This is a genomic window from Fictibacillus sp. FJAT-27399 (assembly GCF_001510655.1).
Lineage (GTDB): Bacteria > Bacillota > Bacilli > Bacillales > Fictibacillaceae > Fictibacillus_C > Fictibacillus_C marinisediminis.
The window spans coordinates 1,422,934-1,480,259 of record NZ_LMVC01000002.1 but is presented as its reverse complement, the minus strand read 5'-3'; the positions used below and the strand labels follow the sequence as shown (position 1 = coordinate 1,480,259).

Genomic DNA, 57,326 nt, shown 5'->3' with positions numbered 1-57,326 from the left:
TACCATCGGAGGCCTCTTGAGTGCGGATCATATTGATATCAGACTTTACGGTGATAGCTCTGTAACCGAAATGGGTGGACAGTCCATTAAAGTAAAAGGAAAAAAGGGGCGTTTCTTTCATCTTTTCAAAGCCTTTTTCCCTGTCAAGCTGACAGTAAAACTAATTGAAGGCGATGACCTTGAGCTTGAAAGCACAAAGGCGGATGTCGTTCGGGGGAACAATGTTACGATCGGCCCTGATTGCGAAATTGATTTGGTTGAATACCAAGGGACACTCCATCAGGATGATAACGCAAAGGTAAGAGAAATCAAAAAAATATAACCACAAACGGAAGGAGGATTACAATGGCGAAAGCAAATAACCTTATGATGAACGGTTCAGGAAGCGCATCGGGAGGCCTGTACAATAAAGTGAAAATTATGGGAGAGGGAACCATTACTGACGATTTTGAATGTGCCCTTTTTAAAACATACGGATCGAGTGAGGTGTCCGGGAACGCCAAAGCGGATGTTTTTGAAATTTTTGGCGAGACCGAAGTGAAAAAGAATTTGGACGCGCGAAACATGAAAGTACTTGGAACGCTTTCAATCGGAGAATCAGCAAAGATCGAAAACACAAAGATCCTAGGAACGGTGGAGGTTGCCGGAAGATTTACCGGGGATAAGGTGGACCTCAAGGGCAGTATAGTTGTTAAAGGGGATCTTGAAGCGGAGGAATTTGTATCAAGCGGCCTTTTTGAGGTTTCGGGCCTGTTGAATGCAGATGTTATTGACGTCAAGCTGAGGTACAGCACGAGCCATGTTCAAGAGATGGGCGGAGAAACAATTCGTGTCCAAAAGAAAGGCGCCTTCCTGCCTTTCATGAAAAATGAAGGATATCTTGAAGCTAAGACCATTGAAGGTGATGATATCTTTCTGGAAAATACAACGGCTGATGTGGTGCGGGGGAAATTCGTACGGATCGGTTCTGGCTGTGATATTGGATTGGTTGAGTACTATGAAGAGTTTAAGGCTCTATCTGGATCGTCGGTTAAAGAACACCGGAAAATAGATTAAGAGGATAAAAATTTGAAGGCAGTCGCCAGGAGGAATTTATATGAATGAAACTGCTTCTCCGTCAAAAGCGGGTATGGGAACCCTTGAAAAGGCAGCGATAAAAGAAGTTTCGTTTAGAGGATCAACACTCAAAAATGTGTCTTTCATTTCGAGAATTACCTTGTCTAAGAAATATTACCGTGCTATTAAATCCATCTGTTTTGATGGCGCAATGAAGGATAAACTGACCTATGCAGCGCTAAAAGGCAAGGAAGCAGATTTATCAAAGGTTACTGTTAGATAAGGAGGAGAAGAATATGCCAAACAAGTCCATTCAAGTAAAAGGTTTGCAAAAGTCCTTCAAGAAGCTTCAGGTCCTAAAGGGTGTAGATTTTGAGGTGGAAAAGGGAGATATTTTTGCTCTGCTTGGCTCCAACGGTGCAGGTAAGACAACGATTGTCAAAATCCTCACCACGCTGCTGAAACCGGATGGAGGGACTGCCTTCGTAAACGGATTCGAGGTTGTGTCAAAGGACGATGAAGTGCGGCAGTCAATCAGCCTGACCGGGCAATTCGCCGCTGTGGATGAGGTTTTGACAGGGCGGGAAAATCTGATCATGATTGCCAAACTGCGGCACCTTAAACATCCACGCCAAGTAGCGGATGAGCTGCTAAAACGGTTCAGTTTGCTGGAGGCCGCTGATCGCAGGACGTCTACTTATTCAGGTGGCATGCGCCGCAGGCTCGATATCGCCATGAGCCTTGTGGGAAAACCGCAGATTATTTTCCTCGACGAACCGACTACCGGGCTAGACCCCGAGGGGCGCATCGAGGTTTGGAAGATAGTCAAAGAACTTGCTGAGAGCGGTACGACTGTATTCTTGACCACTCAGTATTTGGAGGAGGCTGAACAGCTTGCAGATAGAATTGCCATTTTGCATGAGGGCAGGATTATTGCCAACGGCACGCTTGAGGAAATGAAAAAGCTATTTCCACCTGCAAAGGTGGAGTATGTGGAAAAACAACCTTCATTGGAAGAGATCTTCCTCGCAATCATCAATAAAAAGGAGGAAAAGTAACAATGAATACACATTTTTTCAGCGACATGGGTGTTATGCTTGGACGTTCCATGCGCCATATTTTGCGAAGCATGGACACCATCATTACGGTCAGCATCACGCCGATTGCATTATTGCTGCTGTTCGTCTATGTGTTTGGTGGTGCGATCCAAACCGGTACGGATAATTATGTGAACTACCTGATGCCCGGCATATTGCTGATAGCGATTGCGAGTGGTATAGCTTATACGGCTTACCGCCTGTTTTTAGATAAGCAAAGGGGCATATTTGAGAGGTTCCACTCCATGCCGATTGCACGTTCCACCGTGTTGTGGGGGCACGTGCTAACCTCGCTGGTATCCAATGCCATTTCTGTAGTCGTAATCATTCTCGTAGCGCTCATTATGGGCTTTCGATCATCGGCCGGGGTGCTGTCATGGCTCGCTGTAGCCGGTATACTCGCGCTGTTTACGCTCGCCCTGACTTGGATCGCGGCGATTGCCGGACTGTCCGCAAAATCGGTGGACGGTGTAAGCGCCTTTTCCTATCCGCTAATCTTCCTGCCGTTTATCAGTTCAGCGTTTGTACCAACCGAGTCGATGCCGTCGGCAGTTCGCGCCTTTGCCGAAAATCAGCCGGTAACCTCTATAGTGGAATCCATTCGTGCGTTGTTGTCAAGTCAGCCAGTGGGTAATGATATATGGATTGCTCTTGCTTGGTGCGTTGGAATTATGATTGTGGCTTATGTCTTTGCAATGAGGGCGTACAATAAGCGGGTATGAAGAATGTAACGGAAAAATAGTTTAGCAGAGGTACAGCTACAGTGAAATGATATAAAAAATAAAATTCTAGCACTCATTTCAGAGGTCTTAACAGAGCAGAATTATCAACCGCAATCAAAGGCACCACACAAGGAATGGTTCAGGAAGCACATTCGGCGGCATATAACAATAAGGCCGGGTTTGATAAGGGATTGGAAAAATTAAAACGTGTATAGGGAGAAATAAAATGAGTCAAAAAAGGAGCAGGTTAGGATTTGTAGTCGCGGGGCTGCTGCTTGCCATCCTGATGGCATCGATGGATAACACGATTGTTGTTACTGCGATGGGAACGATCGTGGGTGATCTGGGCGGCCTTGAAAGCTTTGTATGGGTTGTCTCTGCTTACATGGTAGCTGAAATGGCAGGAATGCCGATCTTCGGGAAGCTGTCGGATATGTACGGCAGAAAACGATTCTTTATTTTTGGACTGATCCTGTTTATGGCAGGTTCCTCACTATGCGGAACGGCCGACAGCATTCTTCAGCTCGGCATCTACCGGGCGATTCAGGGGATTGGCGGAGGAGCTTTGATTCCGATAGCGTTTACCATTGTTTTTGATATCTTTCCTCCAGAAAAGCGAGGAAAGATGGGCGGACTGTTTGGAGCGGTCTTCGGGCTTTCCAGCATTTTCGGTCCTCTTTTGGGAGCTTATATCACCGATAACATCAGCTGGCATTGGGTTTTCTACATTAACCTGCCGCTCGGAATCCTTGCGTTAGTATTCGTTGGCTTATTCTACAAAGAATCACACGTTCATACGAAGCAAAAAATTGACTGGCTCGGAGCTGTTACGCTGATTGGAGCAGTTGTTTGCCTTATGTTTGCGCTGGAGATCGGCGGTCAGAAGTTTGATTGGGACTCTTGGCAGATCATCAGTCTGTTTGCCGGCTTTACTATCCTGTTCCTGCTGTTCCTGAGAGTGGAACGAAAAGCGGAAGAACCGATCATCTCCTTTAAAATGTTTCAGAACCGCTTGTTTGCGGGGAGCACTGTTGTCGCGTTCTTTTATGGTGCTACTTTCATGGCTGCTACCGTTTATATTCCTATTTTTGTTCAAGGCGTGTACGGTGGAACAGCGACCAACTCAGGGCTGATCCTGCTGCCGATGATGCTGGGTTCTGTGGTTACAGCACAGGTCGGAGGCTTCCTTACTTCTAAAATGAGTTATCGCAGCATCATGTTCCTTTCTGGAGTCATAATGATTGCTGGATTTGCTTTATTGAGCACGATCACGCCGGATACAAGCAGACTGGTACTAACGCTGTACATGATCGTCGTCGGTCTTGGAGTAGGATTCTCCTTCTCGGTTCTCAGCATGGCCGCTATCCATAATTTCGGCATGCATCAGAGGGGATCCGCTACATCAACGAGCAACTTTATCCGTTCACTCGGCATGACGCTCGGAATTACCATCTTCGGTACGATTCAGAGGAGCGACCTGGCATCACTGCTCAAGGAAACATTTAAAGGAATGGGAGGAACGATGCCGGGCAGCGGAGCAGGCGATGCCCGACAGATTCTTTCTGAACAGGCGAGGGCGGCGATTCCGGCGCCAATACTGGAAAAGATCACCGTCGCCTTGTCCGGCTCCATCGTCCATACCTTCATGTGGGCACTCATTCCGGCAGCGGTTGCCTTCCTGTTCGTCTTCCTCATGAGCAAGGACCGAATGACGGTGCCAGGCACCGGCATTACACAAGTGTCAAAAGAAGGTGCCTGACACCCAAAATATGACACCCGAAATAAAAAAACGCGATGCTAAACTATTCGGCACCGCGTTTTCGCGTTTTTTACGTTCTTTTATTCTTTTCTCAGCTCCGGCGGGACACGCCCGTCGCTCGGTTCGCTTCCTTCTTCTGTGTTATGTACTGTCCAGGCTATCAATGTGGCACTGTCGCGGCCATGATGAGTTTCAACGGTCTGCAGAAGCCGCTGTACACCTTCCTCCACCATGCTGTCATCAGCAAACTGACGATACACCTTCTCCGCATCCTCAAATCCAGCATCAGGGCACTCAATCATCCCATCCGTAGCAAGAAGCAGTACGGTTTTTCCTTTGCGAAGCTCACGCACCCCTGAGCTGTAACTGGGAACAGGCAATTCAAACGTATTCACCTTCCCGATCCACTCATAAAAGTTCCGCTGATTCAATTGATACTGCTTAAAGTCCGCAAGTTCAGGATGGAACAGATAGAGCACGCAATCGCCGATTGAAAGCCACCACACATAATTTTCTTTGCGGAACGCGATCAGGCAGGCGGTTTCACCTTTTACCCTTTGGCACTTCCCGCGAAATTCAGCGCTCTTAAACAACGAAACTATGCGTGACTCCACCTCTGTAAAACAATCTGGTGCCTGAAGTCTGACCGCTTCAAGCAACCGCTCTTTTTCAGCTTCCAGCTCTTCAACGACAAGCTGGGCACTCTCTGCACTATAATGGGCATCCAGGATGACGGCAAACTCCCAATCTCCCTTTTCGCAAGCCCATACCAGGCATCCGTCTTCATTCTTATTGGCACCGGAAAGAGAGTTTCCACCATATCTTCCGACCGTGATATGATGAAGGGAAGAGATATCAGGCTGATCAATATAAGTATGAGAGCTGCCGACCCAGTTTATTTCATTCATTAACTGTTTCATAATCCATCTCCATATGTGCTCTCAGCCTCTCGCACACCGCATCGACTTCTTCTCCGGTGCCGTACGGAGCGTTCTCCCAGTCTAATACTTCCCATGGTCCCCAGTACTCTTCAGGTGTGCCGGGATAGCGGGGAGTAAGATGCATGTGAAGATGAGGAACACCATGTCCGGAAACACGGGCGTAAATGTGTTCGGCTCCTTCGCTTTTTTTGAGGGCTTTGCTGATCCTTGCCATGGCCATCCCAAAAGACTTTGCTTCTTCCAGGTTCATATCAGCCAATGTAGGCACATGGCGCTTTAAATCAATCATGACATAGCCGAGATAAGCCGGGTTGCAGCCTTTATCGATATGTCCGATGTATACATAATCATCTTCGAAAATCATTTTTCCGGCTGTGTTTATCGTACCTTTGTGCTTGTTGCATATAAAACAGGAATCACTCATACAGGACAGCCCCCTTTTTAGATTTTTTTCAAATTATATACGATATCAGTTAATTAAGGAATAGTTTTCCAAATAATAGAGGAGGAATCATAATGGCTAAAAGATGGGCGCTCTCATGGAGTGGAGGAAAGGATGCGTGCATGGTGCTTGATCAGCTTGTGAAACAAGGAGAAGAAGTGGCATGTCTAATGACAACCCTTCCGAAAGAAATCGGCCGAACGTTTGGACATGGAGAGAGAACAGAACTCATTCAGGCCCAGGCTGATGCACTCGGCATTCCGCTTGAATGGATTCCGTGTTCCTTCGAGTCATACACAGCTAATTTTATATCAGAGCTAAAATCCTTCAAACAAAAATACAAATTGGATGGAGTGGCTTTCGGTGACCTGTATTTGGATGAACACAGACAATGGGGCGAAAACGTTGCCGAACAAACGGGTCTCGAAGCCGTTTACCCGCTATGGATGAAAAAAGAAGAAGCACCTTCAGCATTAAAAAATTTCGTTGAGTCTGGATATAAAGCTAAAATTATTAGAGTATCCAACGCGCATCTTGAAGAGAAGTGGCTGGGAAGAGAAATAGATGCTTCGTTCTTAAACGATATACAAGAAACCGGCATCTGTCCGATGGGGGAGGCGGGCGAATACCACAGTTACGTATACTGTGGACCGCTGTTTCGCCGCGCCATTCCCGTAACATCGGGTGAAATCGTAGAACTCGAAACAACAAAGCGAATGGAGCTCTCATTGCAATCAGCAGCAATCAATAGGGAGTGAGCCAGCCTGGAAAGGAGGATAATGGCGGCCATGGCGGAAACGGATAGGAGATGGAGTAGGAGTAAGGAGATGGGTAGGGTGAATAGTACGGTGATGAATAATGCGGAAATGAATAAGGAGAAGAGAAGGATAATGGCACGGGAGGATGAGGAGCCGTCGTGAAAGGCACCGCAGGAACAGCAGGAACGGCAGGGACCCCTGGTACAGCCGGCACAGCTACGGCAACTCGCCCGTATAAATCAAGTATTCTCCCATGATCAAGCCATCCGCAATGATGGTGCTGATCATCAAAAAGAGGAAGCATATGAACACTCCTGTCATTTAAACGTCACACTAAATTATTCAAGGATTGGAAGAAAGTGAACAGAGAGAAAAGGAGAACTGAGACCAGTTCTCCTTTATTTATATCGTTTTCATTTCACGTTTGTTTTCGGGCAGCAGAAAGCTTATTTCATCAATGATTTCTACTGCAGACCTGAAGCTCTCGTCGATCTGAAGCAGTCTTCTTATCAGTCTGTGGACTTCCGGAGACAATGTAAGCTCTTCCTCCCAGCTTTTTTCTTTCTTTGTATCAGGTTCATAATTCGAATAGAGCAGAAACAGGAGAAAGTGGCCAAGAGCATAAAAGTCACTTTCGACAGATACCTCTCGCATCAGATTATTAACTGTCTTGCGCTGATTATGGTGTTCTTGTTTTCTGTAAAGCCTGCAAGCAAGACCGAAATCGATAATGTGCAATTTTCCATGGTCCGAAATAATATTGGGAATACGGAGATCCCGATGAACGATTCCTTTTTCATGGAAGGAACTGATAATGATCAGCACCTCTTTCAAAACGGCAAGAGCTTCCACCTCCGTATAGCGAATGCCCTCTTCAAAAATTAAATCCTCAAACGTTTTTCCGGAAACATAATCCATAACAATGAACCGGCCCCGTTTATCCTGCCCTGCTTGATGAACAGAAGGGATGGAAGGACATTTTAGCTGCTTATGAATTCTCGTCTCCCGCTCAAAGAATTGCCGGCCAGCTTTTGTCCAAGCCTTTGTTTTCCTCAGCTGCTTAACCGCCACTGTTTTTTCGGAATCCTTATCTAAAGCTGTATACGTTATTCCGTAACTCCCCATGCCTAGCATTTTATTGATCCGATAACGGCCAAATAGGATAGTGCCCGGCTTAAGCGGCCGGTCTAGGATCAGCCGATACAGATCCTTTGCCCAATGAAACATCATGGATATCAGCTGCTGAAGAAGCCGCTTTTTCTGCGTTTTCCTTTGTAATAAGAATGACCATGGCTTTTTCCGTAATGTTTTTTCCCATGGTCGCTGCTGCTGAACTTCTTATATGAATGTTTATGATAATCACTGCTGCTGTATCGTTTGTGGCTTCCGCCAAGTAATGATTTCAATAATTTTTTTAACATGAAAAATCAACTCCTTTCCTAACTATACGGCTCTACTTCAGTTTAGTTTCATTTTTGTCCAAATTTGCTGTAGGCTAATCCATAGAAATTACGTAAAGAAACTGCAACAAAAAGATTTTCTGCCGATATTAGAATAGTATTTTACTTGTTGTAGAAAGTGAGCAAACCAAGTTGTCTATTAAGCTAAGAACACTAGTCGCACTAACAATTGCTATTTTGATTTTTATTTTGTCGGGCATTTTAAGCATCACCATCAGCAAGAGGTCGGGAGCTGATATTAAAAAGGAAATTGGAGTAACGCTGTCACAGAACGCCTATCAGATGGCTGATAAGCTGGATTACTTTATGTGGTCGCGTTATGGTGAGATTAAAGTGCTGAGTGAACTCGATCAGCTTAAAGAACAGAAGCACCCGGAAAGCATTGAAAAAATGCTAAATCGTCTGCATGACAGCATTCCCTCGTTTTCATGGATTGGTCTGACCGATAAAAAAGGAAATGTCATCGCATCCACACAAGGAATTTTAAAAGGTAAAAACATTGAGGAACGCCCTGTATTCCAGCGAGCGAAAAAGGCTCCTTTCATAGGAGATGTCCATGATGCGGTTCTTCTGGCAAAGCTGCTTCCTAATCCGTCCGGTGAGCCGGTGCAGTTCGTGGATATCAGCACACCTGTATATGGGAAAAACGGCGATTTCAAAGGGGTTTTGGCCGCACACCTGAGCTGGGAGTGGTCAAAAGAGATCCGGGATACTGTATTGCAGCCTATGAAAAGTGAGAGGGGCAGTACTGAAATTTTCATTGTCAGCGCCAAACAGAACACGATCCTTCTCGGTCCAAAGCATTTGCTTGGAAAACCATTGCATCTTAAAAGTGTAAAACAGGCACAGCAAAAGAAAAATCATTGGAACCTTGAGAGATGGCCGGATGGAAAAACTTATTTAACCGGTTATGCATTGGGACAGGGTCATTTGGACTATCAAGGCCTCGGTTGGGCTATCATTGTCAGGCAGTCTGAAGATGCTGCATTTATTCCTGCAAAAAACCTCCAGTCCTTTATCTTGTTTTTTGGAGGTATTTGTTCAGTGCTGTTCGCAATTGCCGGCTGGCTGCTCGCAGGGAAAATTGCAGGTCCGCTGCAGCAAATTACAAACGCAGCCTATGAACTTCGTAAAGGAAATAAAGTAGAGATTCCGCAAGTGAGAGGGATAAAGGACATCGAGGTTCTTTCGTCTTCCCTTCGAAATCTTGTTGCTTCATTAAGTGAAACAGAATCAGAGCTTGGCAGAATGGAAGATCTGGCGCATAACGATGCATTGACTGGACTGCCGAACCGCCTCTCCCTTTATTTGCAGGTTGAACAGGCTATCCGGAGTGCAAGGGTGGTTGCTGACGGGTATTTCACTCTTCTGTTTATGGATTTAGATGGATTTAAGTATATCAATGATACATACGGCCATCATATCGGCGATGAACTTCTGAAGGAGGTAGGAAAACGGTTAAAACGGAGCCTGAGGAAAGGTGAGTATGCCGCCAGATTGGGAGGAGATGAATTTGTTCTTCTCATCGAATCTTCATCAGGTGAACCGATTGAGGAAGGGAAGCGGATCGGGAGCAGGATCATCAGTGTGCTTAATGAACGTTTTATGTTCAATGGAAACAGTTTAACAATCGGCTGCAGCATTGGCGGTGCAGTTTGGCCCATGAACGGTGAAGATATTGAAGATGTGATGAAGCTGGCAGATCAGGCGTTATATCTTTCAAAAAAATCAGGTAAAAACCAAGTGAATTTTATCGATCTTTCATCAATACAAGCTGTGCAATAAGAAAAGAAAATGTACTGAAAAGAAACAGATGTTATAATATGGAAAAAGAGGAGGGGTTTCATGACATCTGCGTATATCTTTTTCGGAGCTATTGCCATTCTGTATTTTATCATTATGATTCCTATTCAATATTCCTATATTTCCGGGATGAAAGAGCGGAGCCGAAACATATCGTTAAGCCAGCAGGAAATGTATGATCAAATGCCAGTACAGGAAGAGCAGCTTCATTATCATGTGCAGGGCAACCTTTTTAATCTGCCGTCTGCTCTTGTCGCCAGTCTGATTTATAAATTGAAACATCGATAATGTTCTAAAAGCAGCGGTGCTTATTAAAAAGCGCTGCTGCTTTTCCTATGTCATTTAGTTGTTTTTTTACCGAATCGTTGATAATTTAAAAAGGAATGCGGAATGAGGAGGATCAGCTTGAAGAATTTTAACATTACAAATCCAGCAGTCAATCATGAAGTCCGGGCGTTCCAGGCTGCTGCAGGGGATACAGAGGAAGTTATGGCATTGCTTGTCCGGACAGCACAATGGCTGCAGAGCAAAGGATCGACGCAGTGGAGCGAGCTGCTTGAAGGTAACGATGTTCATGGAATGGCTCAATCTATTTTAGACGGAGACGTGTTCGTTTTTAAAAATAAAGAAAATAAAATGGTAGGGGTGGTCATGCTCCCTCAGAAGGCGAGTGCTTGGGATCTTGAGCTTTGGGGAGATGATCTTGAGGAAGCGATCTACCTTCACCGTCTGGCGATTGACCGAAACACCGCTGGAAAAAATTTGGGGGCGGATATCCTGTACTGGGTAACGAATGGCATTTCGTTTAACGGAAAATCCGTCATCCGCCTGGACTGCATTGCCAGCAATGAAAGCTTAAACCGGTTCTACAGCGATGCTGGCTTTACGTTTCGCGGAACAAGTGAAAGCGGCTTTAACATCTATGACAAGCCGAAACAATAAAAGAAAAGCAAAAACGCCCGGCGAAGAATCGCAGGGCGTTTTACTCTTCGAATATTCATGGTTGTAATGTCTAGCTCCAGCGCCCAGGGTTGAAAACGGAAGTACCATTTTCAACATAAGTCCTCGGAGGACGAAATGAAAAATCACAATTCGTCTTTGGTCGCTTCACTCTTTCAACCTCAACACAAAAAGCGTGTTGCTGCGTAAGAGTTCCAGCGCTTGTCGGACTTGAACAGGACTTTTCTTATTTCCCTGTATGAATGATTTTGAAGATGTTTTTCGCCTGATCGGTATTGTTGATTAACCCGGCGAACTTCTCCTTGCCTGGTCCGTACGAATAAACGTTAACATCCTCGCCCGTATGGCCTGTGGTTGTCCAGCCTGTGTTGGAACGGAGATCGGCTATTTTTTCGATGGCAGCATCGATTTTAACCATATCTTTTGTTTTTGCAGCTTCTTTTACACTATGGATCTCAGACTCGGTTAACGTAAGATCTATATATTTTTGCAGTGTTTGTTCCACATCAGCTCCTGATGCAATGGTTTCACCGAGGAAATCAGGTGTGCGCTTAAAGGCTCTAACCGGATCAGCGAACCAGTTGTATTTGCCGTTCGCTCCGATTGATAAACCACCGGTTGAGTGGTCTGCTGTGGCGACAACGAGTGTATGCTTGTCCTTTTTGGCGAACTGGACAGCAGCCTGAAAGGCTTTTTCAAAGTCCTGCATCTCGCTCATCGTTCCGACGATGTCATTATCATGCTCCGCCCAGTCGATCTGGCTGCCTTCAACCATCAGGAAGAAGCCGTCTTTATCCCGGTCAAGCCTCTGGATCGCAGAGTTGGTCATCTCTTTCAGGGAAGGGAGGTCATGATTGCGGTCGATCATTTTAGGCATTCCGCCCTTAGCGAAAAGACCCAGGATCTGTTCGTTCTTGTTATGAAGAAGCTGTTCTTTAGTTGTAACATAACTAAAGCCTGCATTTTTGAACTCGTTCACCAAGTTTCTGTCATCACGGATAAAGTTGGCTGAACCACCCCCGAGGAGCACATCCACTTTATGTTTGCGGTTAATTTTCTCATCAAAATAGTCACTGGCAATCTCGTTCATGTTTTTTCGACTCGGGTCATGGGCACCGAAAGAAGCGGGGGTAGCATGGGCAAGTTCTGAGGTAGCAACTAGTCCGGTAGATTTACCGCGAGCCTTTGCGGCCTCAAGGACAGTCTTCAATTCAGATTTGTCATTGTCAACAGCAATGGCCGCATTGTACGTTTTTTCCCCAGTCGACATGGCTGTGGCAGCAGAAGCTGAATCCGTTATGTTCTCATCAGGGTCATCAGCATAGGTCATTTGTTTACCGACAAAATAGCGGTCAAATGCTGTTTTCTCCATTTCAACCGTATTCAGATCATCTTTCCAGTAGCGCATTGCGGTTGTAGCCGCAGGCCCCATACCATCACCGATCAGAAAGATCACATTCTTAATTTCCGGTTCCTTTTTTGTATTAAGGTTTTTGGCATCACCATGCATTGAGGTTGAAAGGCCTCCGAGCCCGACAGCAGTTACCAAGGCCAGCGGAAGCCAGCGTTTAAAATTATCCCTTATCATTGTCGTCCCCTCCTGTAATTTTTTATATTTATTTGTAAAATTAAGTATATTCATAATCTTTCAGGCACTCAATGGACCATAGGTATTGCCTAAATGGTACTAGATTACAAGAGGTGCTGAGGTGGTAAACAAAGGAGTTGACACAAAAAAAAGAGCCAGGAACGTTCCCATGGCTCTTTAGCAGTTTTATTTACTCAATTATTTAGAAAAAGCATTGCTTGACGTACAGCCGGTGTGCTAAAATGAAGTTTGCGACTTACCGAAAATTGTTAATATAAGATTAAATTTACCCAAATTTATTATAATAGGTAAGTGGTTGTTTTGTCAAGAATTTTAGCATGGAAATTTGCAGATAAAGGAGAGGGGTTATGAACCAGTGGGAAACAGAATGGCAAAGAGAACAGGAACGCGTTAATTCGGTTGTTGATCAAGTAAAAAAGAAAATGAATGTTCTTGAGGAGCATCTTGGCGGGAAAAAAGAAGATGTGGTCCAGATCAGAAAAGACTTCTGGGAAGATGTGACCGTCAATTTTGATGATGCGCATGAGGCAGCAGAAACCGCAGCCAGTATTAAGCAGCAGGCGGAATTGCTGTCTGAATTGGAACGCAGCCATAAAAACGCTGAAGACCAGAAAAAAAGCCTTGTAAAACTGAGTGACTCCCCTTACTTCGGAAGAATAGATTTTAAAGAAGAGAAGGATGCCAAGACAGATCGAATTTATCTCGGAATCGCTTCGTTTTATGATGAAAAGGCTGATGAATTTCTAGTGTATGACTGGAGGGCGCCCATCTCCAGTCTATACTATGACCATTCACTTGGAAGAGCGGAATACGAGGCGCCAGAAGGTACCGTTTCAGGAGAGATGGAGCTGAAACGGCAATATATCATCCGGAATGCCCAGATCAAGAGCATGTTTGATACGGGTGTGACCATTGGCGATGAATTGCTGCAGGAAGTACTGAGCCGGCAGGCTAATCCTCAGATGAAAAGCATCGTGGCCACTATCCAAAAAGAACAGAACCAAATTATCCGGAATACGAAGGGGAACCTTCTGATTGTTCAAGGAGCTGCCGGGTGCGGAAAAACGTCAGCGGCCCTTCAGCGTGTCGCTTACCTCTTATATCGATACAGAGAAACACTTTCGGCCAACCAGATCGTACTCTTTTCTCCCAACAACGTGTTCAACAGCTATGTCTCAAACGTTTTGCCTGAGCTGGGTGAAGAAAATATGCTGCAGACGACGTTTCAGCAGTACGTGTATCACCATCTTGGTGATTCCTACGATCTTGAAGATCCGTTGGAACAGATGGAGGCCGTACTTACTGAGGAAGACCATCCGGATCACAAAGTCAGGCTGGAGGGCATCCGTTTTAAAGCGTCGCTTGATTTCATGAACGTGATTGAAGCGTATATCACTCATCTGCGCAATGAGGATATGCTCTTTAAATCTGTTTCATTTAGAGGGAGAGTCTTGGTCTCAGCAGAACAGATCAAAGAAAAATTCTATTCTTACTCCTCTTCGGTTTCCATTCCGAACCGCATGAAGCTCGTATCCGAATGGCTCGTGAGTGAGGTCAGGAAACGGGAAAAGACCGAACGGAAAGAACCGTGGGTGGAAGAAAAAATACAGCTGCTCGATAAAGAAGTGTACGTCAGGCTCTATCAAAAACTAATGAAGAAAAAGCAATACACGGAAGATTCGTTTAATGATTTTGAACAGGAGCAGAGACTGTTATCGGCGTATGTGGTTTCCAAAGCATTTAAGCCATTGAAAAAGAGGATCAAGTCCTTAACGTTTATTAATCTTAAGGCGCTGTACATGAGGCTGTTTACAGGCGAGGGGTTATCCTGGGAGAGGGAGGAGAAGTATCTGCTTCCTGGCAGCTGGAAAGAAATCTCCAGGCTGACTGCTGAAACATTAAGCAATGGAGAACTTTTATATGAGGATGCAACTCCTTACTTATATTTAAAAGAACGGCTGGAAGGGTTTCAGACCAATACGGCAGTACGCCATGTATTTATAGATGAGGCACAGGACTATTCTCCGTTTCAGTTTGCCTTCATTCAGCGCCTGTTTCCACGAAGCAAAATGACCGTTTTGGGTGATCTCAATCAATCGATTTATGCCCATTCCACGGGTGATGCGTTTCAGATGCTGTATGAGCGTTATGGAAAAGACCATACAGAACGCATTATTTTAACGCGAAGCTATCGTTCCACAAGACAGATCGTTGAATTTACACGGGAAATGCTAAATGAGAAGGAATCCATCATTCCCTTTAACCGTGATGGAGAAAAGCCGGTGCTGAAACAGTACGAAAAGAAAGAGGACCATACTCGAGCCATTGCAGGTACGATCCGTAAACTGCAGGATAAACAGGTAAAGACGATCGCTGTGATATGCAAGACCGCGAAAGAATGTGAGGAAGCTTACGAAAGCCTGAAAGACCAGGTTCATGTAGAACTCATGAAGAAAGATTCTTTTTCTTTCAAGCAGGATACGCTGATCATTCCATCTTATCTTGCTAAAGGGATCGAGTTCGATGCGGTTCTGGTATACAATGCGTCAAATTTGCAATACGGCAAAGAAAGTGATCGCAGGCTGTTTTATACGGTTTGTACCCGTGCCATGCACGAACTGTATCTGTTTTCCCGCGGAGCGATTTCTCCGTTCATCACTGCGGTTCCTCAAGATTCCTTTGTGAGAGAAAGTTGACAAAAAACCTGCATACCTTGAAACCTGCCTGAGCAGTTTTCCAACATCATGAAACCTGCCTTAAAAGCAGTTTTCCAACATCATGAGGGGCTGCCCAGAAAGTCGAAAATTGACCTTCAGGCAGCCCCTTTTTGGCTTGAAAAATCTTTAATGAAAAGTTAATTGAAGTGGAAGATGCGAGACTCCTGCGGGACTAGCNGGCTTGAAAAATCTTTAATGAAAAGTTAATTGAAGTGGAAGATGCGAGACTCCTGCGGGACTAGCGTGACAGGTGAGACTCCCGCCGGTGCTTGCACCAAAAAGTAGGCGTTCACGCCGGTAAGGCTCACCGCACGCCCCGCGGAAAGCGAGCAGCCTGGAACGGAAATCAACAGCTTACAGACTTCTTGGACAGCCCCTTTTTGCTTGGATGCCAAGCTTAAACAAAAAAACACACCCTGTTCGGGTGTGTTAATTGGTAGCTACGACCTTATAGCCAATTTCCTCAAGCTCGTGAATATTGTCGATATTTGTAACGCAGACGGAATCGTCATCGACTCTGCATACGACTGCTTCATTTTCATGGCAGTTCTGCAAAGCCCCTACTACAGATTCAAACTCTTTACCTAAAATCTCTTTCTGTCCAACTGACCAGGAACGCTGCCGGCAAACGTGATTGACTAACGAAACCATGACGGGACCACCTCCGTATGGATATATATGTTTATACCACAATTCTAGCATTTTACTCATATAGAGGCAAAAAGAAATTTATTTGTAATAATTTATCTTTTTATATCGAAAATTCTGCAAAAACAGGAGAGGGAATGGAGCATTAATATTCCCGTTTGAAAATGAGAAAAATACAGACTAAGTTAGGTTTGAAGAGGGTAAGTATCGTTAATAGTAAGCGGGAAGGGAGCTGTAAAAATGAAAGTATTAGTCGCAGGAGCAAACGGAACAACAGGAAGATTAATTCTGCAGGAACTAAAAAAAGCAGGACATGAAGCCAAGGCGATGATCAGGAAGAAGGAACAGGGCCCTGATCTGGAAAATCTAGGAGCCGAAATCGTGCTCGCTGATCTCGAAGGAGATGTCTCTGAAGCAGTAAAAGGCTGTGATGCGGTTATTTTTGCAGCTGGTTCCGGTTCGAAAACGGGTCCGGATAAAACGGAAGCAGTTGATCGGGATGGTGCGATCAACATAATGGAAGAAGCTGAAAAACAAAAGGTGAGAAGGTTTATTATGCTGAGCAGCATGGGAGCAGGAACTCCAGAGAAAGGACCGGAAGAGCTGCAGCATTATTTAGAGATGAAAGGTGAAGCGGATGACCGGCTTGAATCCAGCAGGCTCCATTATACGATCGTCAGGCCAGGTGCGCTCACCGATGAACAAGGAACAGGCAAAATTAATATTGGTCGGAACTTGGGGAGTGGGAGTATTGCCCGCGCCGATGTAGCCAAAGTGATAGTAGCATCCCTGGATCTTGAAAATGCAAATCATAAAATCTTTGAAATTCTTGAGGGTGATCAGCAAGTAGATGATGCTTTAAAATCACTGTAAAATTCATTTATGAATGTGCGAAGGGGCTGTCCTGAAAGTCGAAAATTGACCTTCAGCAGCTCCTTTTTGGCTTGAAAATCTTCAATGAAAAGTTGATTGAAGTGGAAGGTGCGAGACTCCTNGGGGCTGTCCTGAAAGTCGAAAATTGACCTTCAGCAGCTCCTTTTTGGCTTGAAAATCTTCAATGAAAAGTTGATTGAAGTGGAAGGTGCGAGACTCCTGCGGGACTAGCGTGACAGGTGAGACTCCCGCAGGCGCTAGCGCCAAAAAGTAGGCGTTCACGCCGGTAAGGCTCACCGCACGCCCCGCGGAAAGCGAGCACCCTGGAACGGAAATCAACAGCTTACAGACTTCTTGGACAGCCCTTTTTTAGTTATAAAATAAAATATGGATGAGCTGAAGGACAATGCCCAGGAATATGCTGCTTTTGACTGGAACCTTCAGCAGAAGCATGCGGGCTTATCACACAATCCGATCTATCACCTGATCATTAATAGTTTTAAAGAGGTTTATCTGCGTCTGGCAAAATCCTTTTTTTTTTTGAAAATCCGCTCCATCGTTCCGCTTCAAGAAAATTTTATAATGAACTGTTGAATACATTTTTAAAAAGAGATGCAGATGCCGCAGGGAGCCTTACGAAGCAAATGATGGAGGACAGTTTGCGATTGTGGAAAACGGGAGGGTGAAATGATGAAGAGTAAGGGATTGTATCAGGACTTTTTCCTGCATTTAGACATTTTGGTCATGTCATTGATTATGTTAGGAATGGCTGTCTTTGTAGTGGCGTCCGGTATTAGTTGGCAGGCGGTTCTCTGCTTTCTTCTGGGGCTTGTTGCCTTTATGTTCAGTGAATATTTCACTCATCGCTTTTTATTTCATTTAAAAGCACCTAAAAATCCTCTGTTTCTTAAATTTTTAAAGCGGTTACATTATGATCATCATAAGTTTCCAGATGACCTGAAACTCCTTTTTCTTCCAATCTGGTACAGCATTCCCAGTCTGTTTGTGCTTTCGGCCCTATTTTATTTTATAACGGGCTCCATTTTAATCAGCTTGCCATTTGCGGTCGGACTCGTCTGTATGCTCCTCGTTTATGAATGGAAGCACTATGTCGCGCACCGGCCGATCAAACCTAACTCCAGATTCGGCAAGTGGCTGAAAAAGACACATACGCTTCATCATTATAAAAATGAAAACTACTGGTATGGAGTGTCCACTCCATTTGTGGATGCACTATTTGGTACGTTGAAGGATGAGAAAAGGGTAGAAATGAGTCAAACAGCAAGGGATCTTGAAAAAAGAGCGTACTGCTTTTTTAGTGGATTTTTTGTTACAGTAGAAAAGAAGATAAAGATATTTGAGGAGATGATCATAATGAATCAGTACCTTTACAAGCAGTTTGAAATGACAAGAGGATTTTTTCTGAAAAATGCCAGCGCAGTTCCTGCTGAAATGGCTGATGTTCAGCCGGAAGGATTCAACAATACCATCCACTGGCACATCGGACATGTCTTAACCGTAACTGAGCAATTTCTTTTCGGTTTTCCGAAAAAGTCAGCTCATCTGTCCGAAAACTATGTAGAATTGTTTGGCAAAGGAACAAAGCCGGCAGACTGGAAGGGAAATGTTCCATCCGTTGAAGAACTGGTCACTCAGCTGCAGGATCAGCTCGTACGAATTAAAGACATCCCGGAAGAAGCACTGGATGAAAAATTGAAAAAGCCGTTCCTTGGTCTGGAAACATTCCGTGAACTAGCAAACATGGCTGTTTTTCATGAATCCAATCATTTGGGACAGCTGCACGCGATCAAACTTCTTATTGAACGCACGGTCGTTAAAAACTAAGAAAACCCAGAGAGCAAAAAACGGCTCTCTGGGTTTTTTTATGGGTGGAATTTCAAACACAGACACAAGTGAAAAGTAAAGAACAAAACAGTGTTCATCATGAACAAATGAAATTATGAATGAATCACTGAATGCAGAAAATCGATATCATTTTTTATCTGTTCCTTCAGAAACCGATCTCTGCAACGTAAATATTCATCCGTAAGCATGGCGATTTCCTTCATGAACAGCATTACCTCTGTTTTTTTTAGCATAAGTTAACCCTGCCCTGCACGTTTAGAATATGGAAAAATTCTTCCTGATACTTTATTCCTCTTTATCAGTCAAAATAAACTAATATGTGCTAATTTTTTTGCCTCGTTCACAAATCTTTCAAGAAAACATTTGGGATAAAGCGTGTTTATGCGGCAGGGCGGGAGTCTGCCTGGTATTCACGGCCTGTTCTAGATACTTTATTCCAGTCCCGATTGAAGAAATAGGCGATGCTTCCATAAGCAACACATACCATTGTCACTATCCTGAAAATAAAGATATCAAAAAGAATAGTTGCTAAAAGGGGGTATGTGTCTTTTTCCTGAAAAGCGTAGCCATGATATTCTCCCATTCCGATGGCCACCATATCGTATACAAGGCCGAAAATAAAGATGTACAAAACATAGATGAGTACATATTCAAGAACGGACGAGTGCAGGGCGAATCCGTCAACGACAAAGATACTGGTCATAAAATAAACCGCGAGTGTACCGGAAATAAAAGCTTCAAAAATATAGAAAAAGGAAACAGAACTCGTAAATAGATTTTTTCCAAGGAATGATCTGAAATGAATGACACAGTCAATGAATGCTTTTTGCCAGCGGACCCGCTGTTTGAACAGATCCCATAGGTTTTCAGGAAGTTCGGTATAGCATACGGCATCAGGTATGAAAGTAACCTTTTTGTTCTTATCACCAGAAATGTGGCGCTGAATCTTTAGAGTGATATCGATGTCTTCTCCAATCGTCGTACGATAGCCACCGACACTAAGCAGGACCTGCTTTCTGAAAATACCAAATGCACCTGAAATGATTGAGAGCGCTCCAAACCTTGCATGGGAGACCTTCGTAATGTAAAAGGCCCGGAGGAAATCAAGCGCCTGTGCTCGAATCAGCAGGTTCGTCCCACGTAATGTCAGCCCTGAGAATGGATTCTTCGTTTTTGTCTGAAGTACATGCACCATGCCGCCGGCAGCGACCACATTTTGCTCTTCGAAAGTTTCATTGATGGCCGGCAGGGAATGGTCTGTCATTATTGTGTCTGCATCAAGTGTTACAACAAGTTCATTACTAGAATACTCAATGCCTGCATTGAGCGCATCGGCCTTTCCGCCGTTCGTTTTATCAAGCACATAAATATTCGGATAAAGCTCGGACTTGTAAAATTCGATCACTTTCTTATGTTTTAGGTGGTTGAGCGGGAGTTTTGAGCTTTCTTTTAGTTTTAATAGCTCATTAAGTTTTCCAAGTGTAGCATCAGTTGAACCGTCATTAATATAAATGATTTCTAACGAAGAGTAGGTTAAGGTTTTCATGTTTTCAACGGATGTTGCAATAATTTTCTCCTCATTGTAGCAAGGAATGAGTACACTGACACTTTTTTCAAAAATCGGTTTTGGCCGATACCGTTTTTTCCTTTTTTTAAATAAGGGAAGGCAGTTAAAGGAATGAATGATTGGAAAAGCGATAGAAAGACAGAAGAAAAAAAGTACTGCATATTCCACTGTGATTGACCTCCTTTTATGCTTCGTTAAAGTAAATCATGACCAAAATACCTTTTCAATGGCAAACCAACAAGTTGAACTTTTCTGTCAATTGAAAGCCCATACATATTTTGGCGGCTAAACGACTTCGGTGAATATATACCTGTGCCAAAAGACGGATTGTGCATGAAGAGCAGAGAAGCTATGCTTACGTTGGAAACAGAATACGTTTTCTGCTAGGGGAGCCCGTCAGCCGGGCTGAGAGAAGAGAGAATAAGCTCTTTGACCCTTTGAACCTGATCTGGGTTATACCAGCGTAGGGAAGTAGGAGTCGAAGTCATATATACATATCGTATATTTTTCTTTGTCTATCCTATCGGGTTCTTCTTACTAGAACCCGATTTTTTTTTATGCTGTGTGTAACTTTGGACTCAATTTTTGAAAAAACGAGGAGGAAGTTGCATGAACGTACAGAACGAAAGCAAGGTCTCATTAAAATCACAGTTTCCAAACAGCACCAAAGTGTATAAGACCGGATCCCGTCCCGACATCCGGGTGCCAATGAGAAGGATCAGTCTGGCGGATACACAGACTTCAGGAAGAGATGAGAAGAACCCGCCCGTTGTCCTTTATGATACGAGCGGACCTTATACAGATTTGAATTATGCTGCAGATGTTGAAAAAGGACTGCCTTTGCTGAGGGAAAATTGGGTGAGAGACAGGAACGATACAGAGCAATACGATGGGCGCGGAATTAAACCGGAGGACAACGGCTACAGACAGCAGTCTCATGCGGGTCATGTGTTTCCGGTTCGCCCATTTAAGCCGATGCGGGCAAAAGGTGGCGGAAATGTTACTCAGATGCATTATGCAAAAAAAGGGATCATCACGCCTGAAATGGAGTTCATTGCGATCCGGGAGGGGCTTGAAGCCGATTTTGTTCGAAGCGAAGTGGCGAGCGGGAGGGCCATCATCCCTGCCAACATTAATCACCTGGAACTGGAACCGATGATTATCGGGAAGAACTTTCATGTGAAGATCAACGCGAACATCGGAAACTCTGCTGTGACTTCGTCCATTGAGGAAGAGGTTGAAAAAATGACATGGGCTACCTACTGGGGAGCGGATACGATCATGGATCTGTCTACAGGCAAAGACATCCATACGACAAGAGAGTGGATCATCAGAAACTCTCCGGTCCCTGTTGGCACCGTTCCGATCTATCAGGCACTTGAGAAAGTGAACGGGATAGCGGAGGATTTATCTTGGGAAGTCTACCGTGATACACTCATTGAACAGGCCGAGCAGGGAGTCGATTATTTTACGATTCATGCTGGTGTGTTGCTGCGGTACGTGCCATTAACGATCAATCGGGTCACGGGCATCGTTTCACGGGGCGGATCCATCATGGCGCAATGGTGTCTCGCTTATCATCAGGAAAACTTTTTATATACTCATTTCGAGGACATCTGCGAAATCTGTAAAGCGTATGACATCTCCGTCTCATTGGGTGATGGATTACGGCCCGGCTCGATTGCGGATGCCAATGACGAGGCACAGTTTGCAGAACTGGAAACGTTGGGAGAGCTCACAAAGATCGCCTGGAAACATGATGTGCAGGTCATGATCGAAGGACCGGGGCATGTGCCGATGCATCAGATCAAGGAGAACGTAGATAAGCAAATGGAGATCTGCCATGAGGCGCCCTTCTATACACTAGGGCCTCTGACGACAGACATTGCGCCTGGGTACGACCACATCACTTCCGCAATTGGGGCTGCTATGATCGGATGGTTCGGAACGGCTATGCTTTGCTATGTGACGCCGAAGGAACATTTGGGGCTGCCGAACAAGGATGATGTCAGGGAGGGAGTGATCGCTTATAAGATCGCTGCCCATGCAGCAGATTTGGCAAAAGGCCATCCAGGAGCATTGAAGAGGGATAATGCTCTCTCAAAAGCTAGATTTGAATTCAGATGGGAAGATCAGTTTAATCTATCATTGGATCCTGAGAAGGCAAGGGGTTACCACGATGAAACCCTCCCTGCACAAGGTGCAAAAACCGCTCATTTTTGTTCCATGTGCGGACCAAAATTCTGCTCTATGAGAATTTCACATGATCTAAGAAATATGTCTGCACAAGAACTTTCGGGTCAGGAAAAAGATGTAAAGGAAGGAATGCGGGAAAAAGCCAAGGAATTTCATGACAAAGGCTCGAATATCTATTCATGAGCACCATTTCTATCCTTCGTGAAAGAATTGCTCTGCTGGAAATGCAGCTGCAGGAGATTCAGAGAAAATCCCGCCACGTATTTCTCGAAACCTCAGACTCCGATGAACGCATCTGTATGAGATGCAGCTATACAGAAAAAATCCTGTACAGGTTCCCTGAAGAAAGAGCAGTGGTGCCTGACACCATTTATGCGCATAAACGGTGCCTGGCACCTAAACAAAAGCCACTCAAATGAAAGAATAGAACACGTCTTTCTTTGGCAATGATAGTGAAAAAGGAAAAATCAGGGAGGGAATGAAATGGCTACGAATTGGCTGCAGACGGCATTGAACTGGACAGAGCAAAAAATGGGACAAGCTTCTGACGGATTCAGGGAGGTGCTTGGAAAGATCAAGAACCAGCCAGCAATGATGGTTACGGATTTGGCGACTTTTATCATGCTTCATCCTGAAACACATAAAAAGAAGAGTGAATTTCTCGGTTTTACTTATTGCACGTACTCATTGCATCTGGGGGATGTTGACCTCCTTCTTGAGACAAAAGAGGGGCTTGATCAAAAGGTGCTGGAATGTCGAGTGACAGGAAAAAATCAGGTTATCTCCCATTACCGTTCCTATGATGATAAAGCAAAAGACCGCCTGACCGTTTCGTTAGAAATCAAACATTATCATAACTAGCGTGAAAAAACCGTCTGCCCAGTGGGCAGGCGGTTTTTTTAAAATAAATCCAGCTTAATAAAAAAGCCTCTTTTCTAAAAGATTGTCAGGTTGATTGCAGTGCAAGGTGCGAAACTCCTGGAAAATGAACTTCACATTTTCTTCGTGCGATATAACGCTGCCGAAGCCTTCCTTGTCCTGCGGGACGAGCGTGATAGGTAAGACTCGGGAGGCGCCTGCGCCGAAGAGGCTTATCGCACGCCCCGCGGAAAGCGACCATCATGAAACGGAGTTCAACCAGTTCAACCACTCCTAAGAGCAATAAAGGTTACGAAAACAGCCATAAAAAATAGGCAATTTGTTATATTTTTGAGAATATTTAAAAAAGAACTTGTAAGATCAAGGAAATTTTATTAAGATTATTTCGAAACGTTTCAATTCTTAGCAGCCCTCTGGATTTTTCTGTAAAACGACTAGGCAAACCATTAGTTGAAAGCGATTGCAAGGGGTTCGAGTATTTAATAAAAATTTTTTTTAACGTGTTTCGAAACGTTTCACCAAAAGCGTTTCATTCCAAATTTAGCCTTGGAGGAGTCCTATGATTGAAATCAAGAATAAACAAATCATCATTGACGGAAAACCCGAAATCCTCATGTGCGGTGAGATTCATTACTATAGACTTGACCGAAGCGACTGGCAAGACCGCATCACCAAATTAATAGAAGCAGGCTGCAATGCTGTCGCATCCTATATTCCATGGCTTTGCCATGAAGCAGTGGAAGGAGAAGTGGACCTGACTGGCCAGTCCCGTCCTGAACTGGATATCGGAGGTTTCATTGATCTTTGCCATGAAAATGGCCTCTATTTCTTTGCGAGACCCGGCCCGTTCATCATGGCAGAAATGAAAAACGAAGGAATTCCCTATTGGGTATACGAAAAGCACCCGGAAATCATCCCGGTTACATGGGATGGAGGAGCAGTATCAACACGAACCATTGATTATCTCGCCCCAGCTTTTCTAAAGGAAACCCGCGGATGGTTCCAGCACATTATGGGTGTAATCGAGCCCAGACTGCATCAGCACGGTGGAAATGTAATCGCTGTTCAGCTTGATAATGAAATTGGCATGCTTTCATGGGTAAGCAACTCGCCTGACCTGACAGATCAGCTGCTTGAGGACTTTTCAGGATGGCTTCAGCTAAAGGTTGAAAAACAGAAGCTGAAGCAGCGTTATCCGTTTTTATTTGAAGCGCAAGATGCCAGAAACGAACAGATCCGCTCCCCTAAAGAAGAGTATGCTTCTGAGCTAATGAGGGATTTGGGCCGTTATATGAGGCACCGGTTTAGCAGATATGTCGCCAAGCTTCGGGCCTATGCTGAGGAGTTCGGGGTGAAGGACATTCCGTTTGTGATCAATATCCATGGTACAGGCGGGGGAAGAGCACTCACGTATCCGATCGGAATCAGCCAGCTTTATGAATCGTATACACAAAATCCAGGATATTTGTCCGGATCGGATATTTATTTTGGCGACTTGAATATGACGACCTTTCAGGACCTTTATTTAATAAACGGCTTCATGGATGCCGTTCACCTGGAGGACCAGCCGCTTACCTCTGTGGAATTTAACTGCGGTGACGGGAATTTTGGAACGACCTACAGTGACCGCTATGATCCATCAGCCGTCGATTTTAAAATCAGAATGTGTATGGCACAAGGAAACCGCCTGATTAACTTTTATTTGTTTGCCGGAGGCCGCAATTACAGGATGGATCAGGGATTGAACGATGGAAATGACAGGATTGCTTTTACCGGTGAACGGCATGGATTCGCAGCTCCTGTAAGCCCTGAGGGAGAATTGAATTACACCTATCCTCGTATGGCAAGAGTTACGAAAACCATGATGGCTATTTCTGATAAACTGGCTGTCATGAAAGAAGAACATGACCCTGTGGCCTTTGGGTTTATCCCTGACTATTACATGACAGAGTCCCATTATCCTAAAAGCAGCAAAATGCAAGAGATCCTCCGTAACATTGAGAGTCATCGTGCCGGCGGTGGATGGGAGATCATGGGCCGGGCGATGCTGCTTGCCGGTTATCGTTTCGGAGCAGCAGATATTCAAAACAAACCGCTGGACCCGAAGAAAACACCAGTTTTAGCTCTCCCCTCAGCAAGATATATGGATCCTGAAATTCAGGAGAAACTTTCCGATTATGTTCGGGATGGAGGAGGCTTGCTCCTCTACGGAGAAGTCCCTGTCTATGACATGGTGGGTCAGCCATGTACAGTGTTAGCTGGTGCACTTGGTGTAATTCCGGCGGGAACGAGAAAGGAATCAGCCCATTATTATTTATCCCTTACTGCAGCTGGATGGGCAGCGCCGCGGCCGGAAGTGAGGAGCCATACCGCCCAGACTTTTGATATCGGAAAGGCTGAACCGATCTTGAAGGTTTATGGCACCGATGAAGTATGCGGATTTGAAGCCGCGTATGGCCATGGAAAGGCAATTATTATAGGCGCGGCTTACAGCTGTGATATTCCATTGTTTACAGAAGCACTCGAGAGGCTGGGGGCTAAAGCTCGTCTGAAGCATGATTTCAAAGACCACGGTATTTTTCTAACATCAACAGCAAATGAGGATGGAGAACAGTTCTGCCATCTCCTGAATCTCGACGGCCTTGATAAAGAGCTGCACCTTTATCTTGATGAAAAGCCTTTGTTTGGTGGTAAGAAGCTTCTGCTGCAAAGCAAGGATGGGCTCATGCTTCCAGTGAATATGAGATTGAAAAATGGTGTTGAAATCGCTTTTTCTACCGCCGAGATCACAGAAGTAAACCCTGATAAAATGGCCTTCAGGCTGACACAAAAAGAGGACATGATCGTTTTTGAAGGAAACACAAAGGTTGTACCGTCGGCTGATATACAGGTTGAACAGAAAGACGGACTGACCATTGTTACATCAAGGAAACATGCCAAGGTTGATGATCACCTGGTCATTCATGTTCAACAGGTTTCAGAAGGACTGGCAAAAGAAATCGAAACAGCAGCACAAAATTGAGGGAGGAATTCAAATGACAAAACTTAAAGTTGGGGTAATCGGGTGCGGAACGATTGCAAAGTACAGACATCTGCCTGAATATGATGCTAATCCGAATGTGGAGCTCGCGGCCGTTTGCGATCTCGTGCCAGAAAGAGCGCAGGCATATGCTGATCAATATGGGGCAAAGGCCTTCACAGAATATCAGGAGCTATTAAAAATGGAAGAACTGGATGCAGTTAGTGTCTGCCTTCCCAATTATCTTCATGCGCCTGTTACCATTGCAGCATTGAATGCCGGCAAACATGTTCTTTGTGAAAAACCGATGGCCACTTCAAGGCAAGAAGGGGAGCAGATGATTGAGGCTGCTGCCAAAAACGGAAAAAAACTGATGATTGGCCATAATCAGCGATTTGCCGCAGCGCATGTGAAAGCGAAAGAGTTGATTGTGTCCGGTGCGATCGGAAAAATCTACAGTTTCCGTACGGCTTTTGGTCATGGCGGCCCTGAAGGATGGAGCGTTGACGGAAGGAACAGCTGGTTTTTCAGAAAGAATGAAGCGTTCATCGGTGCCATGGGTGACCTGGGGGTACATAAAACGGACTTGATCCGCTACCTGATCGGAGAAGAAATTATAGAAGTCGGATCATTTGTTGAGACACTGGCCAAAGCCGATACCGATGTAGATGACAATGCCGTGTGCATTTTGAAATCTGAAAACGGAATCATTGGGACACTTGCAGCAAGCTGGTCTTACTACCATGCCGACAATTCCACCATCATTTATGGTGAAAAGGGAATTTTGAGAATGGAGGATGATCCTCAGTATTCTCTGATTGCACAGTACACGAGCGGGGAAGTTGTGAAATATGAGCTTGATAAGATTCAGACGAACGACGCAGGCGGCCAGCACAGTTCTCATGTAATTGATGCTTTTATAAAGAGTGTTTTAAATAACGAAGAACCGCCTGTTAATGGCACAGAAGGCTTGAAATCCTTGAGCGTAGTACTTGCTGCTCTGGAATCCAGCCAGACAAAAACGATTGTAAAGACACAGGAGACGAAAGCGCTTCTGCATTAAGGAGGCTAATGCCATGCAAAGAAAAGGATTACAGCTTTATACCATCAGAGAGTTATGTGAAAAGGACTTTATCGGTACGTTAAGGAAGGTTTCAGAATGGGGATATGAAGGTGCCCAGTTCGCGGGTTTCTATGATCTCCAGGCCAAACAGCTGAAGCAGGCATTGAATGAGTTTGGACTGAAACCCGCCGGCAGCCATACAGGACTTGATCAGCTGAAAGAAGACGAGCTTAAACGACAGATCGAATACAGCCATGAAATTGGGAATGACCTGCTGATCCTCGCGTATTTGGCCGAAGAAAACCGGAAGAACCTCGATGATTATAAACGTGTGTCAGAAACCTTGAATCATGCCGGACATCTTTTGAAGAGTGAAGGATTGAAGCTCGGGTATCACAACCATGATTTTGAGTTCGCTAAACATGGAGAGACGACTGGATACGATATTCTTTTGTCTGAAACAGACCCTTCACTCGTTTCCTTTGAACTGGACTGCTACTGGGCTGCTTATTCTGGCTATGATCCTGCTGAATTCATGGAGAGGCTCGGCGAAAGGCTTGTCACGCTCCACATGAAGGATATGGCGGTAAAAGGAACAGAGAAGCAAAGCACGATCCTCGGAACAGGCGAGCTGGATCTTACGACGATTGTCAAGAAGGGCAATGATCTGAATGTCTCCTGGTTTGTAGTGGAGCAGGAGCATTTTGAAACCGATCTGGAAACCGCAGCCAAGGAGAACGCCAAGGTACTTCATGAACTTTTAAAATAGAAACGGTGAAACGATGAATAAAGCGAAAATAGGTGTAATTGGAACAGGAAGTATCAGTGATATCTATCTTTCTTCTCCAAAGAAATTCTTAAACTATGAAATAACAGGTGTTGCCGACCTCAATATAAATCGTGCAGAAGAGCAGGCAGCCAAGCATCAGATTTCCTTTGCCGGCACGGTATCTGACCTGCTTGCAAAGGATGATATTGATTTAATCGTAAATTTGACCATTCCTGCAGCACATGCCGAGGTAAGCATGATGGCTCTGCAGGCCGGCAAGCATGTCTATTCAGAGAAACCTCTCGCTATTAGCTGCAGCGAAGGCTTAAAGGTTATGGAGAAGGCGAAGCAGCTGGGCCTCTGCCTTGGGACAGCTCCTGATACCTTTTTAGGAGCAGGGCTGCAGACGTGCCGTTACCTTCTGGACCAAGGGGTGATCGGTGAACCCGTGGGGGCTTCTGCCTTCATGCTGGGAAGAGGGCCCGAAAGCTGGCATCCCAATCCCGAGTTTTTTTACAAGCTGGGTGCCGGGCCGCTTTTTGACCTTGGCCCTTATTATCTCACTGCTCTCATCAGCTTGCTGGGCCCAGTGAAAAAAGCCGTTTCCATGAATAAGATCACAGTACCTGAAAGAGAGATTACTAGCAAGCCGCTTGCCGGGAAAAAAATTAAGGTAGAGGTTCCGACATACGTATCCTCACTGCTTCAATTTGGAAATGGAGTAAACGCGACGTTTATGACAAGCTTTGACGTGTGGGAAACGAAGCTGCCAAAAATCGAAATCTATGGTACGAAGGGAACGCTAATCCTGCCAGATCCAAATGGTTTTGATGGGCCTGTCTACTACATGAACCAAGAAACAGACGAATGGGAGGAAGCCCCTTTAATCAGTACACTCAGCGGAAATTGCAGAGGAATAGGATTAGCTGACATGATAGCAGGGATTGAAGAAAGGCGGCCGTTTCTTTGCAGTGGAGAACTTGGTTTGCACGTATTAGAGGTCATGGAGAAGATCATAGATTCATCGGATCAGGAACGTTTTCTAGAGCTCGAAACACGGTGTGACAAGCCGGAGCCTCTGGCTGGTTTTCAGTCGCTGTTCGTAGACTTAGCTTGAATGTAAAAAGGGGGATGTCGGTATGAATACCTGGAGAAACCTTCCGATGATGGAAGTGTGTAATTGGCTGATGAGACTGGCTTACGTTAACATCCTCTGGATTTTATTTACGCTTTTGGGTGCGGTAGTTGCCGGTTTTTCACCGGCAACAGCTGCTGCCTTCTCGGTATGCAGGCGCTGGATCAGATCGCAGGAGGAGTTTCCGGTATTTGCAGTGTTTTGGAAGGAGTACAGGCAGACATTTATAAGTTCTCAAACTTATGGATGGATTTCTTTTTTATTAATTTTCGTACTTTATCTGGACTTTATCTATTTTTCGAGCAAGTCATCTGCTGTGTTCTTTATTTTCTCAGCTCTGTCGATCCTTTTGTTTATCATGATTGCCATGGCAATCATTTATATCTTTCCTGTCTTCACCCATTACCGTCTGAGCTTCTTTCAGTACTGGAAATATGCTTTTTCGATCGCGATGGTCCATCCGCTGCAAACCTTGTTTACGATACTGGGCACAATGACCATTACGGTGATCCTGATTAAGCTCCCATCATTGATGCCGTTTTTTGGAATCAGTGCCATTACGGCTTGGCTGACATGGAGAACCCAGCGAATCGTAATGAAAATAGACGAAAATGACGAGGTGACAGCCTAATGATTCTTGAACACAGGGAATTTACAGGCAAGAAAAAGACGCTTCCTTTTCTGCTGTCTAAGCCCACATATTATGGAGAAGAGCCGCCGCCGCTTATTTTGTTTCTCCATGGGAGGGGGGAGCGGGGGACGAATTTGAACCTTCTTAAAAAATACGGCATACCCAAGAAAGCAGGTGCAGCCGATTCCTTTCCGTTTATCACCATCTCGCCTCAATGTCCGGAGGATTCAGAATGGGCAGATGAAGCGGACACACTGAAGGAGCTTTTGCTGTATTGCATTCAGGCATTTCATGCAGATCCAGACAGGGTGTATGTGACAGGGCTGAGCATGGGAGGGGCCGGAACATGGAATCTTGCTATACAGTATCCGCATATGTTGACCGCCATTGCCCCTGTTTGCGGGAAAACTCAACCCGAAAAGGCAGCTGGCTTAAGGAATCTGCCAATCTGGGTATTTCATGGAGAAAAGGATGACATCATTCCTGTGGAGGAATCACAATCCATGGTTCATGCTCTTCAAAAGGAAAAGGCGGAAGTCAGGATCACCATTTATCCTGATGCTGGACACGATTCATGGAGTGAAACGTATGACAATGACCGTCTTTATGAATGGTTCCTCCAGTATAATAATTCAGAAAATTATAAATAATAGATCGATTCTATAATTAGTGATTGCTATGATGAAAAAAATAGAAACGTTTCACTAAAAATGGAGAAGAGATAAAGGTATTAACTCAATAACAAAGGTCATTTATTTTACCTAAATTCGAAACGTTTCAACCGGCTGGAGGTTTCAATGGCTACATTAAAAGATGTTGCAAGACTGGCTGGTGTGGCAGTATCAACAGCTTCTTATGCTTTAAATCACAGTACAAAGGTCGCTCCGCAGACAGCCAAAAAAGTGTTTAAAGCAGCAAAAACATTAAACTATCAAAAAAATGGAATTGCCCGTGACCTTAAACGGAATAAAACAGAGACCATTTTGCTGATCCTCGATAACTTGGCGGGACCTTTTTATTCAGAGCTGGTAAGAGGAGTACAGGATACTCTGCAGTCCTTGAATTACGGATTAATCGCCTGCAGCTCCATGGGAGGAATCACATCGACCGCTGCTCGGTTCTTAGCAGAGCGGAGAGCAGACGGTGCTATTATTCTATCGTTTAACTTGAGTGATCAAGAGATTGAACAGGCGGCAAGCAAGGACTTCCCCATTGTTGTGCTGGACCGGCTGGCCATGACTCATGAATCTATTATGAGCGTCCTGGTGGATAACAAATCAGGAGGCTATGAAGCAGCAAAACATTTGATCGATCTTGGGCACAGGGATATCGCCTACATTAATGGACCGCTTGATGCGCGTGATAACCTTCAGCGCCGAAAAGGTTTCGAACTGGCTATGAAGGAATCCGATTTAGAGGTTCACCCAAAATGGATGCTGCAGGGCGGTTTTACACGACAGGGAGGCTATCTGGCGACAAAGATGATGATCATGCAGGGAAAACTGCCGACTGCCATTTTTGCTGCAAATGACGAGATGGCCATTGGAGCAATGAATGCCTTAAAAGAAGCAAAAATTGATGTACCCGAAGATGTGTCCGTCGTCGGATTTGATGATATTGAGATGGCGAGGTACACTTCACCGCTGCTGACTACCGTCAGTCAGGCAAACTATGACATCGGTTCGCTCTCAGCTCACTTAATCTATCGTTCCATAACAGAGGAAATTGCAAAAAAAGATTATATTATGCCAACTGAGCTGATCGTAAGGGATTCTGCCAAGAGGCTTTGAAGGAGGTGAGCGGGGGACTGGATGTAGTCAATGAATCGGGTTTTAAAGAGTGAAAACAAACATGAGGGGGATAAAAATGAAGAAAACCTATGCATTGTTAATGGCTGTTTTACTATGTTTATCCGTAATGCTTGCAGGCTGTTCCGATTCCAAGAAATCAAGCGCAGAGAAACCAAATGAGGAGAGCGGCAAGGATGGAAAAAAGGTAACCATTACCTATTCCAGCTGGGCTGATCCAGCCGTCGAGAAGCGGCGTATTGATGCATTTATGAAAGCGCATCCGAATATCAACGTTAAGATGAACAAAGCCATTACCTGGCCATGGGATGAAAAATTAGCGGCGGCAGCAGCTGCAAACAAGCTTCCAGACGTATTCTTCGTTTTCAGTGTACCGCCTAGCGTAACGAATGGATGGCTTGAAGATCTGACGCCTTATTTGAAAAAGGACAAAGAATACAACAAGAATAATGTCTTCGGAAATTTAACAGAAACGGCTGCATATAACGGCAAACAATATGCTCTTCCGCAAAGTCTTTATGCCAATGGAATCTTCGTCAATAAAGATATTTTCAAAAAAGAAAACGTCGAGCTTCCTAAACCGGACTGGACGATTGATGAAATGCGTGAAAAAGCAATCAAGCTTACCAAATTCAATGATAAGCAATATGGTTTTGACGGAGTCGGAGGCCTTCGCGAAACCTTGATTCCACAGCTGGATCCATCCCAAGGATGGCTGACATGGGACGGCGAGAAATACAACTTCGATAAGCCTGCATTCATTCAATCCAATAAAATTGTTACAGAGATGCTGACCAAAGATAAAGTTTCAGCAGAAATCCTGCCTCAAGAAGAACGAGATAAAGAGTTTGGAAAAGGAAAATCTTCTTGGAATGTCGGAAAAGCGGCCATGCGCTATGGCGGTTCTTCTGATTTCGGATGGCAATCAAAAGAATTGAAGTTTGACTGGGATTTTCTTCCGATGCCAAAGGGCAAAGGGCAGCGTGCACCGCTTGTTACCGACTACATCGGCATGGCCAAATCTTCAAAACATAAAGATGCTGCTTTTGAACTTGTGAAATGGATGACCTATTCCAAGCAGGGCTGGGAGAGCCGTATCGATGTTGAAAAACCGATTACCAGCTTTCCTCTCATTAATGATAAAAGCGTATGGGAAAAATACCTTAATAATAAAGAAGTTCCTGAAGGCATGAAAAACGTGGTGCCGATGATCAATGACGGATTTGTAGATGGATGGAAATGGCTCCCGGGTTATCAGGAAGTGATGACGAAAATCGTTGGCAACAATTACGAGAAATTTGTAAAAGGCGAAGTGAAACCAGAAGACGTCAGCCAGGATTTCCAGAAACGATCCAACCAGGCGTATAAAGATGCCAAACAAAAAATGGACGAAGCTACAAAATAGGCAAGGTACCGGGCTCCCTCCTGCATCAGGAGGGGCCTTACCTTCATAAAGGAGTTATTGCCATGAAATGTAAGTGGGTCCTCCGCCTTGCAGCCGTACTGCTGATTTTTCAGACAGTATGGTCTCCAGCACAAATCTTCGCCGAGAAGAATGATACGAAGAGCCTTTTAAATCAGCTCTTTGATAAAAAGAAAAATAACGTAGTAGACAAGAAAAAAGACGAATATGCCGCATCCAAACAGAAAACGGATGAAACCATAATCTCCAGCATGGTGGAAAGCAGCTACTCGGATGTTCTTGCACAATGGAAGAAAGCAGGATTAAAAGCAGCAACGAATCACCGTTTGTCTGTTCCGCTGACAAAGTCACTACAGGCCAAAGGGCATACAACAGAAGATAACGGTAAAAAAGCGGTTCGTTTTGATGAGAAATTAAAAGAACTTGCGATCCCTGTAGAAGTGCCGGAATCAGGACTTTATCAGCTTCAGTTTGATTACAAGCCTTTAAAAAGCAATGTGAATACGATGGAGCGGGGAATAAAAGTGAACGGAAAATACCCGTTTTTCGAAGCAAGAAGAATCGTGTTCGACAGGAAATGGGAGAGTCCTGAAGGAAAATTTCCTCATGATGAAAAAGGCAACGAATATCCTCCTGAATTGAAAGAAGTGGGAGACTGGCAAAGCGCTTATGCCATGGATGCCAGTTATTTTGAAGATGAACCTCTGCTTTTTTATCTGAAAAAAGGCAAGAATACGGTAACGCTGGAGTATGTGCGGGAACCAATGCTACTAGGACAGATGCATCTCTCTGTACCGGAAGCCCTGCAATCGTATGAAGAATACCAAAGAGGCAATGAAGCGTACAAGAAACCCACAAAAACAATAAAGGTGGAAGCAGAACGGTTTACTTATAAAAATGTACCCTTTATCCAGCCTGTTTCACTGCCGGATACGAACGTTGAACCCTACAGTGTCAAAAAAAATCTGCTGAACACCCTTGGAACTCCAGGTGATAAATCGTTTGAACTTGGAGGACAGAAAGTAACTTGGAAGGTAAATGTTAAAGAAGCAGGAACGTATCATTTGTCCTTAAAGTATTTGCAGGATCAAAAAGTAAATATGCCGGTTTACCGAACCGTATTAATAGATGGACGCTTGCCTTTTAAAGAATTGAAAGCCTACCCGTTCCCTTATAATGAATCCTGGAAAAATGAGACACTCGGTGACGAACAAGGCAAGACCTACTCCATAAGGCTTGATAAGGGGGAACATACGATTTCTTTAATCGTGGATGGCCAGCCGATCCAAAGAACGGTCACAACGGTCAGAGAGGTAATGGACAATATTAAACAGCTTTCTCTACGAATAAAAATGGGAACCGGAAATGCGGTGGACCAAAACAGGGAATGGGAAATCGCTTCACAGATTCCTGACTTGAAAAAGCAATTGAGCGATAACGCGGAAAAGCTGAATCAAGAATACGCCTATCTTAAAAAACGGACAGGAAAAAAACCGGACGCGGCAAGGAACCTTAAGATGGCAGCCGGACAGCTGGAGAAACTGTCGAAGAATCCAAACGACGTGCCGGACAAACTGAGCATGCTCGACCAAGGTTCAGGATCGGCATCACAGCAGCTTGGAGACCTTCTGGCCGAGCTTCCGAATCAGCGGATGCAGCTCGACAGGATCTATCTGTCAAACAGCGAATTACCGGCTGCTGAAGCTTCCTGGACAAAAAAATGGAGCAGCCAGGTTTCCAAGTTTTTCTTATCATTTGGAGAAAACGCTTCACAGAGCAAGAAAAAGGAGAAGAAGCTTACTGTCTGGGTAAACCGTCCGCAGCAGTATGTAAGCATGATGCAGCAGATGGCCGACCAGCATTTTACAAAAAAAACAGGGATTAAGGTTTCCTTTTCCATCATGCCGGATGAGCAAAAACTGGTTCTTGCCAATGCGGCTGACAAATCTCCGGATGTTGCACTTGGAGTCAGCAATCAGCTGCCATATAACCTTGCCCTCCGGGGAGCCATTCTCGATTTAAAGCAGTTCCCGGATTTTAAATCTGTAAACAAGCGCTTTGCTCCTGGAGCTATGCTGCCGTTCTATTTCGATGATGGCGTTTATGCCATACCTGAAACCCAGAACTTTTGGGTGATGTTTTATAGAAAAGACATCTTGGATGCGCTACACATGAAAGTTCCGCAAACATGGGACCAAGTGCTTAACATGCTGCCTGAGCTGCAGCGCCATGGCATGAATTTTTATACGCCACTTTCCCAGGCAGGCGGATTCAAGCCGTTCCATCTGACAACACCTTATCTCTATCAGTTCGGTGGATCACTCTATACGAAGGACGGAATGAAGGCCGCAATTGGAACGGATGAAGCGTTGAAAGGGTTCGAACTGATGACCAAAGCATTCACGATTTACAGCATGCCGCTGCAGGTTCCGAACTTCTATAACCACTTTCGGGAGGGAGATCTGCCGATCGGGATTTCGGATTATGAGACCTACGTACAATTAACTTCCGCAGCACCAGAGCTTGCCGGATGGTGGAAGATCGCTCCTCAGCCGGGGGTGCGTGATGAAAAAGGACACATTCAGCGATGGGCGCCGGGAACAGGGCAATCTGCCTTGATTTTCAAAAAGACAAAGCAAAAAGATGAAGCATGGAAATTTTTAAAATGGTGGACCTCGGCAGAAGTTCAGAAGGAATACGGTACGAAGATGGAAGTCAATTACGGGCCGTCTTATAAGTGGAACACGAGCAACCTTGCTGCCTTTAAAGGGCTTCCATGGCCGGATGAGGACAAGAATGTCATTAATGAACAGTGGAAATGGCTGAAGGACGTGACGCATGTCCCTGGCGATTACCTGCTGGAACGTGAAATCAGCAATGCCTGGAATTCCATTGTGTTTGAAGGAGAGAATCCAAGAAAAGCATTGGAAGATGCCATTGTTCTTTCCAACCGTGAGATGAAGAAAAAGCAAGAGGAATTTGGCTATGTCCGTGACGGAAAAACCGTGAAGAAAATCAAGATGCCTAAATTCCGCGAGAAATGAGGTGACGTAAATGAGTTTGCCAGATATGCCGATGCCGAGGGAGAAACAGAATAATGCTTCTGTTCTCCCGACGGTAGCACAGGCACCCCAACCGAAGTTGAAATCAAAAAAGAAAGTCGCTCTTTTTCAGCGGAAAAAGCTGAAGCAAGAATGGAGCGCGATGGTGTTTATCGGACCTTTCCTGCTTCTTTTCATCCTTTTCATCGTCATCCCGGTCATCGCCGCCATCGGACTGTCATTTACTTACTTTAATACGGTGGAAGCACCAAAATTTGTCGGATTGCAGAACTACGTCAACCTTTTGACGCAGGACAATGTTTTTATGATGTATGTGCTTCCGAATACGATAAAGTTTTCACTGATTGTCGGACCCGTTGGCTATGCTTTGTCATTTTGGCTGGCCTGGCTGCTGGCACAGATTCCGAAAAAATCACGTACTATTTTAACGCTCATCATCTATTCACCTTCCATGACGGCGGGAATTGCGATGGCTGTTGTATGGCTCATCATTTTCAGCGGAGACAGTGCCGGCTACTTAAACAGCATTCTGCTGAAACTTGGGAGGATAAATGACCCGATCCAATGGACGCAGTCACCTGATTTTTTAATGCCGATCATGGTTATCGTTTCATTATGGGGAAGTATGGGAGTAGGTTTTTTGGCTATGCTTGCCGGTATTCTGAACGTGGACAAAGAATTGTATGAAGCGGCCTATATTGACGGCATCAAAAGCCGTATTCAGGAAGTGTTTTATATTACCATTCCATCCATGAAGCCGCAGATGCTGTTTGGCGCTGTGATGGCTGTGGTCGGAACGGTACAGGCGGGAGTCATCGGTGTCCAGCTGTCGGGGGCGAACCCTACACCGCAATATGCAGGACAGCTCATTATCAACCACATTGATGATTATGGCTTTATCCGTTATGAAATGGGCTACGCTTCTGCTGTTTCGGTCGTCCTGCTTCTGATTGTTTACTTATTCTCTAAGCTGTGCTGGAGGTTGTTCGGTGAAAAAGACTGACCTACTTCCTCATGAAGGAGCTGAACTGCATGTCATTTAAATCAACAAAGATTAATCCTGATAAGTTTCATATCAGCCAATGGAAATTTTACCTCATTTTACTGGCGTTGAGCACGTTCATGATTCTGCCTATCTTCTTTATGTTTTCACAGGCGCTGAAGCCGATGGATGAACTCTTTTTATACCCGCCGCGTTTTTTTGTGCATAAACCTACGATGGAGAACTTTGCCGACCTCTTGTCGCAAACTTCCAATACGCTGGTTCCGATTACGAGGTACTTGTTTAACAGTGTCATTATAACGGGATCGGTTGTGCTGTTAACCTGTCTTGTAAGCGCGATGGCGGGTTTTGCGCTGTCCAAGAAGAACTTTATGCTGAAGAAAATCATTTTTGAAGCCAACATCATCGCGATGATGTTTGTGCCGGCTGCTGTTATGATTCCCAGGTATTTTATCATCGAAAAGCTGGGCCTGACTGATACGTTTCTCGGACATATTCTCCCGCTTCTCGCCTTGCCTGTCAGTGTCTTTCTCGTCAAGCAGTTCGTGGACCAAATCCCTGACTCGCTGATTGACGCAGCTTCCATCGACGGGGCAAATGACTTTGTTTTGTTCCGAAAAATCATATTTCCGATGATTATGCCGGCTTTAGCGACGGTTGCGATTCTCGCTTTTCAGCTGGCCTGGAATAACATTGAAACATCAGTCATCTTTATGAACGATGAAAGCTTAAAGACCTTTGCATTTTATATGAATACCTTGACTTCAAAATTAGAAAACAATGTTGCGGGGCAGGGGATGGCTGCTGCAGCGGGGTTGATTATGTTTATTCCTAATCTGGTCATCTTTATATTCATGCAGAGCAAGGTAATTAATACGATGGCCCATTCGGGTCTGAAGTAGGGAGGAAATGACCGTGTTAAAAAAAATCATAGTGGTTCTGTTCATTTCCCTCCTCCTGGTGCCTGAGACAGCGCAGGCTTCTGCACCTTATGATACGTATACCATCAATCCGGATGGAGAGTGGATCACGACACAGGATGCCTACCTTCCGACAGGGATGATTAACGGGCTTGCTTCCATCGGGAATACAGAAGGCGTTGGAAAAGAAAAACTTCAGCCTTTCTCGCAGCCCGAAGATATTTTTATTGATCAGCACGATTCCATCTACGTGGCTGATGCAGGAAATGCCAGAATTGCCGTACTGAAACCTGATGGCCAGTTCAGCAAGAGCATCGGAAAAGGGATTCTGACACAGCCCACGGGTGTGTTTGTTAAGGATAACGGCCATGTGTTTGTTTCGGATTACGGAAGCCAAAAGCTATACGAATTCGATGCGAACGGCAAGAAGATCAATGAGTTTGGAAAGCCAAACTCCGTCCTTTTTGGAAAGGACACCAATTTTGTTCCGAAAAAAGTAATCGTCGACAAGCGTGGAAACCTGTATACCGTATTGGAAGGATCTGTCGAGGGCTTGGCCCAGCTCAGTCCGAAAGGAGAATTCCTGGGTTACTTTGGTGCCAACCAGACATCCTTTGACTTGAAACGGAAAATACAAAACGTTCTTTATACGAAGGAACAGCTGAAAAAACTGGAAAGCAAAAGGCCTCCCTCAGCGAGCAACCTGGCGATTGATGACGAAGGACTGATCTACACGAGCACCATTGGATCGGATACCGGCGGAATAAAGAAACTGAACATCTCTGGATCAAATCTTATTCCCTCAGTTATGAATAGTCCGAGCCTTTCTGATGTTACCGTTGACCCCCTGGGCAACATATATACCGTGGACGGGGAGTACGGCTACATCTATGAGTACGACTCAGAGGGGAACCTGATTTTTTGTTTCAGCGGCGGGGACAGCGGGAACCAGCGGCTCGGATTGACGAAAAACCCATCGGGTATTGCAGTTAATTCGAAGGGCCGGGTATTTGTCCTCGACAAACAGCGCGGAGCCATTCAAGTGTTCCAGCCGACCGCCTATGCCAATCTTGTGCATAAAGCAATGTCCTATTATTCGGAAGGACGCTATGAAAAAAGTGAAGGGTATTGGAAGGAAGTTCTCAAGTATAACAGCATGTTTGGGCTTGCGCATCAGGGGATGGGAATGGCGGCTTTAAAAAAGGGGAAATACGAAGAAGCTTTAGCGCGTTTTTCGATTTCAAAGGACATTGAAGGCTATTCCACTGCTTACTGGGAGATCAGAAGAAAATGGATGCTTGAGCACACTTCTTCTTTTATCATTGCAGGGATCATCATGCTTGCTGCCTATTATGCTATGAAACTGCTATATCGAAAAAAAGGAATGGGAGCCGGAGTAAGAAAGCTTTGGCTGCGTGCCAGAAAGCAGAAGCATGTTTCACAGTTTCTTCAGGCTTTCAGAATCATGAGACATCCGATCGAAGGCTACTGGGAGCTCATGCATAAAGGCAAAGGTTCTGTTCTTATGGCTACTCTTTTATATTTGGCTTTATTAGTTGTCTATTTCATCGATCTTCTTTATACGAACTTCCTGTTCAGTTCACAGGATCCACAGCAGGTCAAACTGCTGAATGAGTTTTGGAAAATCAGTGTGCCCATTACCGTCTGGATCATTGCCAACTATTTGGTGAGCACAATCAATGACGGGAAAGGGAAATTTAAGGATGTCTATATCGGTACAGCCTATGCGTTCAGCCCGTATATCTTTTTAGGCATACCGGTGTCCATTGTTTCCAACGGCCTCACCCTGATGGAATCTGTACTGTATGACATCGCCCGCTATGGAATGATCGTTTGGACCGCTCTGCTTATGTTTCTGATGGTGAAGGAAATTCACCGGTTTGAGCTCGGACAGACGGTGAAAAATATCTTTTTGACGTTTGCGGGAATGGGGATTCTCGGGCTGATCGGATTTATGATGTTCGGTTTAACCAACCAGCTGTATGATTTTGTGGATGCCATACTTTCGGAGGTGAAAGCCCGTGTTTAAGTTTACTGTAAAAAAAGCTGTGATCGGCGGACTGCTAGCTGTTCTCCTGCTGATCTCTACCGGCGTGACGGGCGCTTCCGGGCTTTTTTCAAGAACGAAAGATGTGCCGCCGCAGCAACTGCTGAAAAAGCACGAAGAACTGTCATTGGTAGAACTTAGTTCCAACCGATACACCCAGCCTGACCAAAAACAAAAAACAGTAAAGTCTCCCCGCATTCCAGCAGGGTATAAAAAAGAAGCCTCAACCTCTGCTTTGGAGCTTTATGCGGAGCCGAAGACCATGGGGATCATGGTGAAGAACAAAAAAACGGGATATGTGTGGAGTTCGTATCCTTCAAAAGAAATGCTGGCAAAAGAATCCCTCAACGATGATTGGAACAAACTCGTCCAATCTCCAATCATGGTCGAATACTTTAATGATAATGCCGGGATCGAAAGAGGAAGCCTGGCATCGCTTGGCGGTGCGATTGAGGATGTAAAAGCCATTCCAGAAGGCTTTCAATTTCGAGTGAATCTTCATCAAATGAAAACATCATTTCTCATCCAAGTCAAAGTAGAGGGCAGCCAGCTCGTCCTCAAGATACCTCAAAACGAATGGAAAGAAAAAGATAGCAAGATCGCTAACCTTTATGTTTATCCGTTTTTCGGAAGTACAAGACTCGATGATCTCCCGGGATATATGATGATTCCTGACGGCAGCGGAGCATTGATCCGCTATCAGAAGCCTTCCGTCTCATACGATGAGCCATTTGTCGGAAGGATTTATGGCCAGGATTATTCTGTAAACCCGCCTGGGCTAGCGGATATCCGTAATGTTCCTGTGACGATGCCGGTCTTTGGCGCCGTTCATGGCGAAGGACAGAATGGATTTCTTGGCATCGTGGAAAAGGGCCAGTACAATTCGGAAATCGTTGCTTATCCATCCGGGCTCAATACGAATTTCAACTGGATTGCCCCCCGGTTTATCGTTCGCAATGCCTATTTCCAGCCGACGAGCAAAAATATGGGCGGATATAATACGTACCAGAAGTCCCGCATTCTTAACGACATGCAGGTCAGGTATAACTTCTTGGAAGGTGAAGGTGCATCGTATACCGGGATGGCCAAATCCTACCGAAGCTACCTTGAACAAAAAGGCATACTGAAAAAGCAGAAAGTCTCCAGGAAAGACGTGCCAGCCCACGTTGAATTCCTTGGCGGTGAAATGGAAAAAGGGCTTTTCAGAAAAAAATATGTGGAAATGACATCGTTTAAGGATGTAAAACAAATCACGCAGAAACTAAATGACTATGGATTGGACAACCTCGATATTCTTCTGCGCGGCTGGGGAGATGGCGGGCTGACCGGCAGCAATCCTCAGAAATTTCCGGCAGCTGATCAGCTTGGCGGTCCAGAAGGTTTAAAACGTCTGGCAAAAGTCCTGAAGAATCAAGGTTCGTCACTGTCTCTGCAGCTCGATTATACGTACGGATATGATGGGGCAGATAACTTTGATGAGAAAACGGAAGGGGCACGCAAGATCACCAACCAGGTATTGATTCAAAAAGTAGGCTCAGATCCCTTCGAGAAGGAAAAGACAGATCTTGAACGATATTACATCACACCTGGGAAAGCCGTCACTTTAGCAGAGGAGGATGCAGCAAACTTAAAAGGTATTCCATCTGCAGGCGCAGCACTTGAGAATACAAGTTCTCTGCTGTTTTCTGATTATCATAAGAAACATCCGACAGACAGGCAGTCAGCGGCAACGGATTATATGAAACTGGCTGATCAGCTTCATGAAAGACTTGGAAAACTTGCGCTGTATAATCCAAACGCATTTCTCTTAAAACACGCATCGAAAATCTACAATATTGAAATGAGTTCTTCTCAATACATGTATGCAACGGATACGGTTCCTTTTGTTCAGATGGTGCTGCACGGTTATATGGATTACTACAGTACCCCGCTGAACTTTGCAGCGGACGAGGATGAAACGGTTCTTAAAATGGTGGAGACTGGTGCATTTCCTTCCTTTTATTTTACGAAACAGCCGTCCCATCTTTTAAGCGGCGGTCCATCAAAAAATCTAGCAGCCTCTTACTATAAGGACTGGCTGAAGGACGCAAAGCGTATTTACGAAAGAGTTAAAGCTCCGCTAAGCGAAGTATCCGGTGAAACAATTGATCAGAGAAAAGTCGTTCAGCCGGGACTCGTTGAAGTGACGTATTCTAACGGAGCGGTGATCCTGGTAAACTACGAATCAAAAGCTGCAGAAGTAAACGGGCATAAGATCGGTGCAAGAGACTTTCTGGTTTTGAAAAAGGGGGATAAGCAATGACCAACAGACGAAAGGACACTTTGACAGGGTTGCTGTTTATCTCGCCATGGCTGATCGGCTTCTTGTTCTTTATGGCCTATCCGATCTATTCATCACTGAAAATGAGCTTCGAGAAGGTGTTTATTACACCCGAAGGCATTAAATCGCAATTTATTAAACTCGATAACTATCAATACGCGTTTTTTAAAGATCCGTATTTTATGGACGAAGTGTTTAATTTTACAAAAACTGTGGTGATCATGATACCGATCGTTGTTATATTCTCATTGATTGTCGCACTGCTCATCAACCAGCCGATTAAGATGAAGGGGATGTTCCGTGCAGTGTTCTTCCTGCCGGTGGTGATCTCTAGCGGCGCAGTTATCAATGAACTTTTCGCTCAAGGAGCTGGCACCATACCGATGGTTGAACAGTACGGGATTGTCAGTATGATTAAAGATTCAATGGGTCCCGGTCTTGCCGATCCAATCATTGAGGTGATTCAGAAATTTATTCTCATTTTGTGGTTTTCCGGAGTTCAGATTTTGATTTTTCTTGCCGGACTGCAAAAGATTAACCGGAGTATCTATGAGGCGGCAGCAATAGATGGTGCTTCCCCATGGGAAACGTTCTGGAAGATCACATTGCCTGGCTTAAAGCCTTTCATTCTTGTAAATCTTATTTATACCACGGTTGATCTGTTCACGAACTCCGTGAACAATGTAATCAATTCGATTAAAGAAAACATGTTCAAGATTGAAACAGGCTTTGGTTACGCGACGGCTCTCTCATGGATCTACCAGGCTTTGATTCTCGTCATTCTCCTGATCATCTTTTTCTTTTTCAGGAACAAGGAAGGAAAGAAGGAGCGAAAGCTGGGCTATCGAAAACCCCGCATGAAAAGGAGGACAGCTTCATGAAGACGATTTTAGAACATGAAAAAGTAACTCCATCCGTTTCTGTTTTTACAAAAAGCCAGTTTGCCCAAAAGCTGCCGCTTACCCGTGCGAGACGTTTTCTGCTTGGCAAGCAGGGCAACGACGGCCTGGTCTTTAAATTTTTTACGTATTACCTATTAATCTGCATTGGTTTCGTCTATCTGTATCCGATTCTCTTCATTGTTTCACAAAGTTTTAAGAGCATGGATGACCTGCTCGATCCGACCGTTATGTGGATACCGAGGGAGTTTACGATCGAAAATTACGTGCAAGCCTGGCAAGTGCTTGATTTTCCAAAAACGTTGAGCACGACACTGTTAAATTCCGCGATACCGGCTGTGGCTCAAACTATTTCCTGTGCGTTGGTAGGGTACGGGTTCGCAAAGTTCAACTTTCCAGGAAAACCGGTGCTGTTTGCCCTGATGATTATTACCTTTATCATTCCGGCGCAAGTCGTGATGATCCCTCTTTATCTATTATTTGAAAACTACGGAATGACGGGTTCATCCCTGCCGTTTATTGTTCCTGCCGTATTTGCGATGGGAATCAAGAGTACATTGTTTATTCTGATCTATACCCAATTCTTTAAGTCGATTCCAGTTGCATTAGAAGAGGCGGCGCAAATTGATGGAGCGGGAAGAATTTCAATCTTCTTTAGAATTGTGCTTCCAATCTCAGTGCCAGCTATGGTTGTTGTGTTTCTCTTTTCTTTCGTTTGGCATTGGAATGAAACGTATATGGCCTCTCTCTATCTAGGCGATGCCATGTCCACACTGCCATTAAAACTGCAGGAGTTTAATGATGCGTTTAAAAGCATGTTCGGCGGCAGCCAGGCAGCGTCTGCAAAAACAGACATTAACGAATCCATCAAACTTGCGGGTACCATGCTTGTTATTTTACCGCTGCTCATACTGTACTTCTTTGCTCAAAGGTGGTTTGTCGAGGTCACAGACAAAACGGGGATCTCTGGAGAATAACGAAAAAGCAGGCTCCTGCCAGTCACGGTTCGTGACGGTGGAAGCCTGCTTTATTTGGACGTTTTTAGCGGCGGTGAGTAGTTACGCGCGGGTTGCAGGGATTTACGCGCCGGTTGGAGGAAAATACGCGCGATTCTCAGAATACATCCGATCTAGGTAAAATACATGCGGATCTCACGCAAATACATGCCGATCCCAGCCAAATACATGCCGATTCACAGGAAGCTCAGCTGATCTTAAAGCCGGTAAGCTGCAGTCCCTTTTGGGCATATTCATTTTTCATAAACCATTTCCAGACGAGTCCGCTCCGGTAGTTTTCAATCATTAATAAAGAGATGCCCTTGTCGATGCCGATGACATTTGTGCCAAACCAGGCGGGGGTAACATCGAGGTTATAAGCATCGATAAAACCGTATTCTCCCCAAAGCTCTGGAACGTTGTTGTAATAGTGCTGCATCGCTTCCATGCTCTCTTGGGGGGTAAAGACAATGGATCCGATGGCGCCTGCTGGAGGGACGGTTCCGTCAGGATGATGCAGGTCATTGGCACCGTCCCTTCCAGAAGGCGGCGCCCCATATCTTCCGCTGTAGCCTGCAGGGCCGTCACAAGCTGTCAGTCCCCAGGAGTTCGGACCATACGTTTTAAAGGTTTTCGATTCATCTATGCAATATTGCCGGTGAGCAAGTGTGGCCTTAACCGAATTTTCCCACCAATCGATTCCATCCTGGTCGGTCTTGTTCTGCAAATCAAACCAGGCATGGGAGAACTGAAAGGTAAAGAGAGAGCCCAACCATGTATAAATGAATAAGGGCCCATCCCCATAGGAGCTGACCTGCCGGTGGAAGTCATAAAACATTTCCGGATTTACGGGGTGTGTCGGTGAGGCGGCGGCAAGAAAATACATCATGAACTGCTCGGCGTACAAGTCCCAGGCCCCCCAGTGCCCGCGTTCAGGAGTATAACCCATATAAAACTGGTTCGTCTCAGGGTTCCGATACCATTCCCAGTTCACTCGTTCATAAAGCTGCTGCGTTTTTTCTTTAATCTTTCCACCGAAATATTCTCCAGCTGTCATTGCGCCGCACAGAGCAATGGCTGTGTCGATGATGGATACTTCTGATTTTCTGGCCCTTTTTCCAGTTTCCATCGAGAGAAAGTGATAAAAAAAGCCATTAACCTCTTCAGCATTTAATAATAGTGTGTTTAGTGTTCCATCGGCACGTTCGTAAGCTGCATCTCTTGAAATCCATTCCCGTTCTGCACCGATGACAAGAGCGGTTAACCCGTAGCCGACCGAGGCGACGGAACACATATCAGGGTCTCCCGGTGCACGGTCCCGGATCAAGCCAAACCCAGGGCTGCCGCAATCGGTATTCGTTTCATTCCAGAAAAATAAAAAAGAATGTTTACTCTCCAGCTCCAGCAATTGTTCGTTTGTAAGTGGGGTCATTGAATACTGCCTCCTTGGTAATAGAAACGTTTCGATATGCGAGTTGTAAATCTCAACATCAGTTTACCACAGAAAGGTTCAGAATTATCCAACAAAAAAACAAAATAAATTGGGTATATTAATAAGAAATATAGAGGAGGACTATTATGAGCATCTATCAAAAAGAAGCAGGAAAAGTGGCAGTTGTTACTGGCGGAGGTTCAGGGATTGGAAGAGCGTCAGCCCTTGCTTTCTCGAAGGAAGGCATGAAGGTTTGTGTGATGGATATAAAAGAAGAACGAGCGGAAGAAGTGGTACAGGAAATCGGGAATACAGGGGGAGAGGCAATAGCTTGTGAAGTGGACGTATCTGATCCGAGTGAGGTGCAGCGTGGAATCGAGAAAGCAGTGCAGAAGTGGGGCAGGATGGATGTCCTTTTTGCCAACGCCGGAATTAACGGGACGCTCGCTCCCATTGAAAAGTTATCACTTGAAGAATGGAACACTACCATCAGCACCAACTTAAACGGTACTTTTTTAACCGTGAAGCATGCCATACCCTATTTAAAGAAAGCTGGAGGAAGCATCGTGATCACCAGTTCCATCAATGGGAACCGGGCGTTTCATGGATTTGGAATGGCAGCCTACAGCTCTACAAAAGCAGCTCAGGTTGCCTTCATGAAAATGGCAGCTCTCGAACTTGCCAGGTACAAGATAAGAGTCAATGCGATCTGTCCTGGTGCCATTAAAACCAACATCGGTCAAAATACCAATGCTACCGAAGCCGTAAAGGAGATTGCGATTCCGGTTGATTATCCGGAAGGAGACCAGCCTCTTGAACATAAGCCTGGTGAACCTAAACAAGTGGCTGATCTCGTCTTATTCCTCGCCTCTGAACGTTCCAGCCATATTTCAGGAACCGAAATCTATATTGATGGAGCAGAAACACTTTTATAGAAGAGTAAAAGAAGAGCTGTCTAGGGCTCTTCTTTTTTCTTTTTTTTTCGTATTTGTAAAAACGACCCGTTCGTTGATTCGTTTTAAGGTATCTATTTAAAGAAAACAAAGCGGGTAGTACAGGGGTGTTAAACGAGAGATGAATAACGGAATTAAAGCTATGCATGGCGTTTGAAGGTGAGGTTTTGATTGTGTTTGTGGTCTGAGATAAATGGAGAAAGAAGGGTTTTAAATCTTTGTATAGAAATTGACAAGGTGAGGAAATTAACGAAGTTTGGGGAGAAGTCCATTGAATCAATCAGAGATTATTTTAAATCAAGAAGATGTCATGCAAATGCTGGATTCTTTATTGAGAGACCCGGTGCCTTTTTGGGATGAATTCTATCGTGATCGTGAGAAAAAGATTCCCTTTTTTCATAATGTCCCTGATGAAAACCTCGTCGGATATTTCGAGAAAGGATACTTAAAGCCAGGAAGAGCCCTTGAATTAGGCTGTGGGCCGGGAAGGAACGCGATTTATCTTGCCCAAAAAGGCTGCAGGGTGGATGCGGTGGACCTGTCGAAAGAAGCCTTAAACTGGGGAGAGGAACGGGCACGGGAACAAAACCTTCCTGTCCGTTTTATTCATCAGAATATCTTTGATCTGGATATAGAGGACGGATCCTATGACTTCATCTATGATTCAGGCTGTTTTCATCACCTTGCCCCGCATCGCAGGCTGACCTATGTGGAACTTGTAAACCGAGCTTTAAAACCAGGCGGCCATTTTGCGGTGACTTGTTTTGTGATGGGCGGCAGTTTGGGAGGCTCGGAAATTTCAGACTGGGAGGTGTACCGGGCGCAATCGGTGATGGGCGGATTGGGCTATACAGAGGAAAAGCTGAAAACTATTTTCAGGAGCTTTACGGCAGTAGAGGTTAGAAGGATGAAAGTGATGGGTGCAGGAAGTTCAACATTCGGTGTTCCGGATTTATGGACAGCTTTGTTTAAAAAGGAATAAAAAGTAGTACATTTTTACTAATTAACGTTATTTTGCAAAAATTTTTAAAAAACAGGTTTAAAATCTAAATCTTTTTTTGTATGATAAGATGATAACTATTAAGTCATTTTTTTGGGGGAAAGATGATGAATTCACTGAAACGGAGAATCCGGGGGCATAAAGGTATGGAGTTCGCTTTGATCTATCTTATCCTTTTGTTCGGTGTTGGTGCTTATCAGACAATTGAAGTCTTTATGAATATCAATCTTTATTCAGAACACGTTCTGTTCGGGCTGACTTCTCACTCGTTCATAGCTTCTATTTTGTTATTCTGGTCATTGATCAGTATTTTCTGGGTATTAAGCTTGCGAGTATTGGACTGGGCCCACCGTACATTCCTGTTTACTTTAAAAAATGCAATATTTGGCTCTGTCGTTTTATTTCTAGGCGTTCCGATCGGAGTCTCTATACAGATATACAGCGTTATGTCTTTGAATACGATTCTCAGCTCTATTACAGAAGCTTTATTAATTACAACGATTATCTCTTTTGCGATCGGGATTTCAGGAAAGTTCCGAAAAACAGCATAAGTGCAATAACGGCTCTGCCTAATAGGCGGAGCCGTTTTTTATAAGGGTGCCTGGCACCCTTATAGTAAACTAGCGGGAGGGAGACTTCATGCTTGAGTTAAAACCTGTCGATCGCGGCAACTGGGAAGAAGCGCTGCTGTTAAAAGTGAAAAAAGAGCAGGAGCATTTCGTGCCTTCTGTCGCTGTATCGCTGGCTAAAGTCTATATTAAGCCGGACGGCGAGGATGTTGAGTACCTTCCGTTTGCTATCTATGCAGAAGGAATGATGGTAGGATTCATCATGCATGCATTTGAAGAGCAGAATGATAACATGTATTGGATCAATGGTTTTCTTATTGATGAAAAGCATCAGGGGAAGGGATATGGAAAAAGAGCGATGATTGAGATGATTTCTTGGATTGAGGAGAGGTTTCCTCATTCCCGTGAAACACGGCTAACGGTCCATCAAGAGAACCAGAGGGCAGCCGTACTATATAAGAGGCTAGGCTATCTGCCAACGGGAGATGTATATGATGGAGAAATTGTGTACAAACGGGAAAGAATTCAATAGAACAAAACCAGTGGCTTTTGCACTGGTTTTTTTATTGAGTTGTCAATTGATATGCGATATATTGGTTTTATGAAAAACATTCAACCAATTAGACGATTATCATTAAGAGAAGAAGTGTATCATCATTTGAAGAACGCAATACTCTTATTAGAACTGGAGCCTGAGGAACGATTGCATGACAAAGATCTTGCGGAGCTATTCGGCATCAGCCGGACACCGGTAAGGGAGGCTCTAAAAAAACTTGAAGATGAAGGACTAGTCGAAGCGATGCCGGGTTCCGCGACAAGAGTCGCTCCGTTAAATAACGATGAAGCGAACCATGCATTTACCGTCGTTGCAGCACTTCATGCATTAGCCGCCAGACTTGCCGTTCCACTTCTGGAGGAAAAGGATGTTAAAGAATTAAAAATACAAAATCAAAAGCTGAGATCTGCTATGGAAGAAAGGAATGTTATAGCCGCCATTCAAGCGGATGAAGATTTTCATCAGGTGTTTGTAACAGCAGCCGGAAATCCTGAGCTGGTGAAAGCGCTGGAGGTAAGTACCGCTAAGATCCGCCGTTTAGAAATGGCCCAATTCGGCTCCGTAAAAGGGGTGAATTCAATACAGCAGCATGAACAAATCATTGATGCCTGCATAGAAAAAGATAGTGAGAAAACGGCTCTCCTGACCGAAGTAAACTGGCTGAGTCTCGGAGAACTGCTGATTCAAAAATGAAGAGAGAGGTGTACTCCATGCGGCCTGTCATCGTCGGAATTTGCTCTGCTTTCTTTTTTGCCTTTACATTTGTGCTAAACCGTTTAATGGAATTATCAGGAGGAAGCTGGATCTGGAGCGCTTCACTTCGCTATTTTTTCATGGTGCCCTTTCTGCTGATTATTGTAATGTTAAGGGGAAACTTGGGCCAGCTGATGCAGACCATGAAAGAACAGCCGAAAAGCTGGCTGTTATGGAGTTTGGTGGGCTTCGGCCTATTTTATGCTCCCATCTGTTTTGCTGCAGCCTATGAACCTGGATGGCTGATTGCCGGAACGTGGCAGATTACCATTATCTCAGGCTCACTTCTCGTTCCTTTTTTTAAGGAACAGGTTCAAACATCACAAGGGCTTCAATCGGTAAGAGGGAAGATTCCGTTTAAGGGGCTCTCCATGTCGTTGATCATCCTTCTTGGCATTGTCCTGATGCAGATGGAGCAGGCAAGAACACTTTCGTTCAATGATGTGCTGTTAGGAGCACTTCCTGTGTTAGTCGCTTCGTTTGCTTATCCGCTCGGTAATCGAAAAATGATGGAGTTATGCAGAGGTCGGTTGGATGCTTATCAGCGGGTACTTGGCATGACGCTCGCCAGTCTTCCTTTCTGGATCGTTCTCGCTTTTATTGGCTGGCTGGCCGATGGGCCTCCAACGGCAGTCCAAACCTTTCAATCCGCCCTTGTAGCTCTTTCTTCCGGCGTTATCGCCACGGTGCTGTTCTTTTATGCCACGGATCTTGTCAGGGGGAACATGCAGCAGTTAGCGGCTGTTGAGGCGACCCAATCTGCGGAAGTCCTCTTTGCGGCAATGGGTGAAATATGGATGTTATCCTTGCCGATGCCCTCCGCTTTATCATGGCTTGGCATGGCATTAATCATGGTTGGAATGATTCTTCACAGCTATGTTTCACAGGTGAAAAAACGCTCAAATCTAAAAAGAGCTAACGTTTCATAAAAAGGGATTTATTTCCTTGTCTATTTTGTTAATCATTCGGGTATTAACATTGGTAAAAGAGGAAGGGAAGACTTAGCCATGGCTTGGATTGAAGATCACTTGCTGCTTGTCATACTGGTGGTGCTTGCAATCATCGTGTTTGTGTTATTGTTTAAACTTGCTCTGCGTGCCGCCCTCATATTTGGAGTTATTGCCATCATCGCTATTGTCATATTTGGGGTAAGCCCCGACAAAATTATGAACATAGGAAAACAAGGCGTGAATTCTGCATCAACGGCATATAAAAAAACGATCGAGCCTGTGATAAAAAAAGAAATGGTTGATGCCAAACATGTTGAAAAGAAAGACGGAAGCTTTGTTATTCAGAGTAAAAGCGTAAAGATCACAGGCAAGGAGGGAGACGAAAACGCAAAAGTCGTCTATAAAGGAAAAACCTATGATGTTGATATGAATGTGGTTAAGCCACTGCGTGAACAAATCGATACGACAAAACAATAAAAACGTGATAAGCAGGCCTGGAATGATAAGAGTGAGATTCCAGGCTTTTTTGTGTTCTCGAAAGGATACATTCATATTTCTGGATTTGGTGGCAATAATTTATATGAGCAGGAAATGAGGTGTATGAATGAAACGAAAGTCGGTCCTTATGATTAGTCTGGCCTACACGGTTTTTATGGCGGTCTTGTTTTTTTATTACTTTCCAAAAGGAGAGGTTCACAGCTATCAGGTAGCATTAGGAGGAGTTCTGTGCGGAGCCATACCGCTTGTCCTTGCCCGGTTTACTAAATTAAAGTTTAACCTGCCCATATTGCTTTCCTATTTAGCTTTTCTTTTTGCATCACAATATTTAGGTTCCATTCTTCATTTTTATGGTTTGGGCTGGTGGGATACGTTTCTGCATTTACTGAGCGGAGCTTTGCTGGCTTTCGTTGCAGTGGCTCTTTATGAAAGGCTCGTTCATCGGGAAGGAGGCACGCATATTTCAGCATGGCTTGTCTTCTGGTTCGTTCTTTCATTTGCCGTTCTTGGCGGAGTCATCTGGGAGATGTATGAGTTCAGTATGGATCAGATCTTTGCTATGACGCTGCAGGGCGGGGGAAACAGCGATACGATGGTGGATCTTATTGCGGATACCTCAGGCGGCCTTATCATTGCCGTCATTTCACTGGTACGGACAAAACAAAAATTCGATGCACCAGACGGCGGGAAAGAACCTGGTCTGCCTCCTGAATCCTTGGCATAATGACAGCCCGAATCAACAAAGATTCGGGCTGTTCTTATTTTCTGTTCCAATGCTGAAGCAAAGGTCCATCCGTACCGAAAACAGGATCGGTTTCAGGGAGAGGAACATTACGTATTTCTTCTAGAGTCGTAGGGCGTTCACCGTCGACTCCGCGCATCAGATTATAATCCATTCCGTTGGGGTAAGCACCAGCCACTTGAAAATCCGCGCTGGATTCCATGTTAATATGCCCGGTTCCAGCTGGCAAAACGATGACATCACCAGCATGAATCTGCAGCTCTTGTCCGGATTTTCCACCAATCTTAACTGTCGCAAATCCCGATATGACACCTAATACCTCATGAGTGTTGCTGTGATAATGATGATAGTCGAAAATGCCGTTCCGCCAGCTGTTTAGCCAGTTGTTCTCATTAAAAATCTGTTCGGCTTGATAAGATCGTTCGGCTAAAACCCCTTCGTAGAACAATACCGGCCAATCTGGGTGATTAGGAATGAATCCATCATCTTCAAAATAATAGGTTTTCACCTCAAACGTACTCATTTCGATTTGCCTCCTCAGTACACTTTTAAAATGAATTCCCGCTATGGCTGAAGATTAACCACAATGAATCGCTTATTTTACTGAAAGTTAGCACTTGACGTAATGAAATATATTATTTATACTAACTTACATAAAGTAATAAACAATAAAAATGGTCGTTTAGTGGAGGGAAATTAACATGGCAAAAGATTTTTTAACTTCAGTTCAAGAGAGACGCTCTTATTATGGAATCAGAAAAGAAGCCGTTGTTTCTGATGAAAGAATTCAGGAAATCATCAATCATGCGGTAAAATACACACCATCTTCTTTTAATTCACAAAGTGCCCGTGTTGTTGTATTGCTTGGCGAAAACCACGATAAACTTTGGAATATCACGAAAGAAACTCTTCGTGCCATCGTTCCGGTAGATCAGTTTTCTCCGACAGAAGAAAAAATGAACGCGTTCGGAAGCGGATACGGAACCGTCCTATTTTTCGAAGACCAAAAAGTAGTGGAAGGACTTCAAGAAGCATTCGCTGCTTATGCAGACAATTTCCCAATCTGGTCCAACCATTCTTCAGGGATGCTCCAATTTGTTGTTTGGACTGCACTAGAGAATGAAGGATTCGGTGCATCACTTCAGCACTACAACCCAATCATTGATGAAGAAGTCAAAAAAGAATGGAATGTGCCAGAAAACTGGAAGCTTATCGCTCAAATGCCATTCGGCAAGCCTGTGGCAGCACCAGGCGAAAAAGAATTCCAGCCGCTTAAAGACCGTGTGAAAATCTATAAATAAAAATAAAAAGGGGCTGTCCAGAAAGTCGAAAATTGACCTTCAGGCAGCCCCTTTTTGGCTTGAAAAATCTTCAATGAAAAGTTAATTGAAGTGGAAGATGCGAGACTCCTGCGGGACTAGCGTGACAGGTGAGACTCCCGCCGGTGCTTGCACCAAGAGGCTCACCGCATGCCCCGCGGAAAGCGAGCAGCCTGGAACGGAAATCAACAGCTTACAGACTTCTTGGACAGCCCCTTTTTGTTGTGTCATTTATTATCCAATCAATAAACATGCAGCTACTTAAATAGATGGGCCAATCTCTCATACGATTTTTTTCTTTCTGCAAAAGAAAATACATTTGTCAAAATCATAAATTCAGCAGTCTGATACTGTTCTGAAAGTAATATAAGCTTGTCTCTTACGATCTCTGGAGAACCGATCACCATACGTTCTCTGTTCTTTTTGATTTGTTCCCGGTCAAACTGTGTGAAGGAGTATGATTTTGATTCTTCAATGTTCGGTATCCGGCTGTCCAGGCCCTTTTCAACACGGAGAAGCCAAAGGTCCTGGCTTAAAGCTAGTTCTTCAGCATGCTCATCCGTTTCCCCGCAGATCACAAAAACCGCAGCGATACCAGCCGGTTTTTCGAAAAAGGCTGATGACTGAAAGGTTTCATGATAGGTCTGAAACGCTTCCTGTCCCCTCTCGGGATTGATAAAATGCCCAAATACATAACCGATACCAAGCTCGGCAGCCTGCCTGGCGCTGTTTTCGCCCATTCCCAGTTCCCAAAGGCCTGGCGGTGAGGGGACTTGAGGAGAAGTTTTTATCCCATGAAAAGGATGATCAGAAGGTAGGGAGTTCGTCAGGTAATACGATAGATCCTGGAGCTGCCGGGGAAATGCGGTTAAGCTTTTCTTTATGTTGTCTGTTAAAGCAAGTCTCGTTTTCATCGTACCGCCGGATGACCGGCCCACTCCAAGATCGATTCTGCCCGGCGAAAGAGCTTCCAGCTGCTGAAAGGTTTCTGCAACCTTAAACGGACTGTATTGCGGCAAAAGGACACCGCCAGAACCAAGCCGGATAGATTGGGTGAGTGCGGCGGTATGGGCAATCAATATTTCAGGAGCCGTGCTTGCCAGCCCCTTTGTGCTGTGATGCTCGGCAAACCAATACCGGTGATAGCCAAGCTTTTCAGCAATCTGGGCGAGCTGTATACTTTGCTGCAATGTCTCTGCAGCAGTCTGCCCTTTTGGAACAGGAACTTGATCTAATATACTTAAGGATATCAAGAGAAAGCATCCTTTCTGTTAAAAATACTGTTACCTTATGTATGCAGCAAAATCACTGCTTTAAAACGCAAATGTGAATAATGAATAGGAAAAACGAGGTGCCAGGCACCCCGTTTTTAACCGATCTGATTCCATTTTTGGACATTGCGTACATCAATCAGGGGCTCAATGTTTGTTCTGTAAGTCTGATAATGTGCCGATTCAATATGACTGTCGATTGCATTCTGACCTTTCCATAATTCATACAGCATAAAAACTTTTGGATCATCCTGCGATTGATGAAGGTTATAGTGTAAGCATCCTTCCTCGTTTCTCGAATGCTTCAATACTTCAAGAAGTACGTTCTGCGCTTCTTCTTCACGTCCAGGTTTTGCTGTAAGCGTGGCTGAAACTGTGATAGGGCTCATCATTTTTTCCTCCCATTTTTGTTTAGTTAGAGTGAACCTACTATAACGGACACTCTGTAAAAAGTCATCCCATTTGCCTAAGCAAAAACCAGTCCCGGATCATGAGACTGGCTTCTTGCATTCATTATACAGCTGTAACATGAAGAGTCACTTCAATGTTTCCGCGGGTTGCTTTTGAATATGGACAAACTTGGTGAGCCTGTTCGATCAGCTGCTGGGCTTCTTCCTGACTGGCTCCCTTAATGGCAGCATGTAAAGCAACTGCTAAACCAAAGCCTCCATCGGTATCTTTGCCGATGCTTACTTCTGCGGTAACATTGGATTCAACTCGTTTTCTTGCCTGGCGGGCTACAAGCTGAAGAGCACTGTCAAAGCAGGCTGCGTAACCTGCAGCGAATAATTGTTCAGGGTTGGTAGCACCTGCTTCTTCTTTTCCGCCAAGTGCTTTTGGCATGGATAGTGAAAAATCAAGAGTGCTGTCACTGGATTTAACTTTACCTTGTCGTCCGCCGTCTGCGGTTGCTTTTGCTGTGTATAAAGATTTCATGCATGATCTCTCCCTTTTGATTTATATTGTGCACAATTTAATTACTTGATATCAATTTAACATGAAGTGATTTGTTTGTCAAAAATTAAATTGTTAACAATTTAATTTGACGGTAATGTTTGGTTGAAATATAGTGGAAATAGGATTATGAAGTGAGAGGAGGCGAAGAAAAATGAGTAACGACCCATTGAAACTGGAAAACCAGATCTGTTTTATGGTGTATGCGGCTGCCCGTGAAATCACGAAGCAGTACCGTCCATTGCTGGAGGAGCTCGACGTCACCTACCCGCAATACCTGGTCCTGCTCGTACTATGGGAAAAGAAAGAGCTAGCCGTGAAAGATCTTGGTGAGAAGCTGTTCCTCGATTCGGGTACCCTGACACCAATGCTGAAAAGAATGGAAGCTCATAGACTGATCATGAGGAACCGTTCCAAGCAGGATGAGCGAAGTGTGATGGTCTCCTTGACGGAAAGAGGGGAAGGGCTGCGTGAGAAAGCAGCATGTATTCCCGGTGCACTGCTTGAAAACATAAAGATGGAAGACGATGAACTGAAAAACTTGAAGAGAAGCCTTGGTAAAATACTGAACAACATTCAAGAAAAAGAGTAAAACCCCATTCGTTTAAGCCGAATGGGGTTTTTTACTGAAGTTATGTTCTGAGGTTTTGCTGGTGATCATGGACTCGGTTTACATACCTTCCTATGGCTGTCTGTTACAGCTGCAGCCATTCTATACGCGGTCATAGGTTTAGAGGTTGGGATAAAAGAAACAACCAGTGAAAAAGCTTCCGGAAATAAAGATGAAAAGCTCCTAAATAAGATTGGAAAACGGGTGGAGAAATCCACCCGTTTTGTTTTGGCTGTTACCAATCTGTCTAGGTGAAAACAACTATATACACATATGGGTTAATTTGGTAACATAAACGCGGACGAAGGAACAGTGGATAGGAAGGATTATTTTATGAAGAGAAATATTATTTTAGCTGTTTTCTTGCTGATTTTCATTGTCGGCTGGACGGCGTCATTTGCTGCATACAAACATCGGCAGGAATCTAAAACCGTGGAAGATGCGGCACGTTTATTGCCGACAAAAGTAAAGGAAATCAGACGGAGCACATCACAGAAAGAACTTCAGAAATGGATTAAGGATGCGTCGGAATCAGGTGAAAAGATATCCATTGCGGGCATGCAGCACAGCCAGGGAGGGCAAACGTACTTCCCAGACTCTATTATGCTTGATATGAAAACATACAATAGGGTACTGAATTTTCAGCCTGATAAAAAAAGAATTACTGTTCAGAGCGGAGCAACATGGAACGATATCCAGCGTTATATACATGGAAATGGACTCGCCGTTCAAGTGATGCAGTCCCAAAATATTTTCACCGTTGGCGGTTCGATCAGTGTCAATGTACATGGGAGAGATATAAGGTATGGTTCTTTAATTGATACGGTAGAGTCTTTGCGGCTGTTAAAAGCAGATGGGACTATTATTAATGTCAGCAGAAAACAAAATCATGAGCTGTTTGAACTTGTGAATGGGGGTTATGGTTTATTTGGCGTCATACTAGATGTAACACTTAAATTAGCACAGGATGAATGGTATGAAAATGAAGTAATCGCGATGGACTACAGTGAGTATACGGACTATTTTAAAAGAAAGGTCAAGCATGATCCTAACATCCGTATGCATATGGCCCGCCTGTCCATCGCACCCGATCCTTCGTTTTTTAAAGAGATGTACGTTACCAATTACCGGTTGCTGCAGAATCAAAAATCAACAAAAAATGAGCCGCTTAGGAACGATGGAAATGTCGTGCTGCCTAAAGTATTGCTCGGAACGTCACGGTACAGCAGCTGGGGCAAGGAATTATTATGG

59 protein-coding genes, 2 pseudogenes and 1 riboswitch (2 of these 62 only partly in view) are annotated in these 57,326 nt (G+C 44.6%); of the genes and pseudogenes, 45 read left to right on the top strand and 16 right to left on the bottom strand.

All coding sequences use genetic code 11. The features are described 5' to 3' along the window. From AR335_RS12515 to AR335_RS12490, 6 genes and pseudogenes are all read left to right on the top strand, one after another. Nucleotides 1-322 carry the final stretch of a polymer-forming cytoskeletal protein gene (locus AR335_RS12515; protein ID WP_062236164.1) on the top strand. The gene continues 401 nt to the left of window position 1, outside the view, so the window shows 322 of its 723 coding nt (coding positions 402-723); its start codon lies off the left edge, out of view; its stop codon occupies nt 320-322. A 23-nt stretch (nt 323-345) separates the two neighbouring features. Beyond that, complete coding sequence (locus AR335_RS12510; RefSeq protein WP_062236161.1) at nt 346-1,056, top strand: hypothetical protein; 711 nt, start codon at nt 346-348, stop codon at nt 1,054-1,056. Nucleotides 1,057-1,141: 85 nt separating this feature from the next. After that, nucleotides 1,142-1,339 (top strand): annotated as a pseudogene (locus AR335_RS12505) (pentapeptide repeat-containing protein); the annotation flags it as partial. 13 nt (nt 1,340-1,352) lie between these two features. After that, on the top strand, nt 1,353-2,114 hold the full coding sequence (locus AR335_RS12500; protein WP_062236153.1) for an ABC transporter ATP-binding protein: 762 nt from the start codon (nt 1,353-1,355) through the stop codon (nt 2,112-2,114). A 2-nt stretch (nt 2,115-2,116) separates the two neighbouring features. After that, nucleotides 2,117-2,875, top strand: coding sequence for an ABC transporter permease (locus AR335_RS12495; RefSeq protein WP_062236150.1), 759 nt, complete (start codon nt 2,117-2,119; stop codon nt 2,873-2,875). Between the two features lie 226 nt (nt 2,876-3,101). After that, nucleotides 3,102-4,634, top strand: coding sequence for an MDR family MFS transporter (locus AR335_RS12490; RefSeq protein WP_062236147.1), 1,533 nt, complete (start codon nt 3,102-3,104; stop codon nt 4,632-4,634). Nucleotides 4,635-4,714: 80 nt separating this feature from the next. Here AR335_RS12490 and AR335_RS12485 read toward each other — a convergent pair whose 3' ends face one another. Together AR335_RS12485 and AR335_RS12480 are read right to left on the bottom strand one after the other, a co-directional pair. Further along, nucleotides 4,715-5,554, bottom strand: coding sequence for a protein phosphatase 2C domain-containing protein (locus AR335_RS12485; protein ID WP_234293263.1), 840 nt, complete (start codon nt 5,552-5,554; stop codon nt 4,715-4,717). After that, nucleotides 5,535-5,999 carry an HIT family protein gene (locus tag AR335_RS12480; RefSeq protein WP_053355343.1) on the bottom strand — a complete coding sequence of 155 codons (465 nt, stop codon included), beginning with the start codon at nt 5,997-5,999 and terminating at the stop codon, nt 5,535-5,537. The genes AR335_RS12485 and AR335_RS12480 overlap by 20 nt, the downstream gene beginning before the upstream one ends. Nucleotides 6,000-6,091: 92 nt before the next feature. Between AR335_RS12480 and AR335_RS12475 the strand changes: the two genes are divergently transcribed. Beyond that, nucleotides 6,092-6,775 (top strand): diphthine--ammonia ligase, encoded by a 684-nt coding sequence (locus AR335_RS12475; RefSeq protein WP_062236144.1) that lies wholly within the window; start codon nt 6,092-6,094, stop codon nt 6,773-6,775. Here the strand turns inward: AR335_RS12475 and AR335_RS24060 are convergent. The 3 genes from AR335_RS24060 to AR335_RS12465 form a co-directional block, all read right to left on the bottom strand. Beyond that, on the bottom strand, nt 6,762-7,079 hold the full coding sequence (locus AR335_RS24060) for a hypothetical protein (RefSeq protein ID WP_156418957.1): 318 nt from the start codon (nt 7,077-7,079) through the stop codon (nt 6,762-6,764). The genes AR335_RS12475 and AR335_RS24060 overlap by 14 nt on opposite strands. A gap of 98 nt (nt 7,080-7,177) precedes the next feature. Further along, on the bottom strand, nt 7,178-8,005 hold the full coding sequence (locus AR335_RS12470) for a serine/threonine protein kinase (protein WP_234293262.1): 828 nt from the start codon (nt 8,003-8,005) through the stop codon (nt 7,178-7,180). A 5-nt stretch (nt 8,006-8,010) separates the two neighbouring features. Then, nucleotides 8,011-8,196, bottom strand: a complete 186-nt coding sequence (locus AR335_RS12465; protein ID WP_053355340.1) for a hypothetical protein — start codon at nt 8,194-8,196, stop codon at nt 8,011-8,013. 171 nt (nt 8,197-8,367) lie between these two features. Here AR335_RS12465 and AR335_RS12460 point away from each other — a divergent pair, with 171 nt between their 5' ends. From AR335_RS12460 to AR335_RS12450, 3 genes are all read left to right on the top strand, one after another. Further along, complete coding sequence (locus tag AR335_RS12460; RefSeq protein WP_062236141.1) at nt 8,368-10,020, top strand: sensor domain-containing diguanylate cyclase; 1,653 nt, start codon at nt 8,368-8,370, stop codon at nt 10,018-10,020. A 60-nt stretch (nt 10,021-10,080) separates the two neighbouring features. Then, nucleotides 10,081-10,326, top strand: coding sequence for a DUF3949 domain-containing protein (locus AR335_RS12455; RefSeq protein WP_062236139.1), 246 nt, complete (start codon nt 10,081-10,083; stop codon nt 10,324-10,326). Between the two features lie 117 nt (nt 10,327-10,443). Further along, nucleotides 10,444-10,980 (top strand): GNAT family N-acetyltransferase, encoded by a 537-nt coding sequence (locus AR335_RS12450; protein ID WP_082683477.1) that lies wholly within the window; start codon nt 10,444-10,446, stop codon nt 10,978-10,980. 244 nt (nt 10,981-11,224) lie between these two features. Here AR335_RS12450 and AR335_RS12445 read toward each other — a convergent pair whose 3' ends face one another. Further along, on the bottom strand, nt 11,225-12,586 hold the full coding sequence (locus AR335_RS12445) for an alkaline phosphatase (RefSeq protein ID WP_062236135.1): 1,362 nt from the start codon (nt 12,584-12,586) through the stop codon (nt 11,225-11,227). A 368-nt stretch (nt 12,587-12,954) separates the two neighbouring features. On the opposite strand from AR335_RS12445, the gene helD reads away from it, so the two are divergent. After that, nucleotides 12,955-15,303: an RNA polymerase recycling motor HelD gene (gene helD / locus AR335_RS12440; protein WP_062236133.1), complete on the top strand. Its 2,349-nt coding sequence runs from the start codon at nt 12,955-12,957 to the stop codon at nt 15,301-15,303. Between the two features lie 224 nt (nt 15,304-15,527). Here the strand turns inward: helD and AR335_RS24055 are convergent, their stop codons facing one another. Then, the gene (locus AR335_RS24055; RefSeq protein ID WP_156418804.1) at nt 15,528-15,674 is read right to left on the bottom strand and encodes a hypothetical protein; all 147 of its coding nucleotides are present in this window, start codon (nt 15,672-15,674) and stop codon (nt 15,528-15,530) included. Nucleotides 15,675-15,753: 79 nt separating this feature from the next. After that, nucleotides 15,754-15,975 carry a hypothetical protein gene (locus AR335_RS12435; RefSeq protein ID WP_062236130.1) on the bottom strand — a complete coding sequence of 74 codons (222 nt, stop codon included), beginning with the start codon at nt 15,973-15,975 and terminating at the stop codon, nt 15,754-15,756. Between the two features lie 237 nt (nt 15,976-16,212). Here AR335_RS12435 and AR335_RS12430 point away from each other — a divergent pair, with 237 nt between their 5' ends. The 5 genes and pseudogenes from AR335_RS12430 to AR335_RS23170 all read left to right on the top strand — a co-directional run bounded on the left by AR335_RS12430 (nt 16,213) and on the right by AR335_RS23170 (nt 18,690). After that, a complete protein-coding gene (locus AR335_RS12430; protein WP_062236125.1) occupies nt 16,213-16,845 on the top strand; it encodes an SDR family oxidoreductase in 633 nt (210 codons plus the stop codon). 387 nt (nt 16,846-17,232) lie between these two features. Further along, a complete protein-coding gene (locus AR335_RS25525) occupies nt 17,233-17,439 on the top strand; it encodes a hypothetical protein (RefSeq protein ID WP_062236122.1) in 207 nt (68 codons plus the stop codon). Further along, nucleotides 17,436-17,531, top strand: coding sequence for a hypothetical protein (locus AR335_RS25520; protein ID WP_369795818.1), 96 nt, complete (start codon nt 17,436-17,438; stop codon nt 17,529-17,531). The genes AR335_RS25525 and AR335_RS25520 overlap by 4 nt, the downstream gene beginning before the upstream one ends. Nucleotides 17,532-17,535: 4 nt before the next feature. Beyond that, a pseudogene (locus AR335_RS12420) lies at nt 17,536-18,147 on the top strand (sterol desaturase family protein); the annotation flags it as partial. 72 nt (nt 18,148-18,219) lie between these two features. Then, on the top strand, nt 18,220-18,690 hold the full coding sequence (locus AR335_RS23170) for a DinB family protein (protein WP_082683530.1): 471 nt from the start codon (nt 18,220-18,222) through the stop codon (nt 18,688-18,690). Between the two features lie 113 nt (nt 18,691-18,803). Here the strand turns inward: AR335_RS23170 and AR335_RS24045 are convergent, their stop codons facing one another. Both AR335_RS24045 and AR335_RS12415 read right to left on the bottom strand, forming a co-directional pair. After that, nucleotides 18,804-18,944, bottom strand: coding sequence for a hypothetical protein (locus AR335_RS24045; RefSeq protein WP_156418955.1), 141 nt, complete (start codon nt 18,942-18,944; stop codon nt 18,804-18,806). 146 nt (nt 18,945-19,090) lie between these two features. Beyond that, nucleotides 19,091-20,446, bottom strand: a complete 1,356-nt coding sequence (locus AR335_RS12415; protein WP_062236119.1) for a glycosyltransferase family 2 protein — start codon at nt 20,444-20,446, stop codon at nt 19,091-19,093. 207 nt (nt 20,447-20,653) lie between these two features. Further along, nucleotides 20,654-20,765: riboswitch (TPP riboswitch) on the top strand. 122 nt (nt 20,766-20,887) lie between these two features. Between AR335_RS12415 and thiC the strand changes: the two genes are divergently transcribed. The 18 genes from thiC (at nt 20,888) to AR335_RS12325 (ending at nt 44,450) form a co-directional block, all read left to right on the top strand. After that, on the top strand, nt 20,888-22,657 hold the full coding sequence (thiC, locus tag AR335_RS12410) for a phosphomethylpyrimidine synthase ThiC (RefSeq protein WP_062236117.1): 1,770 nt from the start codon (nt 20,888-20,890) through the stop codon (nt 22,655-22,657). Beyond that, on the top strand, nt 22,654-22,893 hold the full coding sequence (locus tag AR335_RS24960; protein WP_062236113.1) for a hypothetical protein: 240 nt from the start codon (nt 22,654-22,656) through the stop codon (nt 22,891-22,893). Before thiC ends, AR335_RS24960 begins: the two co-directional genes overlap by 4 nt. A 64-nt stretch (nt 22,894-22,957) precedes the next feature. Further along, on the top strand, nt 22,958-23,335 hold the full coding sequence (locus tag AR335_RS12400; protein ID WP_062236110.1) for a hypothetical protein: 378 nt from the start codon (nt 22,958-22,960) through the stop codon (nt 23,333-23,335). A gap of 577 nt (nt 23,336-23,912) precedes the next feature. Further along, the gene (locus tag AR335_RS12395) at nt 23,913-26,375 is read left to right on the top strand and encodes a beta-galactosidase (RefSeq protein WP_062236106.1); all 2,463 of its coding nucleotides are present in this window, start codon (nt 23,913-23,915) and stop codon (nt 26,373-26,375) included. A 13-nt stretch (nt 26,376-26,388) separates the two neighbouring features. Beyond that, on the top strand, nt 26,389-27,435 hold the full coding sequence (locus tag AR335_RS12390; protein ID WP_062236103.1) for a Gfo/Idh/MocA family protein: 1,047 nt from the start codon (nt 26,389-26,391) through the stop codon (nt 27,433-27,435). Nucleotides 27,436-27,448: 13 nt separating this feature from the next. After that, nucleotides 27,449-28,204 (top strand): sugar phosphate isomerase/epimerase family protein, encoded by a 756-nt coding sequence (locus tag AR335_RS12385; protein ID WP_062236100.1) that lies wholly within the window; start codon nt 27,449-27,451, stop codon nt 28,202-28,204. 13 nt (nt 28,205-28,217) lie between these two features. Then, complete coding sequence (locus AR335_RS12380) at nt 28,218-29,321, top strand: Gfo/Idh/MocA family protein (protein ID WP_062236097.1); 1,104 nt, start codon at nt 28,218-28,220, stop codon at nt 29,319-29,321. 22 nt (nt 29,322-29,343) lie between these two features. Next, the gene (locus tag AR335_RS12375; RefSeq protein WP_062236094.1) at nt 29,344-29,970 is read left to right on the top strand and encodes a YesL family protein; all 627 of its coding nucleotides are present in this window, start codon (nt 29,344-29,346) and stop codon (nt 29,968-29,970) included. Continuing rightward, nucleotides 29,970-30,620 carry a prolyl oligopeptidase family serine peptidase gene (locus AR335_RS12370; RefSeq protein ID WP_062236086.1) on the top strand — a complete coding sequence of 217 codons (651 nt, stop codon included), beginning with the start codon at nt 29,970-29,972 and terminating at the stop codon, nt 30,618-30,620. The genes AR335_RS12375 and AR335_RS12370 overlap by 1 nt, the downstream gene beginning before the upstream one ends. Nucleotides 30,621-30,767: 147 nt before the next feature. After that, nucleotides 30,768-31,760, top strand: coding sequence for a LacI family DNA-binding transcriptional regulator (locus AR335_RS12365; RefSeq protein WP_062236083.1), 993 nt, complete (start codon nt 30,768-30,770; stop codon nt 31,758-31,760). 76 nt (nt 31,761-31,836) lie between these two features. Beyond that, nucleotides 31,837-33,183: an ABC transporter substrate-binding protein gene (locus tag AR335_RS12360; protein WP_062236081.1), complete on the top strand. Its 1,347-nt coding sequence runs from the start codon at nt 31,837-31,839 to the stop codon at nt 33,181-33,183. Nucleotides 33,184-33,245: 62 nt separating this feature from the next. After that, nucleotides 33,246-36,245, top strand: coding sequence for an extracellular solute-binding protein (locus AR335_RS12355; RefSeq protein ID WP_062236077.1), 3,000 nt, complete (start codon nt 33,246-33,248; stop codon nt 36,243-36,245). 10 nt (nt 36,246-36,255) lie between these two features. After that, a complete protein-coding gene (locus AR335_RS12350; RefSeq protein WP_369795817.1) occupies nt 36,256-37,266 on the top strand; it encodes a carbohydrate ABC transporter permease in 1,011 nt (336 codons plus the stop codon). A 29-nt stretch (nt 37,267-37,295) separates the two neighbouring features. Next, the gene (locus AR335_RS12345; protein ID WP_062236074.1) at nt 37,296-38,168 is read left to right on the top strand and encodes a carbohydrate ABC transporter permease; all 873 of its coding nucleotides are present in this window, start codon (nt 37,296-37,298) and stop codon (nt 38,166-38,168) included. Nucleotides 38,169-38,181: 13 nt separating this feature from the next. Beyond that, on the top strand, nt 38,182-40,236 hold the full coding sequence (locus tag AR335_RS12340) for a YIP1 family protein (protein WP_062236069.1): 2,055 nt from the start codon (nt 38,182-38,184) through the stop codon (nt 40,234-40,236). Next, entirely contained in the window at nt 40,229-42,556 is a 2,328-nt protein-coding gene (locus AR335_RS12335; RefSeq protein ID WP_062236066.1) for a DUF5696 domain-containing protein, read from the top strand. The genes AR335_RS12340 and AR335_RS12335 overlap by 8 nt, the downstream gene beginning before the upstream one ends. Further along, nucleotides 42,553-43,455 (top strand): carbohydrate ABC transporter permease, encoded by a 903-nt coding sequence (locus AR335_RS12330; protein ID WP_082683473.1) that lies wholly within the window; start codon nt 42,553-42,555, stop codon nt 43,453-43,455. Before AR335_RS12335 ends, AR335_RS12330 begins: the two co-directional genes overlap by 4 nt. After that, nucleotides 43,452-44,450, top strand: coding sequence for a carbohydrate ABC transporter permease (locus AR335_RS12325; protein WP_082683472.1), 999 nt, complete (start codon nt 43,452-43,454; stop codon nt 44,448-44,450). Before AR335_RS12330 ends, AR335_RS12325 begins: the two co-directional genes overlap by 4 nt. Nucleotides 44,451-44,676: 226 nt before the next feature. Here the strand turns inward: AR335_RS12325 and AR335_RS12320 are convergent, their stop codons facing one another. Next, the gene (locus AR335_RS12320; RefSeq protein WP_062236063.1) at nt 44,677-45,900 is read right to left on the bottom strand and encodes a glucoamylase family protein; all 1,224 of its coding nucleotides are present in this window, start codon (nt 45,898-45,900) and stop codon (nt 44,677-44,679) included. Nucleotides 45,901-46,046: 146 nt separating this feature from the next. On the opposite strand from AR335_RS12320, the gene AR335_RS12315 reads away from it, so the two are divergent. From AR335_RS12315 to AR335_RS12280, 8 genes are all read left to right on the top strand, one after another. Further along, nucleotides 46,047-46,835: an SDR family oxidoreductase gene (locus tag AR335_RS12315; RefSeq protein WP_062236059.1), complete on the top strand. Its 789-nt coding sequence runs from the start codon at nt 46,047-46,049 to the stop codon at nt 46,833-46,835. Nucleotides 46,836-47,163: 328 nt separating this feature from the next. Next, on the top strand, nt 47,164-47,835 hold the full coding sequence (locus tag AR335_RS12310) for a class I SAM-dependent methyltransferase (protein WP_062237069.1): 672 nt from the start codon (nt 47,164-47,166) through the stop codon (nt 47,833-47,835). A gap of 125 nt (nt 47,836-47,960) precedes the next feature. After that, entirely contained in the window at nt 47,961-48,404 is a 444-nt protein-coding gene (locus AR335_RS12305) for a hypothetical protein (protein ID WP_062236056.1), read from the top strand. 88 nt (nt 48,405-48,492) lie between these two features. Further along, nucleotides 48,493-48,954 (top strand): GNAT family N-acetyltransferase, encoded by a 462-nt coding sequence (locus tag AR335_RS12300; RefSeq protein WP_062236053.1) that lies wholly within the window; start codon nt 48,493-48,495, stop codon nt 48,952-48,954. 51 nt (nt 48,955-49,005) lie between these two features. Further along, the gene (locus tag AR335_RS12295) at nt 49,006-49,671 is read left to right on the top strand and encodes a GntR family transcriptional regulator (RefSeq protein WP_369795833.1); all 666 of its coding nucleotides are present in this window, start codon (nt 49,006-49,008) and stop codon (nt 49,669-49,671) included. Nucleotides 49,672-49,688: 17 nt separating this feature from the next. After that, nucleotides 49,689-50,660 (top strand): DMT family transporter, encoded by a 972-nt coding sequence (locus tag AR335_RS12290; protein WP_062236050.1) that lies wholly within the window; start codon nt 49,689-49,691, stop codon nt 50,658-50,660. Between the two features lie 78 nt (nt 50,661-50,738). Then, a complete protein-coding gene (locus AR335_RS12285; protein WP_062236047.1) occupies nt 50,739-51,158 on the top strand; it encodes a hypothetical protein in 420 nt (139 codons plus the stop codon). A gap of 127 nt (nt 51,159-51,285) precedes the next feature. Continuing rightward, nucleotides 51,286-51,903 (top strand): hypothetical protein, encoded by a 618-nt coding sequence (locus tag AR335_RS12280; protein WP_053355316.1) that lies wholly within the window; start codon nt 51,286-51,288, stop codon nt 51,901-51,903. 34 nt (nt 51,904-51,937) lie between these two features. On the opposite strand, the gene AR335_RS12275 is transcribed toward AR335_RS12280, so the two are convergent. Further along, nucleotides 51,938-52,444 (bottom strand): cupin domain-containing protein, encoded by a 507-nt coding sequence (locus AR335_RS12275; protein WP_062236044.1) that lies wholly within the window; start codon nt 52,442-52,444, stop codon nt 51,938-51,940. A gap of 178 nt (nt 52,445-52,622) precedes the next feature. Here AR335_RS12275 and AR335_RS12270 point away from each other — a divergent pair, with 178 nt between their 5' ends. Next, nucleotides 52,623-53,222, top strand: a complete 600-nt coding sequence (locus AR335_RS12270; protein ID WP_062236040.1) for a nitroreductase family protein — start codon at nt 52,623-52,625, stop codon at nt 53,220-53,222. An 81-nt stretch (nt 53,223-53,303) separates the two neighbouring features. On the opposite strand, the gene AR335_RS25200 is transcribed toward AR335_RS12270, so the two are convergent. The 4 genes from AR335_RS25200 to AR335_RS12255 form a co-directional block, all read right to left on the bottom strand. Further along, nucleotides 53,304-53,429 carry a hypothetical protein gene (locus AR335_RS25200; RefSeq protein ID WP_255357574.1) on the bottom strand — a complete coding sequence of 42 codons (126 nt, stop codon included), beginning with the start codon at nt 53,427-53,429 and terminating at the stop codon, nt 53,304-53,306. 68 nt (nt 53,430-53,497) lie between these two features. After that, nucleotides 53,498-54,493: an LLM class flavin-dependent oxidoreductase gene (locus AR335_RS12265; protein ID WP_062236038.1), complete on the bottom strand. Its 996-nt coding sequence runs from the start codon at nt 54,491-54,493 to the stop codon at nt 53,498-53,500. Nucleotides 54,494-54,609: 116 nt separating this feature from the next. Next, a complete protein-coding gene (locus AR335_RS12260; RefSeq protein WP_062236035.1) occupies nt 54,610-54,900 on the bottom strand; it encodes a putative quinol monooxygenase in 291 nt (96 codons plus the stop codon). 124 nt (nt 54,901-55,024) lie between these two features. Beyond that, the gene (locus AR335_RS12255) at nt 55,025-55,447 is read right to left on the bottom strand and encodes an organic hydroperoxide resistance protein (RefSeq protein ID WP_062236032.1); all 423 of its coding nucleotides are present in this window, start codon (nt 55,445-55,447) and stop codon (nt 55,025-55,027) included. A gap of 172 nt (nt 55,448-55,619) precedes the next feature. Here AR335_RS12255 and AR335_RS12250 point away from each other — a divergent pair, with 172 nt between their 5' ends. Then, nucleotides 55,620-56,057: a MarR family winged helix-turn-helix transcriptional regulator gene (locus AR335_RS12250; protein WP_062236030.1), complete on the top strand. Its 438-nt coding sequence runs from the start codon at nt 55,620-55,622 to the stop codon at nt 56,055-56,057. 351 nt (nt 56,058-56,408) lie between these two features. After that, on the top strand, nt 56,409-57,326 hold the 5' portion of the coding sequence (locus AR335_RS12245; RefSeq protein ID WP_062236027.1) for an FAD-binding oxidoreductase. Its footprint extends 528 nt past the window's final position; 918 of the gene's 1,446 nt are visible here — the first part of the coding sequence; the start codon lies at nt 56,409-56,411; the stop codon falls past the right edge of the window.

Excerpts from the sequence above, each read along its gene's own strand:
- AR335_RS12510 (WP_062236161.1), top strand. The coding sequence starts at position 346 with ATGGCGAAAGCAAATAACCTTATGATGAACGGTTCAGGAAGCGCATCG.
- AR335_RS12500 (WP_062236153.1), top strand. The coding sequence starts at position 1,353 with ATGCCAAACAAGTCCATTCAAGTAAAAGGTTTGCAAAAGTCCTTCAAG.
- AR335_RS12495 (WP_062236150.1), top strand. The coding sequence starts at position 2,117 with ATGAATACACATTTTTTCAGCGACATGGGTGTTATGCTTGGACGTTCC.
- AR335_RS12490 (WP_062236147.1), top strand. The coding sequence starts at position 3,102 with ATGAGTCAAAAAAGGAGCAGGTTAGGATTTGTAGTCGCGGGGCTGCTG.
- AR335_RS12485 (WP_234293263.1), bottom strand. The coding sequence starts at position 5,554 with ATGAAACAGTTAATGAATGAAATAAACTGGGTCGGCAGCTCTCATACT.
- AR335_RS12480 (WP_053355343.1), bottom strand. The coding sequence starts at position 5,999 with ATGAGTGATTCCTGTTTTATATGCAACAAGCACAAAGGTACGATAAAC.
- AR335_RS12475 (WP_062236144.1), top strand. The coding sequence starts at position 6,092 with ATGGCTAAAAGATGGGCGCTCTCATGGAGTGGAGGAAAGGATGCGTGC.
- AR335_RS24060 (WP_156418957.1), bottom strand. The coding sequence starts at position 7,079 with ATGCTTCCTCTTTTTGATGATCAGCACCATCATTGCGGATGGCTTGAT.
- AR335_RS12470 (WP_234293262.1), bottom strand. The coding sequence starts at position 8,005 with ATGATGTTTCATTGGGCAAAGGATCTGTATCGGCTGATCCTAGACCGG.
- AR335_RS12465 (WP_053355340.1), bottom strand. The coding sequence starts at position 8,196 with ATGTTAAAAAAATTATTGAAATCATTACTTGGCGGAAGCCACAAACGA.
- AR335_RS12455 (WP_062236139.1), top strand. The coding sequence starts at position 10,081 with ATGACATCTGCGTATATCTTTTTCGGAGCTATTGCCATTCTGTATTTT.
- AR335_RS12445 (WP_062236135.1), bottom strand. The coding sequence starts at position 12,586 with ATGATAAGGGATAATTTTAAACGCTGGCTTCCGCTGGCCTTGGTAACT.
- helD (WP_062236133.1), top strand. The coding sequence starts at position 12,955 with ATGAACCAGTGGGAAACAGAATGGCAAAGAGAACAGGAACGCGTTAAT.
- AR335_RS12435 (WP_062236130.1), bottom strand. The coding sequence starts at position 15,975 with ATGGTTTCGTTAGTCAATCACGTTTGCCGGCAGCGTTCCTGGTCAGTT.
- AR335_RS12430 (WP_062236125.1), top strand. The coding sequence starts at position 16,213 with ATGAAAGTATTAGTCGCAGGAGCAAACGGAACAACAGGAAGATTAATT.
- AR335_RS25525 (WP_062236122.1), top strand. The coding sequence starts at position 17,233 with ATGGATGAGCTGAAGGACAATGCCCAGGAATATGCTGCTTTTGACTGG.
- AR335_RS23170 (WP_082683530.1), top strand. The coding sequence starts at position 18,220 with ATGAATCAGTACCTTTACAAGCAGTTTGAAATGACAAGAGGATTTTTT.
- AR335_RS24045 (WP_156418955.1), bottom strand. The coding sequence starts at position 18,944 with ATGCTAAAAAAAACAGAGGTAATGCTGTTCATGAAGGAAATCGCCATG.
- thiC (WP_062236117.1), top strand. The coding sequence starts at position 20,888 with ATGAACGTACAGAACGAAAGCAAGGTCTCATTAAAATCACAGTTTCCA.
- AR335_RS24960 (WP_062236113.1), top strand. The coding sequence starts at position 22,654 with ATGAGCACCATTTCTATCCTTCGTGAAAGAATTGCTCTGCTGGAAATG.
- AR335_RS12400 (WP_062236110.1), top strand. The coding sequence starts at position 22,958 with ATGGCTACGAATTGGCTGCAGACGGCATTGAACTGGACAGAGCAAAAA.
- AR335_RS12395 (WP_062236106.1), top strand. The coding sequence starts at position 23,913 with ATGATTGAAATCAAGAATAAACAAATCATCATTGACGGAAAACCCGAA.
- AR335_RS12390 (WP_062236103.1), top strand. The coding sequence starts at position 26,389 with ATGACAAAACTTAAAGTTGGGGTAATCGGGTGCGGAACGATTGCAAAG.
- AR335_RS12385 (WP_062236100.1), top strand. The coding sequence starts at position 27,449 with ATGCAAAGAAAAGGATTACAGCTTTATACCATCAGAGAGTTATGTGAA.
- AR335_RS12380 (WP_062236097.1), top strand. The coding sequence starts at position 28,218 with ATGAATAAAGCGAAAATAGGTGTAATTGGAACAGGAAGTATCAGTGAT.
- AR335_RS12375 (WP_062236094.1), top strand. The coding sequence starts at position 29,344 with ATGAATACCTGGAGAAACCTTCCGATGATGGAAGTGTGTAATTGGCTG.
- AR335_RS12370 (WP_062236086.1), top strand. The coding sequence starts at position 29,970 with ATGATTCTTGAACACAGGGAATTTACAGGCAAGAAAAAGACGCTTCCT.
- AR335_RS12365 (WP_062236083.1), top strand. The coding sequence starts at position 30,768 with ATGGCTACATTAAAAGATGTTGCAAGACTGGCTGGTGTGGCAGTATCA.
- AR335_RS12360 (WP_062236081.1), top strand. The coding sequence starts at position 31,837 with ATGAAGAAAACCTATGCATTGTTAATGGCTGTTTTACTATGTTTATCC.
- AR335_RS12355 (WP_062236077.1), top strand. The coding sequence starts at position 33,246 with ATGAAATGTAAGTGGGTCCTCCGCCTTGCAGCCGTACTGCTGATTTTT.
- AR335_RS12350 (WP_369795817.1), top strand. The coding sequence starts at position 36,256 with ATGAGTTTGCCAGATATGCCGATGCCGAGGGAGAAACAGAATAATGCT.
- AR335_RS12345 (WP_062236074.1), top strand. The coding sequence starts at position 37,296 with ATGTCATTTAAATCAACAAAGATTAATCCTGATAAGTTTCATATCAGC.
- AR335_RS12330 (WP_082683473.1), top strand. The coding sequence starts at position 42,553 with ATGACCAACAGACGAAAGGACACTTTGACAGGGTTGCTGTTTATCTCG.
- AR335_RS12325 (WP_082683472.1), top strand. The coding sequence starts at position 43,452 with ATGAAGACGATTTTAGAACATGAAAAAGTAACTCCATCCGTTTCTGTT.
- AR335_RS12320 (WP_062236063.1), bottom strand. The coding sequence starts at position 45,900 with ATGACCCCACTTACAAACGAACAATTGCTGGAGCTGGAGAGTAAACAT.
- AR335_RS12315 (WP_062236059.1), top strand. The coding sequence starts at position 46,047 with ATGAGCATCTATCAAAAAGAAGCAGGAAAAGTGGCAGTTGTTACTGGC.
- AR335_RS12310 (WP_062237069.1), top strand. The coding sequence starts at position 47,164 with ATGCAAATGCTGGATTCTTTATTGAGAGACCCGGTGCCTTTTTGGGAT.
- AR335_RS12305 (WP_062236056.1), top strand. The coding sequence starts at position 47,961 with ATGAATTCACTGAAACGGAGAATCCGGGGGCATAAAGGTATGGAGTTC.
- AR335_RS12300 (WP_062236053.1), top strand. The coding sequence starts at position 48,493 with ATGCTTGAGTTAAAACCTGTCGATCGCGGCAACTGGGAAGAAGCGCTG.
- AR335_RS12295 (WP_369795833.1), top strand. The coding sequence starts at position 49,006 with ATGCGATATATTGGTTTTATGAAAAACATTCAACCAATTAGACGATTA.
- AR335_RS12290 (WP_062236050.1), top strand. The coding sequence starts at position 49,689 with ATGCGGCCTGTCATCGTCGGAATTTGCTCTGCTTTCTTTTTTGCCTTT.
- AR335_RS12285 (WP_062236047.1), top strand. The coding sequence starts at position 50,739 with ATGGCTTGGATTGAAGATCACTTGCTGCTTGTCATACTGGTGGTGCTT.
- AR335_RS12280 (WP_053355316.1), top strand. The coding sequence starts at position 51,286 with ATGAAACGAAAGTCGGTCCTTATGATTAGTCTGGCCTACACGGTTTTT.
- AR335_RS12275 (WP_062236044.1), bottom strand. The coding sequence starts at position 52,444 with ATGAGTACGTTTGAGGTGAAAACCTATTATTTTGAAGATGATGGATTC.
- AR335_RS12270 (WP_062236040.1), top strand. The coding sequence starts at position 52,623 with ATGGCAAAAGATTTTTTAACTTCAGTTCAAGAGAGACGCTCTTATTAT.
- AR335_RS12260 (WP_062236035.1), bottom strand. The coding sequence starts at position 54,900 with ATGAGCCCTATCACAGTTTCAGCCACGCTTACAGCAAAACCTGGACGT.
- AR335_RS12255 (WP_062236032.1), bottom strand. The coding sequence starts at position 55,447 with ATGAAATCTTTATACACAGCAAAAGCAACCGCAGACGGCGGACGACAA.
- AR335_RS12250 (WP_062236030.1), top strand. The coding sequence starts at position 55,620 with ATGAGTAACGACCCATTGAAACTGGAAAACCAGATCTGTTTTATGGTG.